The following is a 46,399-nucleotide window of genomic DNA, read 5'->3' on the forward strand; positions in this document are numbered from 1 at the left end:
GTAGCTCGTCAGGCTCATAACCTGAAGGTCACAGGTTCAAATCCTGTCCCCGCAACCAACGATCCCGAAAACCCTCGAACGGCTCGTCCGTCGAGGGTTTTTACTCGTCTGGAACCCGCCACACCGACCCCACAAACTCAACGCCACTGCGCCCGCACCCGACACCACGCCGCCCAAACCAGACCGGCAGGCCGCAGATGCAAACGGCGTGCCAACGCAGCAGGTCTGCTTGAATGACGCGCTCTTCCAAAGAGTGTAGCATTGAACACACAACACACACCCGCCGCGGCGATAGGTGAGGGGGGACACGGGCAAGACCAGGCCCCAATATACCCTCCACGCTCAATCACGACCGCAGCCCGTGTGCCCGTGCCTTTCGTTCCCGATACAACAAAAGACAACGAGAGCATCGACCCCAAAGGTCGACACCGATTTGCGTGGAAAGACCCATCCGGATCAGCAGATTGAGGCACCGGACGTCAGGACGATTTCCCGTCCGACGTTTTTGAAGGCCTAAGGAAATCCTGGAAGGGAATATCTTGGCAGGGATCCTGCGGGGTTCTACAACCATTCGCAGCCTAACGTATAGGTATTCAATGGGGAGAGTGGCATGGGATCCGAGGCAAGCGTTCTTCGCGAGTACCTGCACCTGGCGCCCGTGATCCCCGTCGTCACCATCGAGGATGCACGGCTCAGCATCGATCTTGCTCACACCCTCGTTCGCGCCGGACTCCCCGTGATCGAGGTGACGCTCAGAACATCCGCTGCGCTGGATGCGATCAGCGCCATCGCCAAAGCTGTTCCGGAGGCTGTCGTCGCCGCTGGCACTGTGTTGACGCGGAGCCAGATTCGGGAAGTGGCCGACGCGGGGGCGAAGTTCATCGTCACTCCCGGGACATCACTGCAGCTTGCGGAGGCTCTTCGCGAATCCCCCATGCCTGCCATGCCCGGATGTGCGACGGTGTCGGAAGCCATGACCCTTGCCGAGATGGGCTTTACCGCCTTGAAGTTCTTCCCGGCTGCCGTCTCCGGCGGGCCCGCCTGGCTCAAGGCCGTTCACGGCCCCCTTCCGAATCTGTCGTTCTGTCCCACGGGCGGCATCGACCGAACGAGCGCGCCCTCGTATCTCTCTCTGCCCAATGTCGCCTGTGTCGGTGGCACGTGGGTGACGCCAGCCGAGGCGATGAGAAAGGGAGATCTCGCCGAAATCGGTCGGCTTGCCTCCGACGCCGCTTCCCTGCGCGCCGAAACCTGAACCATTCCCCTGCGCCTCCGTTGTGTTCTTGCTTCGGCAGTGGACGGGCAGGAGGATCCGATGGTCAATTACAGGAAATTGTTGGACGCATTCGTAGGGATGATTGGGCGCGCCGAACCGCATCAGGGTCAGCCGGGTTCGCCAGGTAATGCCAATCCAGGTGAGGCCAATGCGGGGTTGCCGCAGCACGGCCTCGGGCAACTTGCGAAGAGCGCGAGCGAGCTCGCCAGCCAATCGCCGGATCAGCTCCTGCAGAAGGCCAAGGATTTGGCAAGCCAGCATCCCGGCGTCACACAGGCGGCACTCCTCGGTCTGGCGGGCCTCCTCTTCGGGCGCCGTAAGAAAGGAAAACTCACGGGCAGTCTCGTGACACTCGGCGGCCTGGCGGTGATCGGAGGCCTTGCCTATCGCGCCTATCAGAAGCAGCAGAGCGGCCGGTCCGCATCTTCCCCAGCCCAGGGCCAAGCGACCGAGCCAAGCGGCACGGGTGCCGGTGGTGAAGTCGCTCAGGCGGCGCTCGGTCTTCCGGAGACCTCCCGCTTCCATCCGGTTTCTCAGACAGAGGACGACGCGCTGCTCTTCCTCAGGACCATGGTAGCGGCAGCGGCGTCGGACGGCCGCATCGATGAGGCTGAGCGCGCTCGCATCGTCAAAGGCCTCGTCGAGGCCGGCATCGATCCCCAGGCCAGCCACTGGCTGGATAACGAGATGGCTTCGCCTGCGGATGTGGAGGAGCTGGCCGCGAACGTCAACGATCCGGAAAAGGCGGCACAGGTCTACGCGGCAGCTCGGATCGCCATCGATCCCGATACCATCCAGGAGCGCGAGTTCCTCCATCAGCTGGCGCTGGCTCTCGACCTCGACCCCAAGACGCGGGCGCAAATCGATGAAACAGCAAGCTCTCTGATCTAGCCCATTGAGCCCAGAGCTGGCCGCCGGCGCAGCGGCCCGCAGGTCCACACCGGTGAAAAAGTGGACCTGGTCCTCGCTGGACCCGCATGACGTTTCTCAGGGCGGCAGGACTTCGGATTCGCAGGGCCACGGCGAATGGGTGGGGAAGAGCTCAGCCGGGCCGCTTTGCTCATGCGCGCCGCTCGGGTCGCCCGATCATTTGTATGATTTATGCGAAAGTCGCCTTGCATTGCGGGGCGTTTCGCTTTCGAGTGCTTACGTAAGGATCGGAAGCGGTCCGGCCCGGTTTTTCGTCACACCGGTTGGACCCACATTCCGCCCTGCACCACATAAGGCTGAAGCGCCTGATACAATCTGAGGATTCAAGAATGGCTGACAGGCCCCATCGCCGCTCTCCCGATCAGCTTCGCTCCCGTCTTTGGTTCGACAACCCTGACAATCCCGGCATGACCGCGCTCTATCTGGAGCGCTATCTGAACTTCGGGCTGACGGGCCAGGAACTGCAGGGCAAGAAGCCGATCATCGGAATCGCCCAGACGGGTTCTGACCTTTCGCCCTGTAACCGCCACCATCTCGAACTTGCCAAGCGTGTCCGCGACGGCATCACGGCGGCGGGCGGCGTAGCCTTCGAATTCCCATGCCATCCGATCCAGGAAACCGGCAAGCGCCCCACGGCGTGTCTGGACCGCAACCTGGCTTATCTCTCTCTGGTCGAGGTTCTGTACGGCTACCCGCTCGACGGTGTCGTTCTGCTCACCGGTTGCGACAAGACCACGCCTGCCTTGCTCATGGCGGCGGCCACCGTGAACATCCCGGCAATCTCGCTCAATGTCGGTCCCATGCTCAACGGCTGGCACCATGGCGAACGCACGGGCTCCGGCACCGTCGTCTGGAAGGCCCGCGAGCGTCACGCGGCGGGTGACATCGATTATCAGCAGTTCATGGACATCGTCGGTTCCTCGGCGCCATCGGTGGGGCATTGCAACACCATGGGCACCGCTTCGACCATGAACGCCTTGGCCGAAGCGCTCGGCATGTCTCTTCCGGGCTCAGCCGCCATTCCCGCACCCTATCGTGAGCGGGGCCAGATGGCTTACGAAACCGGCAAGCGCATCGTCGAGATGGTGTGGGAGGATCTCAAGCCGTCCGACATCATGACGCGCGAGGCGTTCGAGAACGTGATCGTCGCCAACGCGGCCATCGGCGGCTCCACGAACGCGCCGATCCACATCAACGCCATCGCGAAACATATCGGCGTGCCCCTCAACAACGACGATTGGGAGCGCATCGGGTTCGAGATTCCGCTGCTCGTGAACGTGCAGCCGGCGGGTGAGTATCTCGGTGAGGAGTATTTCCGTGCGGGCGGTCTGCCGGCAGTAATCGCCGAGCTGATCGGCGCCGGGAAAATTCATGAGACTGCACTGACCTGCACGGGCACGACCATCGGCGACAATTGCCGCGGCAAGCACACCTGGGATCGCGATGTGATCCGTTCCTATGATAACCCGATGAAGGAGAAGGCAGGGTTCCTGAACCTGAAGGGAACGCTCTTCGACTCCGCCATCATGAAGACGAGCGTGATCAGCCCGGAATTTCAGGAGCGCTACCTCAACAACCCGGACGATCCGAATGCCTTCGAAGGGCCTGTGGTGGTCTTCGACGGACCGGAGGATTACCACCACCGCATCGACGATCCGTCGCTTCACATCGACGAGCAAACGATTCTCATCATGCGCGGCGCGGGCCCGATCGGATATCCAGGCGCTGCCGAGGTGGTGAACATGCAGCCGCCCGGCGCGCTTATCAAGCGCGGTGTGCTTTCGCTGCCATGCATCGGCGACGGGCGCCAATCCGGCACGTCGGGCACGCCGTCGATCCTCAACGCATCCCCTGAGGCGGCGGTGGGCGGCGGCTTGGCGCTGCTGCAGACGGGGGACCGGGTCCGCATCGACCTCAACAAGCGCACGGCGGATATTCTGCTCTCCAGGGAGGAACTGGAGAAGCGCCGTGCCGATCTCGAGGCGCGCGGAGGCTATGCCTATCCGGCGAGCCAGACGCCCTGGCAGGAGATCCAGCGCTCCATGGTCGATCAGCTCTCGGAGGGCATGACGCTCAAGCCTGCCGTGAAATATCAGAAAGTGGCGCAGACCTATGGCGTGCCGCGCGACAATCATTGAAACAACTCGGAGGCGCTTGGGGGCATCATGGTGGATCGGCTGAAGAACAAGACGGCCCTCGTCACGGCGGCAGGGCAGGGAATCGGGCGCGCCATCGCGGAGGCTTTTCTCCGCGAGGGTGCGCGCGTATGCGCAACGGACCTGGACGAGAAGAAGCTCGCAGGCCTTGAAGGAGCCACGAGGCGTGCGCTCGATGTCCGTTCGGGCTCTGCGGTCGACGCACTCGTCTCCGAGAGCGGCCCCTTCGACATTCTCGTGAATGCCGCCGGTTTCGTGCATCACGGCACCGTGCTCGATTGCTCGGACGACGATTGGGACTTCTCGTTCGATCTGAACGTGAAATCCATGCATCGCACCATCAAGGCCGTTCTGCCCGGCATGCTGGAAAAGGGGGGCGGCTCCATTGTCAATATCGCCTCGGGCGCGTCCTCCGTGCGCGGCATCCCGAACCGATATGTGTATGGCGCCACCAAGGCGGCTGTGATCGGCCTCACAAAGGCCGTGGCGGCTGATTTCATCAGGCGTGGGATTCGGGCCAATGCCATCTGCCCCGGTACGGTGCAGTCACCGTCGCTTGATCAGCGCATCGCGGCCCTGGCGGCAAGCTCCGGTCAAAGCATCGAGACGGTGCGTCAAGCCTTCGTCGACCGTCAGCCCATGGGACGCCTCGGGACGCCGGAGGAGGTCGCAGCACTCGCTGTCTATCTTGCCTCTGATGAAGCGAGCTACACGACGGGCCACATCCACCTCGTGGATGGAGGGTTTGCGCTCTGAAGGCTCTTATCGGCCGTATACCAGCCGGCGCAATTCGCTTTGTTGAGCCAGGCGGCCGCCTGCTCGTGCCGCCAGTTCAGACGTAAGGTGTTTCGAAAATCGCCGATAGCCTGATCGTATTGGCCGAGACAATAAAGAATTCTTGCGCGAACGAAGTAATAGCTGGCAAGCGACTTTGAATCTTTCGCTTGAGGAAGAGGAAGATGCAGGACCCAGTTTGCAATAAAGCCTGAAAGAGGTCTTTCGCTCTGGGTCATTTTATTATTTTCTTTGGGCATTGTTTTTCTCCGTGGTGGAGACTGCTTTCAGCCTATTTGGTTCAGCAGGGGCGAACGTCTTTTCTGGCTGAGAATCTGACACCGGCCTTCCGATGGGAAAATCGGAAAAGCGCACGGCTTGTCGAAATCGCGCAGAAAACCTAATAATTCTGAAGAGCGCAGTCAGACCTCTGCATAAAATGCAACAAGGTGACATGACATGGCCGATGACGGTTCAAGATCCGAGCCGGTTGCCTTAAGCGAGAGCGCTTTCGATTTCTCGCTGCGATCACCCCGTTTCGATGAGGTCGAAGACGTCGTCTATCGCTACGTAAGGCCCCATAGACTTAATCCATCGTCTCGGGTCCGAAAGCTCGATGGTCAGCTCAGCATTCATGGTCAGAAAGACTTCGGGACCTTTACCGTACGCTATGGGGCCGAGGTGACCGTTCAGCTTCACCCTGTAGACTGGGACAGCGACGGCCGGCTGGCCTTCATCATGGCACAAAGCGGTGCTGGATATGTAAGGATGGAAGGGCAGGAGCATGCGCTCACTGCGGAGCAGGGAACCGTCATCCCGGCTGGCCCGGAAACATTCCTGCATTACGCAAATGATTGCGAGACGCTTGCGCTCTTGCTCAGCCGTCGCAAGCTTGCGGAGCAATGCGCGAAGCTGCTGGGGCGCGAGTTTGTGCAGCCTATCGAATTCAGCAGGCAAATGCCTCTGGAGAACGCGGCTGGCCAAAGCTGGCTCCGGCTCGTCCGCTATGCCGCCGATGAGCTGAGCCACCCCCTTTCGCTAACCCGGCAAATGCCGGCTGCTGCGCAGCAACTCGAACAGATGATGATTTCCACATTGCTGCTCAGCCACTCGCACAATTATTCTGCGGCGCTTCTTCAGCCTCAATCTGCGGCTGCTCCGTACTACGTGAAGAGAGCGGAAGCTCACATGGAGGCGCACTTCGCCGAGCCGTTGTCGCTTGCCGATATCGCCGCCCATGCAGGTGTCAGCGCGAGGAGCCTCCAGAACGGGTTTCAGAATTTCCGCAACATGACCCCCATGGCGTTTCTCCGGCTGGTACGGCTGCGGCGGGCGCAGGAGGCGCTCCTGCGGGCAGATCCGGTTTTTGCGAAGGTGACGGAGATTGCCCTGAGCTGCGGCTTCAGCCACATGGGCGAGTTCGCCGTTCTCTACAAACGGACCTTCGGCGAGACGCCGAAACAGACCTTGTCGAAATCCCTTTATCGCTGAGGCTGGCCGTTCCAGGGCGTCTCCGGCACGGGCGTCAGCGGCCCTTTGCCGCCGAACCATGAAATGAGGTTGTCGGCGACCAACTGGCCCATGGCGTTACGCGTGTGAACGGAACCGGATGCGATGTGGGGCAGAAGCACCACATGCTCCATATCGATCAGCTCCTGCGGAACGCGCGGCTCGTCGTCGTAGACGTCGAGACCTGCCGTCAGGATCGTGCCGGATTTCAGCGCTTCCACGAGGGCCTGCTCGTCCACCACGCTGCCGCGCGCCACATTGATGAGAACGCCATGAGGGCCAAGCGCCTTCAGAACATCCGCATTGACGAGGTGTTTGGTCGCGGCACCGCCCGGCGTGATCACGATTAGCACGTCGCAGGCTTCGGCCAAACCGAGAAGCGTCGGATGATAGGTGTAGGACACGTCTTCTTGCCGCGTGCGGCCGTGATAGGCAATGCTGACGCCGAAGCCTTCGAGGCGCTTTGCAATGGCCTTTCCGATGCGGCCGAGGCCGACGATGCCGGCTTTGCGCTCGCGCAGGGTGGCCGATAGCGGGAACGGCGCCTTCAGCCAGCGTCCTTCACGCAAATACCGGTCGGCCTGAGGGATCTTTCGCAGAGTGGCGAGAAGCAGGCCGAGTGTGAGATCCGCCACTTCGTCGTTCAGCACGTCCGGCGTGTTGGTGACGAGGACCTGGCGTCGGGCGGCTTCCGCAACATCCACGTTGTCATAGCCGACGCCGAAGCTCGAGACGATTTCGAGATTCGGCAAACGCTCGAACAGGGTCGCATCCATGCGGCCGTAAAGGGTGCTGGTGGCAACGCCCCGAATGCGGGGGCCGATCTCGCTCAGGTAATTGTCGTGATCCGCATGTTCCCAGAGACGATGAAGATTGAACGCCTTGTCGAGTGCGTCGATGACGACGGGCAGCATCGGGGCGGTCATGAGGATATCGGCTTTGCTCATAGTGATTTCTCTAGAGCATCAGGCCCAAAAGTGGAGTCCGCTTTTGGGATGAGTTCGATGCCTTCTCTTCCGAGAGCGCGTCGTTCATGCGGCCCGAGGGTCCGCACGATGCGCTGGTCTTCAGGGGATCGTGCAACGCGATGCAGGGCCCTGGCGGAAGGCTTCGTCGATGAGGCGGGCCTCCCTCTGAAGGGCTGTCTTCACGTCCTTGGGCAGGTCGATCCAATGGCAACCGCGCAGGGCGGCTTCGAGCCCGTAGAGGGCATTGAGGCTCACATGACGGGGCAGCATGAACTTGAGGCGGCGATAGGCCTCGACCGAGCCGATGGCCATGAGATCCGACACCGTGCGGATTCCCGCCTCCTCCAAACGGCCCTGGGTGACGGGGCCAATTCCTGGAAGGCTGACGATGGGCGCATCGCTCATGAGAACGGTTCTGGCTGCTGCTGCTTCGTGCGGTCACGATAGAGCAGGTTTCAGCCGGACGCGATGGATTGCGCCGGGGGCGAGCGAATGAGCTTGGGACGGCTCAGGCGGTCGCGGTGAGTTCCGGCTCCTCGGCGCCCAGCTCTTCGAGATCGTCTTCGGCCTCGAATCCGGTCTGATCGGCACCCGTGATGCCGGCCAGGTTTTTGGCGGCCTTGCGCAGCAGCTTGCGGAGGCGCTTGCGGTCCTTGTTGTCGAAGCCTCCGAGCAGCTCCGCTTCCACTTCGTCCCAGAGGGAGTCGATCGCCGCGGCCTTGCGCTTTCCTTCCTTGGTCAGCTTCACGCGCACGACGCGCGCGTCGCCCGGCTCCGTATGCCGCTCGACCAGCTTGAGGGAGGAGAGTCGCGACACCGTCTTGGAGGCGGTCGGCGGGCGCACCCGCAGGATGGCCGCGAGATCGCCCATGGTCATGGGACCGGAGCTAGCGAGAGCCTGAAGAACCTGTTCCTGACCTGCAAAAAGGCCGAGCTCGGAGAGCTTGTCGCCCGTGCGGCTGCGATGGAGGCGGGCCGCCTGGACCAGGGCCCAACCGACGCTTTTGACGCCCGGATGAATGATGTCCTTGTCCATGCAATGCCTCTCTGGTGCAACGATCATAGCATGATGAGCAGGAAGTCATGACGTTTCGATGACAGATCTGTAACCGTCAACAGATCTCGCGTCAGGTGTCCCGGGGCAGGGCGCTTTCATGCCAGTGCCGCAGCAGCAGCCTCGTCAGGAGGCTCAAGGCAAGAAACAGCGCGACCCCCATCGCGGCCAGGAGAACGAGGGCGGCGAACAGGCGGGGAATATTGAGCCGGTACTGGCTTTCGATGATCCGGTAGGCCAGTCCTGAGCCGGCCCCTGCCGAGCCGGCCGCCATTTCGGCGACGACGGCTCCGATGAGAGACAGGCCACCTGCGATGCGCAGGCCCGCGAGGAACGCGGGGAGGGCAGCGGGACGGCGCAGATACCAGAGGGCCTTCAGCCGGGAGCGGATCCGTGCGCCTCGGCCCGGCTGCGAGGACACGCCATAGAGCTGGAACAGCTCCAGGAGGTTCCTGTCGACGGATTGGAGCCCCAGCATGGTGTTCGACAGAACGGGGAAGAAGGCGACGAGCCAGGCGCAGGCCAGCACCGCGAGATTCTGCGGCATGTAGATCAGAAGCAGGGGCGCGATGGCGATGACGGGTGTGACCTGCAGCACGACGGCGAAGGGGTAGAGCGAATACTCGACGATGCGCGAGAGGCTCAAGGCGACGGCCAGCGCCACCCCGCCAATGACGGCAAGGACGAGAGCCGCGAGCGTTGTCTTCAGCGTCACCATGAGCGATGCCGAGAGAAGGGGCCAATCCGCTTTCAGAGTCGATGCGATCAGGCTCGGGGCGGGCAGGATATAGGGCGGTACGCCGGCGATGCGCACATACATTTCCCATACGGCGATGACGGCGACGAATACCGCGCCGGGCAGAACCAGCCTGAGGGCGTTGCCGGCCGTCATAGCCTCTCGCCTTTCATGCCGCCCGTCAGAGCCCGCGAGACCTGTCGGCACAGATCCGCGTAAGCGACGCTCGTTCGGAAGTCGCGGTCGCGTTCGCGAGAGGAGGCGCCTGCGATCTCAGCGACGACGCGTCCCGGGCGCGGAGACAGAACGGCGACGCGGCTTGACAGATAGGCGCTCTCGTAAACCGAATGAGTCACGAACACCACGGTGCAGCTCAGTTCTCTTTGCATCTCGAGCAGATCGTCGTTGAGCCTGAAGCGGGTGATCTCGTCGAGTGCGGCAAAGGGCTCGTCCATCAGGAGAAGGCGCGGCCTCACGCTGAGCGCGCGGGCGATCGAAACGCGCATCTTCATGCCGCCGGAAAGCTCGCGCGGATAGGCTTTCGCGAAATCCTGCAGGCCCACGAGCGCAAGACTTTGAGCAATGCGATCCTCCGCCTCTTTCCGCGGAACGCCGCGCAGGCGCAACGGCAGCCAGACGTTGTCCGCGACATGGGCCCAAGGCATCAAGGTCGGCTCCTGAAACACGAAGCCGATCTCATTGCGATGGTCCGTATCGGAAGCGCCGGGCCAGGTGATGCAGCCTGTCGTGGGGGCGGTGAGGCCGGCGATCAAACGCAGCACCGTCGACTTTCCGCAGCCGGAGGGGCCGAGCAGGGACAGGAACTCGCCCTCCCGGACATCGAGGCTGAACCGGTCGAGAGCCGTCACGCCGTTGGGGAAGACTTTTCCGACCTGTTCGAGCGAAACGAGTGGGGAGGCGTTCATGGGGTTCGCGGCGTAGGATGCATCGGATGCGAGCTATTTCTTGAGCTCGAGACCGACACCCTTGTTCACGAATTGCAGCGTATAGGCCTTCCTGTAGTCGAGGTCGGCCTTGAACAGACCCGCCTTCACCATCTTGTCGAAGAAGTCCTTCATGCGCGCGTCGGTCATGGCGCCGATGCCGTGCTCTTGCGCATCGCCTGAATCGACGATGCCGTATTCCTTCATCTTCGCCACGGCATAGCCGAGGATCTCGTCGGTCATCTCGGGATTGTCGCGCTTGATGAGCGCGTTCGCCGGACCGTTGTCGCCGTAGAGATAATGATACCAGCCGATCGTGGAGGCATCCACGAAACGCTGTACGAGATCGGGGTCCTTCTCCACCACCTCGCGCCGCGTTTCGATGGTCGTCGAATAGGTGCTGAATCCGTGGTCGGCGAGCAGGAACACATTGGGCGTGAAACCCGCCGCCTTCTCGATCACCAGCGGATCTGAGGTCACGTAGCCCTGCTGCACCGCTCGGCTGTCGGCGATGAAGGGCGCAGGGCTGAAGCCGTAGGGCTTCACCTGCTCGTCCTTGAAGCCGAATTCGGCCTTCATCCATTGGAAGAAGGTGGCCATGCCGTCCTTCGAGAGGAGGATGTCGTTGGACGTCTTGAGCGCGTCGAACGTGTCGAGGCCCTGGCCGGGATGGCTCATCAGGATCTGTGGATCCTTCTGGAAATGGGCCGCGACCACGACGGTCGGGATATTCTTCTCAACGGCAGAGAATGCCTGGATCAGGCTGCCGCCCATGTAGAAATCGAGCTTCCCGACGCTCATGAGCATGCGGTTGCTGGCGCGCGGGCCGCCCGGCACGATGGTGACCTTCAGGCCATATTTCTCGTAAGTGCCGTCCGCGAGCGCCTGATAATAGCCGCCATGCTCGGCCTGGGCGAGCCAGTTGGTGCCGAAGGTGATCTCCCGCAGAGCAGGCTGCGCTTCGGAAGGACCCGTGCTCCAGCCGGAGAACATCAGCAACAGCCCTGTCGCCCAAGCATTCCGCTTCATCGCGCTCGCCCTTGTCATGCCGCAGACGGTCTCCGTGGCGTCGGAGCGGTTCTGCGCGGTTCCATGGCGCTTGGCAAGGCCCTCACCCTGGGGCAGGCGCTCGTCAACCGCTCGCCGTCCCCGTCTTGGGAGCGCAGCGCCTCGAAGACGTGGGAGTCCGACGCAAAACCGGGGATGACGAGAGAGGTGAAGGACCCGCCGCGCAATCCTCGATCGACCCGCGCCGTCTGGTCCTGCAGAGGCGATGGGGTTACTCGACCGCCCAGGGATAGGTCCAGGTTTCCGTGAGCGCCCGGTTTCCCGCGCGCAGGAAGGCGCGCAGATCCGTGGACTGGCCCGGTTCCAGCTTCACGTCGATGGCGGCGCGGAAGCCCTTGATATGATCGTTGGGCATCAGGAAGGTATTGGTGATCTGGCCTACGGAGGCGGAGGGGACCAGCTGTACCTGGTCGGGGGCACCGGCGTAGTAGGCGAGATCGCCGCCCGCGAAATCGATGATGAAGCGGCGATGCGTGCGGTCGCTCGGAGCATTCGAGCCGCTGGCGCGGGGTGGCGTCTGGAAGGTGTTGATCACCTTGCCGCCCGAATGCATGGAGCCGATGGCGGCCGCCGCCCGCAACCGGTACGAGAAGGTGACCTCCTGGCCGGCCTCGTAAGGCTTGTTGGGCTGCCAATAGGCCACGATGTTGTCGTGGGTCTCGTCCGGGGTTGGCAGCTCCATGAGCTCGACCCAGCCTTCGCCCCAATCGCCCACCGGCTCCACCCAATAGCCGGGGCGCTGGTGGTAATGGGCTTCCAGGTCCTGGTAGTTCTCGAACACCCGGTCGCGCTGCATCAGGCCGAAACCACGCGGGTTTTTGTCGGAGAACGAGGAAATCGTCTTGCCGTTCGGGTTGCGCAAGGGACGCCAGATCCACTCGCCCGCGCCCGATTGCATGAGCAGTCCGTCCGAATCGTGGAGCTCCAGTCGGAAATCGTCCGTAGGCTTCCGGTCGTTCTCGCCCTCGAAGAACATCGAGGTGAGCGGAGCCAGGCCCACATTCTCGATGCGCTGGCGCGGGAAGAGCGTGGCCGTGACGTCGAGGGTGGTTTCCTTCGAAGGGTAAATCTCGAACCGATAGGCGCCGGCGACCGAGGGGCTGTCGAGGAGGGCGTAGACCGTCGCTCGCGTGCTTTCCGGCTTGGGCATCTCGATCCAGAACTCGCGGAAATACGGAAACTCCTCCTGCTCTCCGCCTTCCACATTGATGGCGAGCCCGCGCGCCGAGAGGCCGTATTTCTGGTCCCGTCCCAGGAAACGGAAATAGCTTGCGCCGAGGAAGGCGATCAACTCGTCGAAGACCTTCGGGTTGTTGAGCGGATAATGCAGCCGGAACCCTGCGAAGCCGAGATTCACCGGCAAAGGCTTGTCGATCTTGTTGCGGCCATAATCGAACAGCTCACGCTGGTAGGGGACCGGAGTCGGCACACCCTCGCGGATGATGTTGACCGTCACCGGCTTCTGATAAAGGAAGCCGAGATGGAATAATTGCAGCCGGAACGGGCTGTTGCCGCCGGCGAGCAGGGCCTTATCCGTGCGGAAGCGGATATCGCGGTAATCGTCGAAGCTCAGCCGGTTGAGCGGCTCCGGCAGCTGAGTGGGGGGCGCCTCGAACGGAGCGCCCGCCAGTTCCCGGGCCCGGCGCACCACGTCCTCGAAGCGGAACGGTTCCGGCGTCGGTACGCCGTTCTGCGGAGCCTGCGCTGAGGCAGACCCGCCCCAGGCGGAGAGCGCGGTGGCGGCGAGCAGGCTTTGCAGAAGGGCACGGCGGGAGAAATGGAACATGGCGGAGAGACTGTTCGTCCTGAAACGGCGGGAGAGGCGGCTTTCGAGAAGCCGCAATCCTTAAATGGGTGAGCTGAGGCCGCTTAATAGGGGCTGAATGGAAGCGCCGCCATTCCCCTCCGAAAGCAGGGTTAAAAAATTTCGTGGGAGGCCCGAAAGGCTCTTGTGATCGGGGGCGAAAGGCCTTATTTCACTCCTGCCCAAATTCGCACGTGCCTGTGGTCGCGTGCCGGTTGGTGGGCATCCGGACAAGAGGCCGGACAGCCGCCCGAGAACGACCTAGTTCTCGACTACCCCTAACCGGCAGCCGGAGGCGAAACCGGCGCACCCCGTTCTCAACGGGGGACGTGACTTAAAGCAACGACGAACGGGCTTTTTTGGTCTCGTTGGCCCTCCAAAGGTCAACACCGAAGAGGCTTGTTTCTCATTGCCAGGCGTGCGGACGGGAATTCCCCATCCAATCCAAGGCAGCATCGTCGGGTGAAGAGCCCATCGCCGCTCCTCGTGTCTCCATCGCACGAAGCGGGATGCATCTTCCCTCGCTGACGCCGGACGGCAGAAGGCTCTGACCGTCCAGATTTCAATCCGGAGGCTTGAAGACCTCCATTGAACCTTTGGTGGGGAGAGCGCCATGACTGAGCGCATTCGTGAATTCCTGCGCAACCGACGTGAGGACGGCCCGTGCGTTGTCGTCGACCTCGACGTGGTGCGTGACAACTACTCCAAGTTTGCCCGTGCGCTCCCCGACACGCGTGTCTTCTACGCCGTGAAGGCCAATCCGGCTCCGGAGGTGCTGAAGGTGCTTGCCGAGATGGGCTCGTGCTTCGACACGGCCTCGGTCGTCGAGATCGAGCTTGCGCTCGCAGCCGGCGCCACGCCCGACCGCATCTCCTTCGGCAACACGATCAAGAAGGAGCGCGATATCGCTCGCGCCCTCGAGATCGGCGTTCGCCTCTATGCGGTCGATTGCGAGGCCGAGGTCGAGAAGATCGCTCGCGCCGCCGCGACGGCTGGCGTTGCCGCTTCCGAGGTGAAGGTGTTCTGCCGCATCCTCTGCGACGGCGCCGGCGCCGAGTGGCCGCTCTCCCGCAAGTTCGGCTGCGTGCCGGAAATGGCGGTGGACGTGCTCGAGCATGCGGTTCGTCAGGGCCTGGAGGCCTACGGCGTGTCGTTCCACGTGGGTTCGCAGCAGGGCAACACGGAAGCCTGGGATCAGGCTCTCGGCTCCGCCTCCGCGATCTTCCGCGAGTGCGCCAGCCGTGGCATCCACCTGTCGATGGTCAATCTCGGCGGTGGCTTCCCGACGAAGTACCTGAAGACGGTTCCTCAGGTGGAAGCCTATGGCGAGTCGATCTTCCGCGCGCTGTCGAAGCACTTCGGCAACCGCATTCCGGAAACGATCATCGAGCCGGGCCGCGGCATGGTCGGCAACGCGGGCATCATCGAGGCCGAGGTCGTTCTCGTCTCGAAGAAGAGCCGCGACGAGGACGAGGTGCGCTGGGTCTATCTCGACATCGGCAAGTTCGGCGGTCTCGCCGAAACGATGGACGAGTCGATCCGCTACCCGATCCGCAGCGAGCGCGACGGCGACCACAAGGTGCCGTGCGTGCTGGCCGGCCCCACCTGCGACTCGGCCGACGTTCTCTACGAGAAGGAGCCCTACATGCTCCCCGTCTCGCTGGAGATCGGCGACAAGGTGCTGATCGAGGGCACGGGCGCCTACACGACCACCTATTCGGCGGTCGCGTTCAACGGCTTCCCGCCGCTCAAGTCCTACGTGATCTGACTCACGTCCCGCCTGCCTCGCTGAATGAGGCAGGCACCAACCCCGAAAGTGTTGTCCCGGACGGCCTGCGCGAGTTGTCGTGCAGGTGCGAGGGCTGTCGCTCACCCCATGTGTTTTGGGAGGCCACGGCCATGATCACGATTCGCGAAGAAACCTTCCTCGATACGCAAGCGCGGGAAGCGCTGCTCGACGTCTGCTTCGGCCCCACGCGCTTCCAGAAGACCTGCGAGCGCCTGCGCGAAGGTCGCAAGGCCGCCGATGGCCTGTCGCTCGTCATCGAACGCGACGGCGAGATCGTCGGCACGGTGCGTCTGTGGCACGTCTCGGCAGGTCCGAACCGGCCCGCGCTCATGCTCGGCCCGATCGCCATCGATCCCGCGCTCCAGAGCCTCGGCCTCGGCGGCAAGCTCATGCGCGAGGCGCTCGCTCGCGCGGCCGCTCTCGGGCACAAGGCGGTGCTGCTGGTCGGCGATGCGCCGTATTACCAGCGCTTCGGCTTCTTGCCGGAGAAGACCGAAGGCCTCTGGCTGCCGGGACCTTACGAGCGCAATCGCTTCCTCGCGCTGGAGCTGGAAGCGGGTCACCTCGACGGTGCCCGTGGACTCGTGTCCGCAACCGGCGCTTACCAGGAGAAGCCCGATCTCACGGCGCTCGTCGCAGCCGCTGCGCAGGGACGTCTGCCCGGTCTTCGCCCCGCAGCGTGATCGTCAATCCATCGTCCGAGGGTCGCGTCAGGCGGCCCTCGGATCGGGCAGCGCGAAAGTAGCGCCCGCGGCGACCAGCAGATAAGCGGCAAAGCCAAGGCTGATCGCGCCGAGGCTGATGCCGGTATCGAACAGCAGGCCGATGAAGCCCGGCGTCGCCGCTGAGGCCAGCACCATGAGCGCGCCGGCCAGGGCGCGGATCTTCCCCAGATGCTTCGTGCCGAAGAGCTCGGCCAGAACCGCCGCGATGATGACGTTGGTTGCGCCTGCGGACAGGCCGATCAGGGCGAAGAAGATCGGCGCGAGGGCCGGGCCGCTGAGAACCGCTAGGGCCGAGGAAGCGAGAATGAGGCCCACGAGATAGAAATGGCTCAAGCGTTTTGCACCGAACCGGTCGACGAGGCTGCCCGTCAGCATCGCCACCGTGACCGAGACGAGCGCATAGATGGTGATGCTGCTCGCCAGCAGTTCCAGGGGCCAGCCCTCGATATCGGCGATGAGCCGCTGATGAAAGAAATAGGCCGTAACAATGGCCGGGTAGCCGATCATGGTCGGAACGAGGGCGAGGAAGCGCCGGTCACGCAGAATATCGATCCAGCGCGGCCCTGCCTCCGTCGGTCCGCTTCCCTGAACAGCATCGCCGGGCTCGGGAGCCCGCGGGGTGAGAAAGACGCCCAAGACCCAGCCGAGGGCGAGGCAGACAGCGATGACGAGCGCGGCGACGCGCCACATGCCTGCCCAGCCGAGCGCCGCGATCCCTGCGATGACGATCGTGGGCAGAACGGCTTCGCCCGCCGGAAATCCGAGCGCGGCCACGCCGGTCGCCCGGCCGCGAATGCCCCCTGAAAGCCGGGCCGTGCTCATGACGCCCGCATGGCTCGACATGCCTTGGCCGAAGAGGCGAAGGGCAAACAGGCTCAAGCCCAGCATCGCGGCGTTGGAGGCCATTGAGAGGCTAAGCGCCGCTCCGGCGAGCCCGACGAGAGCCACGGTGGCATAGAGGCGGATGTCGATCCGGTCGATGACGGCGCCGACCCAGATCATCAGCAGGCCCGAACAGAGCGTCGCTGTGGAATAGATCAGCCCGAAGGCGCCGTTCGTGAGCCCGAAGGTTTCACGGATGTCCGGCCCGGAGAGCGAGATGAAGAAGGTTTGCCCGAAGGAGGACAGAAAGGTCAGGGCGAAGCCGAGGCCGATCACACGCCCTTGGCGCGTGAGGAGTTCGCGAAATGTCATCGGGCTGTAGCCGGGAATGGATAATCTCGATTCCGATCATGATGCCTTGTTCGCCGATGTCGAGACCTGAAACGGTGAAGAGATCTTTTTTGCCCGCCTTCGGTCTGGATCCGCAGGGAAATCGCGATCGGAGGCCAATAGCGCCGCCCAGGCATTGACCCCGAGGGCCCCTCAATCCTAGATGCGCCCGGAACCGTTCTACCCGGAGACAAACCTTTCCATCTCACGCTTTCTCAAGGAGAAACATCGATGACCACTTGGCCCGTTCATGGCCGCATCACCGGTCCGATCGTCATGATCGGTTTCGGCTCGATCGGAAAAGGCATGCTGCCCCTGATCGAGCGGCATTTCGAGTTCGACAAGAACCGCTTTACGGTCATCGACCCTGTCGACACGGACCGCAGCATGCTCGACGTGCGCGGCATCACTCTGGTCCACAAGGCTCTTACCCCTGAGAATTACCGCGAGATCCTGACGCCCCTTCTGACGGAAGGCGGCGGGCAGGGCTTCTGCGTGAACGTGTCCGTGGACACCTCATCGCGAGCGATCCTGGAGCTCTGCCGTGAGCTCGGCGCTCTCTACGTCGACACGGTGGCCGAGCCCTGGGCCGGCTTCTACTTCGACAAGAGCGCAGGCCCCGCGGAGCGCACCAACTACATGCTGCGCGAAAACATTCTCGACGCGCGCCGTCAGGCGCCCGGCGGTCCGACGGCGGTGAACTGCTGCGGCGCCAATCCCGGCATGGTCTCCTGGTTCGTGAAGCAGGCGCTGCTCAACGTCGCCAAGGACATCGGCCTCGATGTCGAGGTGCCGAAGTCCCGCGAGGAATGGGCCGGGCTCATGCAGCGCGTGGGCGTGAAGGGCATTCACATCGCCGAGCGCGACACGCAGCGCGCGGAGAAGCCGAAGCCCATGGGCGTGTTCGTGAACACCTGGTCCGTGGAAGGTTTCGTGTCCGAAGGCCTGCAGCCCGCGGAACTCGGATGGGGCACGCACGAGACGTGGATGCCCGAGAACGCGCGCACGCACGACAAGGGCTGCGGCTCCGCGATCTATCTGCTGCAGCCGGGCGCGAATACGCGCGTGCGCACCTGGTGCCCGACGCCAGGTCCGCAATACGGCTTCCTGGTCACGCACAACGAGGCGATCTCCATCGCCGACTACTTCACCGTCCGCGACGGCGACAAGGTTGCTTACCGACCGACCTGCCACTACGCCTATCACCCGGCGAACGACGCCGTGCTGTCGATGCACGAGATGTTCGGCAACGCGGGGAAGTTCCAGGGCAAGCAGCACATTCTCACGGAGGACGAGATCGTCGACGGCATCGACGAGCTCGGCGTGCTGCTCTACGGCCATGCCAAGAACGCCTACTGGTTCGGGTCGCAGCTCTCCATCGAGGAGACCCGCAAACTCGCACCCTATCAGAACGCCACCGGCCTGCAGGTGACCTCGGCCGTGCTTGCCGGCATGGTGTGGGCCCTGGAGAACCCGAACGCGGGCATCGTGGAAGCCGACGACATCGATTTCCGCCGCTGCCTCGAAGTGCAGATGCCGTATCTCGGGCCTGTTAAGGGCTACTATACGGACTGGACGCCGCTGGACGATCGCCCGGGCTTCTTCCCCGAGGATATCGATGCCTCCGACCCGTGGCAGTTCCGGAACATTCTGGTGCGCTGAGCCGTAGGCGTCGTGCCCAGGCTTGCCCTGGGCACGACGTAGGGTGGAGACATCGCCATGCCTCATTTCGAGGAATTCTACGCCAACAAACTGCGGGGAGGCCTGGGCGTCGTCGATGCCGAGGCCGTTCTCGATCTGCGCGGCGCATCCCGCGAGAAGGCCGCCGCCTCGATCCAGGACATGCTGGAACGTAGCCGATTCGCGCATGCGAAATCCGTGGCCGTGCGTCTCGATTCTCCGCCGGAGGGCGGCGGTGAAACGCTGTTCCAACCCATCGGCAAGGCGCTCCTGGAAGCCAAGAAGCGCGGCTGGATCGACCGCCTGCAGACCCTGCCGGCCAGCGATGGCTTGGGATTCTACGTGATACTGGCAGGCAAGCCGGAGCGCGGAGCCTAGAGACTTACGCCCGAGCGGCGGATCGGGCACGGGGGCGCCGCCGCAGGCTGCGCAGGAAACCCGCGAGCAGCAATATGCCGCCCCAAACGACGAGAAACCCTGCTGCCGTGGCGAGAAGGCCCTCTTCCGTAACCGGCATGGCAGGCTCGAAGTCGCGATACGCGCCTTCCATCACGTCCTTGTCGCCGTCACGAACCATGAACGCGATGCGCGCGAACGAGCCTGCTTGCAGCATGGCTTCGCGATGGGCCTGCAGCCGCCGGAGGCGGTCCACGTTTCCTTCCATCGCGATGCCCTGGCGGCTCACGAAATCGTCCGGATTGGAACGCAGGCGCGCGATGGCGCTCTCCTGCGTTTCGCCGTTCGCAGTGGCCCCCGCATCGAATTGCGCAATCACCCGGCTGAGCTCATCGATCGTGCCGCCGAGGCGCTGGCGGTACTGCTGGGAATATTCCGGCAGCTGCGAAGCCGTGACGCCGCCCAGAAGCCCGAGGCCGAAGGCGATGATGCGAACAATCCGTGACAAGCGTGACCTCCTCGACGATCAAAGCACGGCGAGGATATCTTGTTCCGTCACTTCATCGAGGGGTTTTTGCACCTTGAGCGCACGGGTCTTCTGTCCCGGCGCCATCACCAGAATCACGGTCTCGATGCCGGGGCAGCCCGGATCGTTGCAGGCGATCTCATTGACGGCGAAGGCTGTCTCGGGAGAGGCCTGCAGGGCTGCGCGGGCCATCTCCTTCACACGCTCGATGGCTTCCCGGTCGGCTTTTGGGAGACCGAATGTGCCTCTCAGGAAAGCTCCGAACAGGGCCACGGGCGACCTCATGGCAGGGTCAGGATGCCGGCCTGACCGTCCTCGCAGCCGAAAGCGAGACGCCGGCCGGCCTTGTCCCAGGCCATAGCCGTGACGCCGCTGCCCTGGACAGCGGGGCGCACGAGAAGCTCGGAGGCGTCAGCCAGGCGGATGAGCAGGATGCAGCCGTCCTCATAGGCGACCGCCAGCACGGGGGTATTGGGATGAAACGCCACGCGGCTGACCTTCGCGGGCCGCACGCCGCATTCGCGGGGCGCCTTGCCCATGGGGCCTTCCTTCGATTCGAAGGGCCAGATGATGGCGGCTTCGGCGCCGGAGGTGGCGAGCCACTTGCCATCGTGCGACCAGGAGAACGAGCGGGTCTTCGACGGATAGCCACTCATGCGCATGTGACCCTTGTCGGGAATGAGACGCCAGCCGTGGAGCGCATTCTCCTGCATGGAGGTCACCACGAAGCGGGCATCGGGCGACCAGATCACGTCGAGATGCGAGCCCTTCCAGTCGAGCAGTTCGGGCTTCGACTCCACATTGGGGAACCACAGGGTCGCGCCGTTGTAGTGTGCAATCGCGAGGCGATAACCCTTGGGCGCGAAGGCCAGACCGCGCGCGGTGGAGGGAACCTCCAGCGTCTTCTCGCGGCCTTTCTCGTCGCGGGCGAACACGCGCTTGCCGGCGGCATAGGCAAAGGCTCCGCCGGGGATGAGCGCCAGCGAGTCGATCCAGGCGCCCTTGGCTTCCGCCAGCGTTGCGGTGGAGCCGTCCGGCCCCGTGACGGCCACCCGGCCATCGTCCCCGCCGGTCACGAATCGCTCGCCGTCGCTGGCGCCGACGAGAATGCCCGCATCGGGATGGGCCTCCACGCGGTGGGTCTGGCCGTCCTTGACCAGCAGGACGCCGCCATCGCCGAGGCCGAAGGCGGCGGTGCCCCCCAGCCAGCCGAGGGCGGTCACATGTGCGTCCGCCGCCACGGTTGCGACGCTGTGTGTCAAGGATGGAGCGGTACCATTACTCATCGAGCGATCCCCTTCAGATGGGTTTCCCATAGCATGCTTGGAGGGTGGACAGGCAAGGCGAGGCCCTGGGCGAATTCATGGGCGATCGGTCTCCCATCGAACATCGGGGTTAAGCCTTCTGGGCCATGGCCGCGACGCCATGGCGGTCCCATCATAGGTCTCTCGATGTTTGGGAGCTGCGGCATGAAGATTTTGGGCGTGATTGCTTTCGTCATGACGGCGCTCGGTTCGATGGGTGTCTCCGCGCAGACCACGAGCGGGTTTCCCTCACAAGAAGGCGTCGCCTCAAATCAGCGGGCCGCCCACAAGGCCGCCTGCGAGCGAGACGCCAGACTCATCTACCGGCAGGGCAGAAATCTTTCGTCCGAATGGCAGCAGCAGGTGAAGGCGACCCGCAAAGCCTATGTCCAGGACTGTCTGGCGAAAGCCGGCTTCGCGTCATAAGCCGTCGCCGGGAGCAGGAGGCCTGCTCCCAGAATGAACGCTGCTAAAGCATCGGACCCAAAAGTGGACTTGCACTTTTGGGACCCATCCGATGCTTTCTCCTGAGACGAGAGCATCGTTCGACGCGGAAAACCGGGTCCACTTTTCCACACGATGCTCTAGGCCGCGCAGGCCAGGAAGCCCTCGCGGATCGCCTTCTCGTTCAGATTGCGGCCGATGAAGACCACCTTCGAGGTGCGCTTCTCGCCCGGCTTCCAATCGCCCTGCACATCGCCGTCGAGGATCATGTGCACGCCCTGGAAGACGAAGCGCTTCGGCTCGTTCGGAAAGGCCACGATGCCCTTGCAGCGCAGGATGTTCGGACCCTCGACCTGGGTCAGATTGGAGATCCACGGCATGAACGTCTCGGGGTTCACCTCGCCATCGATGGAGGCGGAGACGGACTGCATCTCCTCATCGTGATGATGGTGGTGACCCTCCTCCAGGAAGTCGGGTTCGAGCTCGATGATGCGGTCGAGATCGAAGGCCTTGCGGTCGAGCACTTCGTTCAGCGGCACGGCCGCGTTCTGCGTGCGGTGGACCTTGGCGTAGGGATTGATGGCGCGGATGCGCGCCTCGACCTCATCGAGCTGCTCGGGCGTCACGAGATCGATCTTGTTCAGAATGATCACGTCGGCGAAAGCGATCTGGTTCTTGGCCTCGGGGGCGTCCTTCAGGCGGTCGGACAGCCACTTGGCGTCGGCCACCGTCACCACCGCATCGAGACGGGCCATGTCGGACACGTCCTGATCCATGAAGAACGTCTGGGCAACAGGCGCGGGGTCCGCGAGACCCGTGGTCTCGACGATGATGGCGTCGAATTTGCCCTTTCGCTTCATCAGGCCGTCGAGAATGCGGATCAGGTCGCCGCGCACGGTGCAGCAGATGCACCCGTTGTTCATCTCGAACACTTCCTCGTCGGCGCCGACCACGAGCTCGTTGTCGATGCCGATCTCGCCGAATTCGTTCACGATGACGGCATATTTCTTGCCGTGAGGCTCGGTGAGGATGCGGTTGAGGAGGGTGGTCTTACCGGCGCCGAGATAGCCTGTGAGGACGGTGACGGGGATCTTGTCGGTCATCGGATGGTTCCAGGAAACTCAATGGAGGGCTGCCTCTGAACGGGCAGGGGCAGCAGGGGTTCAGCTCGACAGGGCCGTGCTGAAAGCTCTTATATTGTGTCTCATCATGTCAATGTAAGTGCCGGCAGGACCATCGGGCCCAGAGAGGGCGTCGGAATAGACCCTCTCGCCGATCTTCGCTCCGGTTTCCGCGGCGATCCGCTCCATCAGGCGGACATCGGAGACGTTCTCCACGAAAATGGCGGCGATCTTCTCGCGCTTGATCTGCTGGATGATCCGGGCCACGTCCTTGGCGGAGGCCTCCGCCTCCGTCGACACGCCCTGCGGAGCGACGAAGACGATCCCGTAGGCGTCTCCGAAATAGCGGAAGGCGTCATGGGAGGTGATGACCTTACGCCGTTCGGCCGGAATGCCGGCGATCAGCCCCTTCACCTCGGCCTCCAGGGCATCGAGCTTGGCCAGATAGGCGGCGGCATTGGCTTCGTAATCAGCTTTGCCGTCAGGATCCGCCATGGCCAGGGCGTCACGGATATTAGCCACGTAGACCTTCGCGTTGCCGATGTTCTGCCAGGCATGGGGATCGATGCCATGGCCATGGTCATGGCCATGATCGTCGTCTCCCTCCAGCAGCTTCGCGCCCTTGGATGCTTCGACCTTCGCGGCCTTGGTGCCGGAGGATTTGACGAGGCGGTCGATCCAGCCCTCGAATTTCAGGCCGTTGGTGAAGACGATCCGGGCCTCCGCCAAGCGACGGCCGTCGGCGGGCGTGGGCGAATAGACGTGAGCGTCCCCGTTTGGGCCGACGAGGGTCGTGACCTCGGTGCGCTCGCCGCCCACGTTGCGCACGAGATCGCCGAGGATCGAGAAGGTCGCCACGACCTTGAGTTTCTCAGGGGACTGCGCAGCGGCGGGCAGTGAGGAGCAGCCCCATAGCGCGAGCGCTCCCACAAGCAGGGACAGGGCGTTTCTTCTCGTCGGCATGACGGATCCTTCCGTGAGGTTCAGGCTTCCAGGTGCTTGCCCGGCCAGGCGAGCCAGAGCACGCCGCCCTCCCGGCCCAGGAGCAGGGAGGCCACGTACACGGCGCCGGCCGAGAGAATGATCGCTGGTCCCGCGGGCAGCTCCGCATGGAAGGAGAGCAGAAGGCCCCCGATCCCCGATGCGATGCCGATGAGGATGGACACGATCATCATCAGGGTGATGTCGTTGGTCCAGAAGCGGGCGGCCGCGGCGGGCAGCATCATCATGCCGACGGCGAGGAGGGTGCCGAGCGCGTGGAACCCGCCGACGAGGTTCATCACCACGAGGCCGAGGAAGATGAGATGCGTGGGCGTTCCCGCGCGGCTGACCGAACGCAGGAAGATCGGGTCCACGCATTCGAGCACAAGAGGGCGATACAGGATGGCGAGGGCCAGAATCGTCAGGCTCGAAATGGAGGCGAGCAGCAGCAGCGTGTTGTCGTCGAGCGCCAGCACGGTGCCGAAGAGCACGTGCAGGAGATCGATGTTCGAGCCCCTGAGGGACACGATGGTGACGCCGAGCGCGAGCGACAGCAGATAGAAGGCTGCGAGCGAGGCATCCTCCTTCAGCGACGTGAATCGCGAGACGAGCCCCGCCGCCATGGCGACGATGACGCCTGCCGCCAATCCCCCGATGGTCATGGCGGGAAGCGACAGGCCGGCGAGGAGATAACCGACCGCTGCGCCCGGCAGGATCGCATGCGCCATGGCGTCGCCCGTCAGGCTCATGCGGCGCAGCATCAGGAACACGCCGATCGGGCCGCCGCCGAGCGCGATGGCGATCACGCCCACCAGCGCGCGCTGCATGAATTCGAATTCGGCAAAGGGAGTGAAAGCGATGTCGAGCACAGCCGGGTTCTCTATGCAGCGCCGCGTTGGCACACATCCGCATGCGGATCGTACGCCTCGACCATGCGGCGGGCCTTGAGGAGGTTTTCCGCGCTCAGCACCTCGGGCGTCTCCCCCCAGGCGACGGGCTCGCGGGCGATGAGCAGCGACTTCGGAAACACGCGCCGGACCATGTCGAGATCGTGCAGCACCGCGATCACCGTGCGCGATTCGTCGTGCCAGCGGCGCACGAGATCGAGCAGATCGGCCGTGGTCTTGGCATCGATGGCGGTAAACGGCTCGTCGAGCAGGATCACCGGCGCATCCTGCAGAAGCAGGCGCGCGAAGAGCGCGCGCTGCATCTGGCCGCCGGAAAGCGTGGAGATGGGGCGGCGCTCGAAGCCGATGAGGCCGACGGAGGCCAGGGCCTCCTCGATCGTCGTGCGATCCTTCGCCGAGACGCCCCCGAAGAGCCCCGACCGGGACCAGAGCCCCATGGCGACGAGATCATAGACGGAGAGCGGGAAGGAGCGGTCGATCTCGGCCGCCTGCGGCAGGTAGGCGATCTCGGAGGAGGGGCCGTCGAGGCGGATATGGCCTTCGAGAGGTTTCAAGGTGCCGACGATGCCCTTGAGCAGGGTCGACTTGCCCGCCCCATTGGGGCCGACCACGGCCATCAGGCTCCCGGCGGGAATGTCCCCATCGAGGTGATGCACGGCGGGCCTGCGGCCGTAGCCGAGGGTCACTTCTTCGAAGCGGATGGCGGTGGCGGGCGCAGACATGGCTGTTACCTTATCACCTGCAGGACCAGCAGCCACAAGGCTGCCAGGGTGGCGGCAGCACCCGCCAGTCGCTGCCAGACCGAGAGCCGCAGCAGCGAAAAGGTGGGGGCCGCGGCGACGACCCGAGGCCCGTGGCGATGGTGATGACCGTGGTGGTGACCGTGCGACATGTCTCCACACATAAACCGGATCTACCGTCATTTCCAGGGTCGTATAGTATTTTATACGCCCCTGTTAACGCCGTGGTTTATAAGCGAAATCTTAGAACGCCGGGTGGTACTGGTAGAGCCAGGTTTCGCTCAAGACCTCGTCGCCATTACGAAGATAGCAGCGCATTTCCACCGGCTCGGTGCCGGTGACGGTCAGGTCGAACTGGGTCCGCCAATGGCCGGGCACGTTGTCGGGCACGGCTTCGGTGATAAGGTTCGAGAACTCGCCGCGGGAGGCCGTGAGCACGGGCTTCGGGATGACGCCGCTGGGCAGCTTGGTCAGCGGCTCGCCGAGGAATTCTACCATGAACTTGCGCACGCCCTTGGGGCGCACGGTGCCGGCCTGCCCGCCATTGCCGAATCGGGTCGCGACAACGCGGGCGAGCGGGGTCGGGTAGGGTTCATCCGCCGCCCAGTGCATGCGATAGCGGAATTCCAGGGCCTGACCTGCCCGGGCAGGCTCGGCAGGGACCCACATGGCCACGATGTTGTCGTGGATCTCGTCGTCGGTGGGAATTTCCACGAGCTGGATGGTCCCCCGGCCCCAGGTGCTCATCGGCTCGATCCAGAGCGAGGGGCGGCGGTCGTAATACACGCCGTCGAGGTAGTGATCGAAGTTCCGGTCGCGCTGAAGTAGGCCGAACCCCCTCGGGTTCTCGTCGGAGAAGGCCGAGGTGATGATGCGCGGCGGATTGTTGAGAGGGCGCCAGATGCGCTCGCCGGCGCCGGTCCACATGGCAAGGCCGTCCGAATCGTGAATCTCCGGGCGCCAGTCGATGGCCGTGGTCTTGGACTTCTCCGAGTACCAGTACATGGAGGTGAGGGGCGCGATGCCGAGCCGCGCGATGTCCTGGCGCAGGAAGAGGGCGCAGTCGAGATCCATGATGACGGCGGCGGCACGCTTCATGACAAACCGATAGGCACCCGCTACGCTCGGCCCGTCGAGAAGGGCGTAGATGGTGACCGTGTCCGAGTCCGGCTGCGGGGTCTCGAAATAGATATGGGTGAAGTTGGGGAATTCCTCGGGCTTGCCGTGCACCGCCACGTCGACGGCGAGGCCGCGGGCGGAGAGGCCGTATTGATAAAGTTCGCCGATGGCGCGGAAATAGGACGCGCCGAGGAAGGCCACCCAGTCGTTCTTCCGCCAATCGAGCTTGCCGTCACGGGCCTCCTGGAAACGGAAGCCGGCGAAGCCCGTGTTGTCCGGGAGTTTGCGGGCCGGCGAATCCGCCGGCATGTCGAAATACTCGGTATCGTAAATGATCTCGCGGGCCTGGCCGTTGTCCACAACATGCATGCGCACCGGCTTCTGGAAGAAGCGCCCCATGTGGAAGAAGGTGACCGGGAACTTGCTGGGGCCGTTGGCCCAGAGGGCGAGGTCGGTCTTGAACCTGATCTTCCCGTGCGCGTCGTAGTCGATCTGGTAAAGGATCTCGGGCGAGGGGCTCGGCGGAGCCGTATAGGCCGAGCGGGCCATCGCTTCGGCCTGCTTCTTCAGTTCGTCGAACGAGAAGGAGGCCGGCGCTCCCATCTTCAAACCCTGCTGCGCCAGAGCTGAACCTGAAAAACCCTGGGCGGCCAAGGCGGCCGTGGCGGTGGCGGTCTGGAGAAACTGGCGGCGGTTGAGCATGGATCGCGATGTATTTGGTTGTGGAGAGACGGACCCCTACCGACCAAGGTGGCAGGATTAAGTCACTCTTAGCCCCTTGAGAAAACTTCGTCAGCAGCCAAACTAGGCGCGCACACAGGCACCGCTACGGCAGGTGCCATAGATAGGGAGTACGTAATGCATCGAAAAGTTATGCGCCGCCTCGTGGGCGCGGCCACCGCTCTGGCCCTCGCCGGAGCGAGTATTCCGGCCCAGGCCCAGGATTTCATCAACATTCTGACGGGCGGTACCTCGGGCGTCTATTACCCCCTGGGCGTGGCTCTCTCAAAGGTCTTCACGGAAAAAGTTCCGGGCGCGCGGCCATCGGTTCAGGCCACCAAGGCTTCGGTGGAAAACCTCACGCTGCTGCAGCAGGGCAAGGGTGAGATCGGCTTCACGCTCGGCGACAGCCTGGCGATGGCCTGGGAGGGCAACGAGGAGGCGGGCTTCAAGAGCAAGCTGGACAAGCTGCGCGGCGTCACCGCCATCTACCCGAACTATATCCAGATCGTCGCCACCAAGGAGTCCGGCATCAAGTCGCTGGCGGATCTGAAGGGCAAGCGCCTCTCGGTCGGCGCGCCGAAATCCGGCACCGAGCTCAACGCCCGCGCGATCCTCCATGGCGCCGGCCTGTCCTATCAGGATCTCGGCAAGGTCGAGTACCTGCCCTTCGGCGAATCCGTCGAACTCATGAAGAACCGGCAGCTCGACGCCACCCTGCAATCGGCGGGCCTCGGCGTGTCCTCGATCCGCGATCTCGCCACCTCCGTGCCGATCGTGGTCGTGGAGATCCCGGCCGACATGGTGGCCAAAGTCGGCTCGCCCTACATCAAGGCAACAATCCCGGCGAACACCTATGAAGGCCAATCCGCGCCCGTGGCGACGGCTGCCGTCGTGAACTACCTCGTCACCCATTCCGGCGTGAAGGACGAGACGGTCTACCAGATGACGAAGGCCATCTACGAGAGCCTGCCCGAACTCGCCGCCGCTCACGCGGCCGCGAAGGACATCAAGCTCGAAAGCGCTCTCTCCGGCATGCCGGTCCCGATGCATCCGGGCGCACAGCGCTACTTCGACGAAAAGGGCGTGAAGAAGGCTCCCTAATCCTTTCGACGGATTTACATTCCAGCCGGGGCGGCGCACCTGCCCCGGCTTTCCTATGACAAGAAGAACGATCTTTCGAAGAGAGGATCTCCATGAGCCAGGGCATGAATGCGTCCGAGATCGCAACGCTCGAGCAGCCGTCCGCGCCTGCCAATCCCGAGCATGGCCTGCCGGAGAACTTCGGCGAGGGCATTCCGGGTAAATTCCTTTTCTGGGTCGCGGTGGCGTTCTCGGCCTTCCAGATCGTCACGGCCTTCGGCATCCCTCTCGATCATCCGATCATCGCCAACATCACGCCGCTCTACCTCGCCGGCGCGGCTCTCGTCGCCTGGGCCGGGTGGCTCGTCTTTCGGCGCCTGAGCGGCCGCAGCGTGATCGACGGGGCACTGGCGCTCATCGCGCTTGCCGTCGCCTATGCGCTGATCTTCAAGTTTCCGGGCAGCCTGCCGAGCCAAGTGGTGCGGACCCTGCATGTGGGCTTTCTCTGCCTCGTTGCGGGCGCCATGCTGGCAAACCACAAGGCGCGCAGTCCCGCCACGCGGGTGATCGGCTGGATCGTCGGGCTCATAGGCTTCGGCATCGGCGTCTATCACTGGGCGCTCTATGAGCAGCTCGTGGTCCGCGCAGGCGAGCTCACGCAGGCCGATCTCGTCGTCGGCATCACGGCCATCGCTATTCTTTTCTATCTCGTCTGGCGCGTCATGGGGCCGGCGCTTCCCATCGTCGCCGGCATCTTTCTCGCCTATTGCCTGTTCGGCAATTATCTCCCGGCTCCCTTCGACCATCGCGGATATTCGCTCGAACAGGTGATCGAGCACATGTCCTTCGGCACCGAAGGGCTTTACGCGACGCCGACCCTGGTGTCCGCCACCTACATCTTCCTCTTCATCCTGTTCGGCGCCTTCCTCGAACGCGCGGGCATGATCCAGCTTTTCACCGACGTGGCGATGGGGCTGTTCGGCGGCGCCAGGGGCGGGCCCGCCAAGGTGGCCGTGTTCTCCTCCGCGCTCATGGGCACGATCTCGGGCTCGGGCGTGGCGAACGTGGTGTCCACGGGGCAGTTCACCATCCCGCTCATGAAGCGTTTCGGCTACAAGCCGGAATTCGCGGGCGGCGTCGAGGCGACCGCGTCGATGGGCGGCCAGATCATGCCGCCGGTCATGGGCGCAGTGGCCTTCATCATGGCCGAGACGATCGACGTTCCTTATGTCGAGATCGTGAAGGCCGCGATCATTCCGGCCATTCTCTATTACGCCTCCGCCTTCCTGGCTGTTCATCTCGAAGCCGGTCGGGCCGGCCTTCTCGGAATCGCGAAATCGGAACTGCCGAGCGCGGCCCGTGCGCTCAAGGAGAAATGGCACCTCATCCTGCCGCTCGCGGTGCTCGTCTATCTTCTCTTCTCCGGCTACACGCCGTTGTTCGCGGGCTCGATCGGCCTTGCGCTCACGGTGGTGCTGATCCTCGCGAGCGCGCTTGCGCTGGGTCTCGTCAACGAGACGGTGCGTCTCGTGTTCTGGATCGGCCTCGGCCTTCTCGCCGCGGCCTTCCTCTGGGCCGGCGTAACGCTCGTTCTTCTGCTCGTCGGCGTCCTGGTTCTCCTGAGTCTCTTCGTGCGCGGCGGGCCCGAGACACTCGAGGCGTGCCGCGATGCGCTGGCGGACGGCGCCCGTCAGGCGTTGCCGGTCGGCTTGGCCTGCGCGGTGGTCGGCATCGTGATCGGCACGATGACGCTCACCGGCGTCGGCACGATCTTCGGAAACTGGGTGGTGTCCATCGGGCGCGACTCGCTCATCACGTCGCTGGTGCTCACGATGATCGTGAGCCTCATCCTCGGCATGGGCATTCCGACGATCCCGAACTACATCATCACCTCGTCGCTTGCCGCACCAGCCCTGCTGACGCTCGGCGTGCCGCTCATCGTCTCGCACATGTTCGTCTTCTATTTCGGCATCATGGCAGACCTGACGCCGCCGGTGGCGCTGGCGGCCTTCGCCGCCGCCCCCATCGCGAAAGCCTCGGGCTTCAAGATCGGGTTCCAGGCCCTGCGGATCGCGCTGCCCGGATTCATTATCCCTTACATGGCCGTCTACGATCCGACGCTCATGATGCAGCCGGTGGAGGGGCTCTCCGGCGCGGCGTTCTGGGCCAGCGTCGCCTACATGGTGGTGAAGGCAGCGCTCGCCATCCTGCTCTGGGGCGCAGCCTCCGTCGGCTATCTCAATGCGAAGATGCCCTGGTGGGAGCGCCTCGCGGCGGCCATCGCGGCGGCCTTCCTCGTGCTGGCGCTGCCGGTCACGGATGAGGTCGGCTTCGTCCTCGCCGCGCTCGTGCTCGGCTTCCACTTCTGGCGTGCGCGCCGGACAACTGCGACCGTGGTCGCCCGCTCGTGATCTGCCTCGTCGCGAGCAAGGTCGTCGCGCCTCTGATGGCAGGCGCGATGACCCTCGCCTGGACGCATTCGGTCGAGAAGATTGTCTGGGAGGAGGATTGGCGCGCTACCCCCGCAGGGCTTGAACTGGTAGAGGCGCGGGTCAGGGGCTCGGGCGCGGGAATGGAGCCGCCGCCGGAGGCGCGGCTCGTCGATGGGGCTTGGGCCTGGAAGCCGGGCCTGCCCCCTCAGGAGCAGGTGGTCATGCGCCGCTCGGGCGCCACGGCGGATTGGCGGATCTGCATCGAAGGCCAATGCCGCCCGATGGAGGCCTATGTGCCGCCGGAGGCCGACCCGGTCGTGATGAGGGTCTGCAAAGACAGTCCCTGATTACTCGGCGAGAGGCTCGACCGCGACGCACCGGCGCCAGAGATTTACAAGGAAATAGAGGGCGAGCAGGCTGAAGAGGCCCATGAGCACATAGCCCACGATGTGGCCGAGTTCGAACAGTCCCGCGATGGCCCAACCGGCGGAAATGGCCACGCCGAAGACCTCCGCACCGACCAGAACCATGATGCTGATGAGGGTGATGAGGTTGCGCCAGTTGGTGCTTTTCGCCTGAGCCACGGTACCATTACTCCATTCTCTGCCGGAAGGGACTACCCTAAACGCCCCCTCCGGTGCAAGGTTCGCCTGAAATTTCACTCCATCGCTTGATCCTTGAGACATGTCCGAAACCCCTGTTTTCTCGACCGCCGCCGTCGCCGCTCCCCATCGGCTTGCCGCCGAGACCGGCCAGACGATCCTAGCTTCCGGCGGCAACGCCGTGGAGGCGATGGTGGCGATGGCCGCCACCATCGCCGTCGTCTATCCGCATATGAACGGTTTGGGGGGAGACGGCTTCTGGCTGGTGCGGGAGCCGAAGGGGCGAGTCCACGCCCTTGATGCCTCGGGACCCGCCGGATCGCTCGCCACCATCAGACGCTATCGGGACAAGGGCTATGACAGCATTCCTCCGCGCGGGCCCGATGCGGCGCTCACCGTGGCAGGCGCCGTCAGCGGCTGGGGCCTCGCGCTGGAACTCGCGAAGGCCCTCGGCGGGCAATTGCCGCGCGACATGCTGCTCGCCGATGCCGTTCGCTTCGCCCGTGAGGGTTACGCGATCGGGGCCGCCGAGGGGCGCAACCGCATGCTGGAAGAGGCCGCGCTCTTTTCCGCTCCCGGCTTTGCCGAGGCCTTCCTGAAGGACGGCAAGCTGCCGCCCGCGGGCGAGATCCGCCGTTCGCCGAAGCTCGCGGATGCCCTCGAACAGCTCGCCCATGCGGGCTTCTCCGACTTCTACCGAGGCGATGTGGGGCGCGAGATCGCCGCCGATCTGGAGCGCATCGGCAGCCCGATCACCCGCAAGGACATGGAGACCTATCAGGCCCGGGTGGTGAAGCCGCTCTCGGTCGCGCTGACGCACTCGACCGTCTACAACATGCCGCCGCCGAGCCAGGGGCTCGCCACGCTCCTCATGCTCGGCGTGTTTCACCGGCTCGACGTGAAGCACGGCGAGACGCCGGAGCATCACCATGGCCTGATCGAGGCGGCCAAACGGGCCTTCGCCATTCGCGACAAGGTCGTCACCGACCCGCGCGAGCTCACCCACGATCCCGCCTCCTTCCTCACGCCGGCCGTGTTCGAGAAGGAAGCGGCGATGATCGAGGCGCGCCGCGCCGCGCCCACTCCGGTGCGACCGGCCGAGGGCGATACGATCTGGATGGGCTGCATCGACAAGGACGGTTTGGCGGTGTCCTACATCCAATCCGTCTATTGGGCCTTCGGCTCCGGCTGCGTTCTGCCGGGAACCGGCATTCACTGGCACAACCGGGGCTTGGGCTTCTCGCTCGACCCGAGCCGCCGGAACCCGCTGGAACCGGGGAGAAAGCCCTTCCACACGCTCAGCCCGGGGCTCGCCGTGTTCAACGACGGACGCGTCCTCTCCTACGGGACCATGGGAGGCGAGGGGCAGCCGCAGATCCTCGGGCAGATCTTCACGCGCTATGCGGATTTCGGCATGGGCCTCGCGGACGCCGTCGACGCGCCGCGCTGGCTCTTCGGGAAGACCTGGCAGGCGCCGTCGTCGACGCTCAAGGTCGAGGATCGCTTCGATCCGAGCCTCCTGCGCGTGCTCTCGAGCTATGGCCACCCGGTCGAGGAGCTGGGCAAACCTTACGCGGATGCCATGGGGCATGCGGGCATGCTCGTGAAGCACCCCCGCAACGGACGCGTCGAAGCCGTGCACGATCCGCGCGCGGACGGCGGTGCGCTCGGGCTTTGACCCGTTCGACCGCGGATCAGCTCAAGAGGCCGATTAGCAGGCTCGCGCCCAGCACCAGCACGAAGGCGGCCGCGATCAGCTCGATCCCGGCGATGGCGATCGCGCCCATCGCGCCGCGCCCGCCCGCCATCCTCAGGGCCAGATTCTTGGCGAAGACGGCAATGGCCGCGATGGCGCTGGTGGTGAGGGCGGTCCCGAGAGCCATGGCGAAGGTGGCCGCGATGCCGGCGGCGAAAAGGCCCTGCGCCAGGGAGAACACGAGCACGATGAGCGCCCCCGCGCAGGGGCGGATGCCCGCGGCGAGCGCGACGCCCGCCATGTCGCGCCAGCGGGTGAGGCGATCGATCTCCTCGGGCGGCGGCATGTGGATATGATCGCAGCTCTCCTCCTGCGCCGGAGCCAGAGGATTGCGCGCGAGCGCCAATACGCCCAGCACCTTGCCGCTCTTGCGCCAGGTGATCACGAGGCCCAGCAGGGCGACCGCGATGAAGCTTATAAGCTCCACGTTCATGGCGAGCTTGTTCATGGTGGCAGCCGTGGCGCGCAGCACGAGGTTCACCGTGCCCACGATGAGAATGGCGACTGCCGCCTGCACGAAGGCCGCCGCGAAGCTCAAGGCGAAGCCTTTGCGGAGCGCCTTTTCGTCGGCCACCAGATAGGCCGAGATCACGCTTTTTCCGTGCCCCGGCCCCGCCGCATGGAAGACTCCGTAGGCGAAGCCGACGACAAGAAGCGAGCCCAGGGCCGCGCCGCTCTCCTTCATGGCGCGCACGCCCGCCTGAAGGTTGGCATAGAAGCCGGATTGGATGGACAAAAGCCATGCCCCGAGATGGCCCGAGGGTGCGGCTTCCCGAATGCCCATGCCGAAGGGACTGCGGGGAGGCGGGGCGCTGATGGGGCCGATCCAGAGCGCGAGAAGCGCCATGGCCGCCGCCACGATGGCCGTCGCAGCAGCCGCCAGGACAAGCCGCTGCCAGAAACGTGCCGGGCCGGAGACGGGAGAAGCGAGCGGAGCGGACGTCACGGACATGCGATGATCGCCTTGTTCGAATATTCCACGCTGAAAGTCGCGTTTGGCGCCGCCGTCTGGATCGCGCCCTCGTCCTGGAGAATCTTCAGCATGGCGGCATCGAGCGGCTTCGCCTTGGCGATGTTCGTCACACAGCCTTGGGGCGCGTCGGCCAAGGTCACCGAGGTTTGATCGGGAAGGCTGAAATAGACGAAGAAGGTCGGGTCGTCGATCTCGATCGCCAGAGCGCCGGTTACGAGAGCTGGGGTCTTCAGCGGCAGAAGGAAGGTCATGGTGACCTGATTGCCGTCCATGGTCATCCGGGCCTCCCGCGGATTCGTGAAGGCCTGCGGCTTCCCATGCACCTTGAGGCTCGTGAAATAATCGAATTCCGAGAGGCCGCCGGCGTTCTCGTCCGCCAGATCCTGCAGTTCCTCCGGCGTCAGCTTGCCGTCGCCGTCCTTGTCCAGCCCTTGCGTGACATAGGCGGTATAGGCCTCGTCGAAGGTCCATTGATGGCGGATGCCCGTCACTTTTCTGTCGGGGGTAAACACCACCTGCGCCCTCGCGGTGATCCACACATGAGGATGGGCGAAGGCCGGCACGCTGAGCCCTGTCGACAGGAGAACGAGGCAGAGGACGGGACCAAGGCGGATCTTCATGCGTTGCCTTCTAAAGCGACGCTTCCAGGGCCTCTGGAAGCCTGAACCAGGATCTAGACGCTTCAAGGTTAATGGAGGCGAAACGAGGGCTGAGGGCAGAATCGGCTCGATTGACGTGACTGAGTAATTATGTCAGCCTTGCTGACGTAATTATCAAAACCAAGAAGAACCGGACCGAACCGGCGGGTGGGGCAGAGGGCTCCAAGGAGGTACGGCATGGCCGAAGGTCATGTGGCGCTTCGTAGCGTTACGCTGGACGACAAGTACGATCTGACCAAGGATCATGTGTTCATCACGGGCACGCAGGCCGTCATCCGCATGCTGCTGATGCAGCGCGAGCGGGACAGGCTCGCGGGCCTCAGCACGGCCGGCTTCGTCTCCGGCTATCGCGGCTCGCCCATCGGCGGCCTGGACCAGAACCTCTGGCGGGCCAGGAAGTGGCTCGAGCAATCCAATATCGTCTTCCAGCCCGGCCTCAACGAGGAACTCGCGGCCACCGCGATCTGGGGATCCCAGCAAGCTGAGATCCGGGGCGACGGCAAGTACGACGGCGTCTTCGGCCTCTGGTACGGGAAGGGCCCGGGTGTCGACCGCTCCGGCGACGTGTTCCGCCATGCCAATATGGCAGGCTCCTCCCAATACGGCGGCGTGCTGGCCCTGATGGGCGACGACCATACGGCGGAATCCTCCACGGTCGCGCATCAATCCGAATTCCACTTCGTCGACGTGATGATCCCGATCCTGAACCCGGCGGGTGTTCAGGAAATTCTCGATTACGGCCTCTACGGCTATGCCATGAGCCGCTTCTGCGGCACCTGGGTGGCCTTCAAATGCGTGAAGGACAACATCGAGTCCACCGCCTCCGTGGACGGCTCCCTCGACCGCGTGAAGATCATCCTGCCCGACGATTTTCTCATGCCTCCCGGCGGTCTCAACATCCGCACCCGGGACGGCGTGCTCGACCAGGAGGCGCGCCTCCAGGATTTCAAGCGCGACGCCATGCTGGCCTTCGTGCGCGCCAACAATCTCAACCGCATCGTTCTCTCCGGCGGGCGCACTCCGAAGATCGGCGTGATCACCGTCGGCAAATCCTATCTCGACGTGCGTCAGGCTCTGGACGAGCTCGGCCTCGACGAGGTGAAGGCGAACGACATGGGCCTTCGCCTCTACAAGGTCGCCTGTCCCTGGCCGCTGTCGCAACGCGAGCTGTTGGACTTCGCGCAGGGGCTCGACAAGGTCATCGTCGTCGAGGAGAAGCGCTCGCTCATCGAAGTTCAGCTGCGCGAGGAGCTCTACGGCACCGCCAACCAGCCGCTCTGCATCGGCAAGAAGGACGAGAGCGGCAATTGGCTCTTCCCCGTCAAGGGCGCCCTCGACCCCAACGACATCGCCATCGTCATCGGCGAACGACTGCTCGCCTATCACAATAATGACGACCTGCGCGGCCGGGTGGCGCGGCTTCGCCATGCGCAGGAGGTGCTGAAGGTCACGAGCGACGTGGCGAACCGCGTGCCGCATTTCTGTTCCGGCTGCCCGCACAACACGTCCACCAAGGTGCCGGAGGGCATGCGCGCCTATGCGGGCATCGGCTGCCACTACATGGTGCAGTGGATGGACCGCTCCACCGACGGCTTCACCCAGATGGGCGGCGAGGGCGCGAACTGGATCGGCGAGGCGCCGTTCTCCAAGCGCGGACACGTGTTCCAGAATCTCGGCGACGGCACCTACAACCATTCCGGCATCCTGGCCCTGCGCTGGTCGATCCACACCAAGACCACCGTCACTTACAAGATCCTCTTCAACGATGCCGTCGCCATGACCGGCGGCCAGAAGCACGAGGGCGGGCTCACCGTCGACATGATCGCCCGCCAGGTGCGGGAAGAAGGTGTGGAGCGTATTGCGCTCGTTACCGACGAGCCGCACAAATACCCGAAATCGATCCGCTGGCCTGCGGGGATGACCATCCACCACAGGGATGAACTGGACGCCGTGCAGCGGGAGCTGGCGCAGATCTCTGGCGTCTCAGTGATGGTCTACGATCAGACCTGTGCGTCCGAGAAGCGCCGCCGCCGCAAGCGCGGCGAGTTCCCGGATCCGGACAAGCGCGTGATCATCAACGATCTTGTCTGCGAGGCCTGCGGGGATTGCTCCGTGCAGTCGAATTGCGTCGCCGTGCAGCCGGTGGAGACCGAGTTCGGCCGCAAGCGCCAGATCGATCAGTCGAACTGCAACAAGGATTTTTCCTGCGTGAAGGGCTTCTGCCCGTCCTTCGTGACGGTGCATGGGGCCAAGGTGAAGAAGGCGGTGCCGGAGACGGTCGCCACGGAGGGCATGTCTTTCAAGCCGCTGCCCGATCCGCTGCTTCCTGCGATCGACCGCACCTTCAACGTGATCGTCACGGGCGTTGGCGGCACGGGTGTCGTGACCATCGGGGCGATTCTCGGCATGGCGGCGCATCTCGAGGGCAAGGGGCTCGGCATGATCGACATGGCGGGCCTCGCGCAGAAGGGCGGCGCGGTCTACAGCCACGGGCGCCTCGCCAACCGCCAGGAGGACATCCATGCAATCCGCGTGAGCGCGGAATCGGCGCATCTCGTTCTCGGCTGCGATCTCGTGGTGACGGGAACCAAGAAGGTGCTCGCCTCCGTGAAGCAGGGACAGACTGCGCTCGTCGTGAATACCGCCGAGGTCATGCCCGGCGAGTTCACGCGCAACGCCGACTTCTCGCTGCCGACCGAGCGCCTGAAACGCGCCATCAGGAGCGCCGCGGGCGACGACGGCGTCGCCTTCGTCGATGCGACGGCGATCGCCACCGCGCTTCTGGGGAATTCGATCGCGGCCAACATGTTCATGCTGGGCTACGCCTATCAGACGGGGCGCGTGCCGCTCCATGCCGAGGCGATCGAGAAGGCGATCGAACTGAACGGCGAAGCGGTGAAGATGAACCTTTCCGCCTTCGCCTGGGGCCGCCGCGCGGCCGCGGAGCCTGAGCTCATCGCGACGATGATGAGCGAGCTGAAGGCGCCGAATGACGAGCTGAAGATCTCCGAGACCCTGGACGAGGTGATCGAGCGTCGCGCCCAGTTCCTGACCGCCTATCAGAGCAAGCGTCATGCCAGACGCTACCGCATGCAGGTCGAGCGTGTGCGCGAGGCTGAAGCCAGGGCTGTTCCGGGTTCGACCGCACTGACCGACGCGGTCGCGCGCTCGCTCTTCAAGCTCATGGCCTACAAGGACGAGTACGAAGTGGCCCGTCTCTACACGGATGGCCATTTCGAGCGGCAGGTGGCCTCTACCTTCGAGGGTGAGAATCTGCGTTACGAGTTCCACATGGCGCCGCCCGTTCTGGCAAAGAAGGATCCGGTGACGGGCCTTCCGAAGAAGAAGAGCTTCGGACCCTGGATGATGAAGGCCATGCGGGTCCTGGCGAAGTTCAAGGGCGTGCGCGGCACGCCGCTCGACGTGTTCGGCTATACGCACGAGCGTCGCACCGAGCGGGAGCTGATCCGCGAGTTCGCCGGGCGCATCGACGAGATCGTGGCGAAGCTCAATGCGGACAATCACGCAATTGCGGTCGGCCTCGCCGCCATTCCGCAGAAAATTCGCGGCTTCGGCCACATCAAGGAGCGGAATCTGAAAGCCGCGAAGGCTGAAGAGGCGGATCTCCTGGCCAAGTTCCATGCCGAGCCGCCGCAGCCACTGCCGGTTGCCGCGGAGTGAGAAGAAATCGCTCCGTAGGTCTCATGTATTTCACGTCATGGCCGGGCTTGTCCCGGCCATCCACCTTTGAAGAGGCAGTGCGTTTCTAAGGCGTGGATGCCCGGCGCGAGGCCGGGCATGACGAGGGAGAGAGGATTCTTCAGCCTTATGCCTGGCTCACCTCCACGAAGCTCCTGGCGACCTTCGGCACGTTCTCCTCGTTGAGGCCCGCGACGCACATGCGGCCTGAGCCTACGAGATAAACGCCGTCCTTCTCGCGCATGGCGCGGACCTGCTGTTCGCTCAGGCCCGTGAAGCTGAACATGCCGCGCTGGTTCAGCAGGAAATGCACGTCCACTTCGTTCGACAAGCCGCGGATATGCTCGGCGAGGAGCTTGCGCATCGCATCCATGCGGGTGCGCATCTCGTCGACTTCGCGAACCCATTGCGCGCGCAGTTCCTCGCTGCCGAGCACGGTGGCGACGAGCAGGCCGCCTGTCATCGGCGGGCTCGAATAGCTGCGGCGCACCGCGAGCTTGAGCTGTCCCAGGACGCGCTCGGCCTCGTCCGCATCGCGGCAGACGACGCTCAAGCCGCCGCAGCGCTCCCCGTAAAGCGAGAAGTTCTTCGAGAAGGAATTGGCCACGAGGCAGCTCGCGCGCTCGGCATAGCGGCGCACGAAAGCGGCATCCGCCTCGACGCTGGTGCCGAAGCCCTGATAGGCCATGTCGAACACCGCGATATGGCCCTTGGCGATGAGCACATCGGTCACGGTGGCCTGCTGCTCCTCGCTCAGATCGACGCCGGTCGGGTTGTGGCAGACGGGCTGGAGCACCACGATGGAGCCGCTCTCGGCGGCTTCCAGCGCCTTGATCATGCCGTTGAAAGCGACCGACCGGCTGGCGCGGTCCCAATAGGGATAGGTCGTGGTCTTGAAGCCGGCACGCTGGAAGAGGCCGTGATGGTTCTCCCAGGTCGGATCGCTGACGAGAACGGCGCGGCCCGGCGTATGCTTCGCAAGGAAATCGGCCGCGATGCCGACGGCGCCCGTGCCGCCGATGGTCTGTATCGTCGCGACGCGCTTGTCCGCGAGTGCCGGATGAGCAGCGCCGAAGACCAGCTTCTGCACACCGTCGCGGTAGCCGGGGTGACCGTCCATGGGGAGATAGGGACGCTCGGCGAACCCGATGCGCTCATAGGCCGTCCTGACGGAGCCGAGGACGGGAATGCGGCCCTTTTCGTCCGTGTAGACGCCGATGCTGAGATTGACCTTCTCCGTGCGGGGATCGGCCTTGAAGCTGTCGTTGAGGGACAGGATCGGGTCGCCCGCGAAGGGCTCCACATGTCCAAACAGGGATTCCGTCATGCTGATCTCCAGGTTTCGCGGTCATTTTGCGCGAGAGACCTACTCCCCGGCAGGGCCCTCGACAAGGTTCTTCCAAGGTTCTTCATGGACGCTCAGGAATCGAGCCGCCAGTCGATGGGCTTGAGGCCCTTCCCGGCCAGCCAGGCGTTGGCGCGGCTGAAGGGATGCGTGCCTCTGAAGTCGTTGAGGCGATTGAGGGGGGAGGGGTGCCCGGCCTCGATCACGAGATGCTTGGTGCGGTCGACGAGGGCGGCCCGCTTGCGAGCCGGACCACCCCAGAGCAGGAAGACGACGGCGGGCTGCTGCGCGGAGATCGCGGCGATGGCCTGATCGACCAGTTCCGACCAGCCGAATTTCATATGGGCTCCGGATTTTCCGGCCTCCACCGTCAGTGCCGTGTTGATGAGCAGCACCCCCTGCTTCGCCCATTTCGTCAGGTCGCCGGATTTCGGCATGGGCGCATCGAGATCCGCCGCCATCTCGGCCAGAATCGTGCGCAGCGACGCGGGCAGGCGTCGTGCCCCGCGATAGGAAAAGGCGAGGCCATGGGAATCGCCCGGGGTGGGATAGGGGTCCTGGCCGAGGATCACGACCTTGACCCTGTCGAGCGGGGTCAGCGTCAGGCTCGTGAAGACCGCCTCGGGCGGGGGAAGCACATGGCCTCCTTCCGCGATCACCGCATCGACCTTCGCGGCCACCCGGTCTGCGGCGCCGTCCCGGAAGAAGGGGAGCGTGAGCCAGGATGCCACCTGCTGGTTTCGGCGGAACTCCGCAAGGGCTTTGGTGATGGGACCGGTCATGGAAAGCCGTGCCTGTAGGAGAGGGGGAACGCAGTTTCGAAGGACCGAAGGTCTCTAGCCCACATCGATGAAAATGGCATCATCCCGCGCCGTCCTTCTGTGCGGGGAGGTCATCGACAGGATGTGGCTTCTGTGACACGTTTCCTGTCTAGGCTGCCGGCCGTTCGCCGCGGGCGCCGCCTGATATGAGGACCCATGATGATGTTGATGAGCCGACCCTCCGCTGCCTTGCGCGCCGGTTTCCTTGGACTGTCCCTGCTTCTCTCCGGCTCCGCCCTGGCGCAGGAGGCCGTGACCCTTCGTTTCGTCCAGACCAACGACATCGACCGCATGAGCCCCGAGAAGGGGCGTGGCGGATTTGCCCGGCTCGCGACCGTGATCAAGGAGGAGAAGGCCAAGGGCAATGCCTTCTTCGTCCACGCGGGCGACACCCTTTCGCCGTCGCTGCTGTCGGGCTTCGACAAGGGCGCGCATATCATCGATATCCTCAACCACATGGGCGTGGATGCGATGGCGCCGGGCAACCATGAATTCGATCTCGGCCCCGACGCCTTCCGGGCCCGCATGGCGGAGGCCAAGTTCGACGTGCTGGCCACCAACATCATCGACGGCAACGGGCTGCCGGCCAACACCAAGCCCGACAAGATGGTCGAGGTGCAGGGCGTCAAGATCGGCTTCTTCGGCCTCACCACCGAGGAGACGCCTATCGCGTCGAGCCCCGGCGACATCAAGTTCGCGTCCACCATCGACACGGCGCGCGCCAAGGCCAAGGAGCTGCGCGAGAAGGGGGCCGACATCGTCGTCGCCGTTGCCCACACGCCCCTGGAAGTGGACATGATCATCGCCCGTTCCGCCGGCGTCGACGTGATCATCGGCGGTCACGACGAACATCTTCTGGCCTTCTACGACGGCAAGGTGGTTCTCTCGGAATCGGAATCGCAGGGTAATTACATCAACGTGATCGAGCTGGCCGTCACCAAGACGACGAAGGACGGCAAGACCAGTGTCGCCTGGACGCCCAAATTCCGCATCCTCGACAGCGCCGACGTGAAGCCCGATCCGGAGATCGAGGCGGTTGTGAAGGGCTACGAGGACAAGCTCTCCAAGGAGCTGGATGTCGAGATCGGCCTGACCGAGACGCCTCTCGACAGCCGCCGCGCCACGGTTCGCGGCGGCGAGGCGGCCATGGGCAACCTGATCGCCGACGCTCTCAAGGCCTCCGTCGGAGCCGATGTGGCCATCACCAACGGCGGCGGCATCCGCGCCGACAAACAGTACACGGCGGGGCAGAAGCTGACCCGGCGCGACATCCTGGCCGAGATGCCCTTCGGCAACACCACCGTGCTGCTCGAACTGAAGGGCGAGCAGCTCAAGGCGGCGCTGGAGAACGGCGTCAGCCAGGTGCGTGAGCTCGGCGGCCGCTTCCCGCAGGTGTCCGGCATCGTGGCCGAGGTCGACCTGAAGGAGCCGGTCGGCAGCCGCGTGAAGTCGGTGAAGATCAACGGCGAGCCGCTCGACCCTGCCAAGACCTACAAGATTGCCACCAACGACTTCATGGCCCGCGGCGGCGACGGCTATCGGGCATTCACCGGCGCCAAGTCGCTCATCGACGTCTCGGCGAGCCAGCTCATGGCGAGCCAAGTGATCGAGTACGTGGCCAAGGCCGGGAAGGTCGCTCCCAAGGTCGAGGGACGCGTCGTCCTGCGCTGATTCTCCCGCATCGGCCATGCGCCGGGGCTCCCACGGAGCCCCGGCGTTTCTTTTTCAAGGGGGAGAGGGCTATAATTTATTTCTCCATCTCTCGCCGATGCTGTGCCATGTTTGCCCGCCTGACGCGAATCGTAGCACTAACACGACCTGTATCATTGCAGTTTTCACCGCGCCCAGAGCACCCGAGCCTATCGGTCAAGCGCCGCCGCCAGCGGCTGGCGCGGGGCCGCTTGACCTTGATCATGGGCCTCTTCGGGGTCGCCTTCATCCTCCTTACCTTCGGCTACATCGCCTGGGAGCAGCGCAATCGGCTGATCCAGCGCAACGAGGAGGACATCGCCAGCAACGCTTATTTCCTGGCGGATCATACGGCCCGGCTTCTCGAGGTCACCGATCTGACCCTCAGGCAGCTGGCGGCGCAATTCGATGGGGCGAATTGGGACCAGATTTCGACCTCCCGCATTCACTGGCAGCAACTCAGGACCGTCAAGGAATCGCTGCCATATTTCGACAATCTCTGGCTCAACGATTCCACGGGACGCCTGCGGCTGACGACCGCAGTGTTTCCGGCGCCGACCTCCAATGTGTCGGACCGGGATGCCTTCCAAGCGCAGATCCAGGCGGGCGAGGGGCTTTACGTCGGTGAGCCGATCATTGGGAAGGTCACGCAGCGGCCGACCTTCATGATCAGCCGCCGCCTCACCGGCCCAGACAATTCGTTCCACGGCGTCGTCTCGGCCACTGTAGCGTTGTCCTATTTCGAGACCTATTGGGGCAAGCTGCGCCTGCCGAAAGGCAGTCGCGTCACATTGTTGCGCGCCGCGGACGGCAAGCTCATCGCCCAGTTGCCGCTGCCCGCCGACGGCTTGTCGTTCGCGCCCATCGACAAGGCTGCTCTCGACCGGGCGGTCGAGCGTAGCCGCGTCTCCGGCATCTACCCGTTCCGCAGCAACGGCGAAGAGCGGACGGGAGCCTATCGCCGTGTCGGCGAGCTGCCGCTCTACATCAACGTCAGCATTCCCAACGATGCCTATTGGGGGCCGTGGACGGTCCAGATGAAGCTCTACGGCGCCTTTGCGCTGATTGCTCTTCTCGCCCTGGCGGCGCTCACGTCCCTTGCGTCCCAGCAGTTCCGGGAGCAGGCGGCCAACGAGGCCCTGCTGCAGAAAGAAGTTGCGCTTCGCACCAGCGAATTGCAGGCGGAAACGGCCGCGCTGGAAGTGCTGAACCGGACGGGCCGCGCGCTTGCGGCCGAGCTCGATGTGGACCGGTTGATCGAGAACGTGGTCGAGGCGGCCGTGCTGCTCACGGGCGCGCAAGCCGGTGCCTATTTCTCCAATGCCGACGACCCCTCCGGAGCCGATGCGCGCACGGAAGAATATGGGCTTTACACCTCGGGCGGAGCCCGTACGGCCTTCGCGAAACTGCCCAGCGACAACATCTGCAGAACCGTGTTCGAACAGGGCCGGGTCATCCGGTTCGACGATATTGCCGACCATCCGGAATTCGGGTCCTCGGGCGATACGTCCGATCCTCAGGACGGTGCCAGAGTCCGCAGCGTCATGGCGGTCCCGGTCTCCTCGCGGAATGGGCAAATCCAAGGATTGCTGCTGTTCGCGCACGAGCGCGCGGGGGCGTTCACCGAGCGCGCCGAACGCCTCGTGACGGGCCTTGCCGCGCAGGCGGCCATCGCTCTCGAAAACGGTCGCCTCTACAGCGAGGCACAGCACGAGATCGAGGAGCGCAAGCAGGCGCAGAACCAGCAATCCTTCCTGATCCGCGAGCTGCACCACCGGGTCAAGAACACGCTTGCCACCGTTCAGGCCGTCGTGGGCGCGACGGCGCGTTCGACATCGAGCATCGACGATTTCTACAAGGCCTTCGTGGGGCGTATCGTTTCACTCGCCAATACCCATTCCCTGCTGACCGAGGCCTTGTGGCAGACGGCCCCCTTGCGCGAGATCCTCGAGAAGGAGCTCAAGCCCTACAACGATGCGAGAGGGGAGCGGATTACACTCGAAGGCCCCGCAGTGGAGCTGCCCTCCGAGATCGCGGTTCCCATCGGCATGGCCGTCCATGAGCTGACGACGAATGCCGCGAAATACGGCGCTCTCTCCGTGCGCAACGGTAAGGTTTCCGTCTCATGGGACGTGCATGGAGAGGACGGCGAGAAGCGGCTCGCCATGGTCTGGCGGGAGCGCGGCGGCCCCATTGTCGCTCCGCCTGAGCGCCAGGGCTTCGGTTCGCGTCTGTTGCATCGCGTTCTGACCACGCAGCTCAACGCCCAGGTCAATGTCGATTATCAGCCGACCGGGCTGCGCGTCGCCATCGATGCGCCGCTCAAGGCCACCGCCAACCTGAGCCCGCCGATCTCGGCGCAGGCCTGACCCACGCCAAAGTGAAACAGAACGCATTGGCGTAACGGGGAAAAAGCCACTATCTAGGGCCCATTCGGAGCGCGGTCCTCCCCGGACCCTGTTGCCAAAGGGCTTTGATCGATGAACGAACGTGTGAGCATGACCGAGACCAGCCCAGGCGTGTGCCCGGTCGACCACCCGCCCGTGAAGGCGGGCCGGATCGGCGTGCTTCTGATGAATCTCGGAACGCCGGAAGGCACCACCTACTGGCCGATGCGGCGCTATCTGAAGGAGTTCCTCTCCGACCGCCGCGTGATCGAGACGCCGCGGCTGCTCTGGTGGCCGATCCTCAACCTGATCATCCTCACCAAGCGCCCGGGCCCGAAGGGGCGCGATTACGCCTCCATCTGGAACAACGAACTGGACGAGGGCCCGCTCAAGACGATTACGCGCAGCCAGGCCGAGAAGGTGACGGCGCATCTGAAGAGCATCGCAGGGGACAGGATCACCGTCGACTGGGCCATGCGGTACGGCAAGCCCGAAGTGCGCGAGCGCATCCAGGCGCTGCTCGATCAGGGCTGCGACCGCATCTTGCTCGTCCCCCTCTATCCGCAATATGCCGCGGCGACGTCCGCGACCGCCTGCGATCAGGCGTTCCGGGCCCTGATGGACATGCGCTGGCAACCGACGGTCCGCGTCTCGCCGCCTTACCACGACGATCCGGTCTATATCGAATCCGTCGTCGCTTCGATGAAGCAGGAACTCGCCAAGCTCACCTTCGAGCCGGAGGTGATCCTCGTCTCGTTCCACGGCGTGCCGAAGGAATACCTGCTCAAGGGCGACCCCTATCATTGCCAATGCGTGAAGACCTGGCGCCTGATGCGCGAGGCCTTCGGCTGGCCGGCGGACAGGTTCCGCATGAGCTTCCAGTCGCGGTTCGGAACGGCGGAATGGCTTCAGCCCTATACGGACAAGACCGTGGAGGCGCTGGCGAAGAGCGGCGTCAAGCGCATGGCCATCGTTGCGCCCGGCTTCTCCGCCGATTGCCTCGAAACGCTGGAGGAGCTCGACGGAGAAAACCGCGAAATCTTCATGCACAACGGCGGCGAGGAGTTCGCCTATCTGCCTTGCCTCAACGACAGCCCTGAAGGCATGCGCGTGATCAACCACATCGTGGAGCGTGAGCTCCAGGGGTGGATCTGATGGCGTGGATCTGACGGCGCGGATCCGATCAATCGGCGAAGCCGACGCGGATACGCCGGTTTTGCTTGCCCTTGTTGTCGACCTTGAGAATGCGGACAGGGCGCGCCTGCCCTGTCGATGCCAGGTGCGTTCCGCCACAGGCCTGACGGTCGAGGCCCGCGATCTCGACGATGCGCACCGATCCATCCTCCTGCGGCGGGGGAGAGACGGATTTGCTGCGAAACAGCCCGGGCTCGGCCTCGGCTGCCGCCCACGGCATGGAGAAGGTGCGGATGGCGAGGTCCTGGCGGATCACGTCGTTGATAGGTCCGTCCAGCGCCCGCAGCCTGTCGGGATCGGCGCCCGGCAGATCGAAGTCCACGCGGAAGGTGCCATCTGCGGAGAGCTGCGCGCCCGTCAGCAGCGCGCCGCCGAAATCTCTGTAGACAATGCTGTTGAGCACGTGCGCCAGCGTGTGCAGCTCGCACATGAGCCAGCGGAACCGCGGCTCGACCTCGGCCCGCACAGGGCCTTCGACGGTGACGGGTTCCGCAAGGATATGCCAGAAGCCTTTCGCATCGGGCTCGAGGCGCTCGACAGACACCACGCCACCCGACCAATGGATGGATCCTCTGTCCGCGAGCTGCCCGCCTCCACCCGGAAAGAAGGGCGACTGCGCCAGCAGGACCGCTCCGGGACGCGTGTCGATCACAGGGACATCGAGTTCAAGCCGATCCGGGTGATCCTGGCAGTAATAGCGCGGCATGGCTGGCCTCGGAAATAAGGAGCGAGAATAGCAGTTCGGCTCGAATCCACTAGTCCTTTGCCACAGGGATCATGCAGGATAGAGCCGCCGTAGTTTGGAGCGAGCCTGCGTGGTGGTGAAATGCCAATGCGCCTTGGCTCTGTTGCGATTGCGCTCGGCTTCCCAGGCG

General features: G+C 64.2%; 41 protein-coding genes. 18 read left to right on the top strand and 23 right to left on the bottom strand.

Features of this window, described 5'->3' with window-relative positions:
• Positions 1–610: 610 nt before the first annotated feature.
• From eda to ACS5Q0_RS22555, 4 genes are all read left to right on the top strand, one after another.
• Complete coding sequence (gene eda / locus ACS5Q0_RS22540; RefSeq protein ID WP_473128895.1) at positions 611–1,255, top strand: bifunctional 4-hydroxy-2-oxoglutarate aldolase/2-dehydro-3-deoxy-phosphogluconate aldolase; 645 nt, start codon at positions 611–613, stop codon at positions 1,253–1,255.
• Positions 1,256–1,315: 60 nt separating this feature from the next.
• A complete protein-coding gene (locus ACS5Q0_RS22545) occupies positions 1,316–2,167 on the top strand; it encodes a tellurite resistance TerB family protein (RefSeq protein ID WP_473128896.1) in 852 nt (283 codons plus the stop codon).
• A 368-nt stretch (positions 2,168–2,535) separates the two neighbouring features.
• Complete coding sequence (locus tag ACS5Q0_RS22550; protein WP_473128897.1) at positions 2,536–4,344, top strand: IlvD/Edd family dehydratase; 1,809 nt, start codon at positions 2,536–2,538, stop codon at positions 4,342–4,344.
• A 27-nt stretch (positions 4,345–4,371) separates the two neighbouring features.
• A complete protein-coding gene (locus ACS5Q0_RS22555) occupies positions 4,372–5,118 on the top strand; it encodes an SDR family oxidoreductase (protein WP_473128898.1) in 747 nt (248 codons plus the stop codon).
• Here the strand turns inward: ACS5Q0_RS22555 and ACS5Q0_RS22560 are convergent.
• A complete protein-coding gene (locus ACS5Q0_RS22560) occupies positions 5,070–5,396 on the bottom strand; it encodes a hypothetical protein (RefSeq protein WP_473128899.1) in 327 nt (108 codons plus the stop codon). The genes ACS5Q0_RS22555 and ACS5Q0_RS22560 overlap by 49 nt on opposite strands.
• A gap of 199 nt (positions 5,397–5,595) precedes the next feature.
• On the opposite strand from ACS5Q0_RS22560, the gene ACS5Q0_RS22565 reads away from it, so the two are divergent.
• Positions 5,596–6,627 carry an AraC family transcriptional regulator gene (locus ACS5Q0_RS22565; protein ID WP_473128900.1) on the top strand — a complete coding sequence of 344 codons (1,032 nt, stop codon included), beginning with the start codon at positions 5,596–5,598 and terminating at the stop codon, positions 6,625–6,627.
• Here ACS5Q0_RS22565 and ACS5Q0_RS22570 read toward each other — a convergent pair.
• The 7 genes from ACS5Q0_RS22570 to ACS5Q0_RS22600 all read right to left on the bottom strand — a co-directional run bounded on the left by ACS5Q0_RS22570 (position 6,618) and on the right by ACS5Q0_RS22600 (position 13,201).
• The gene (locus ACS5Q0_RS22570) at positions 6,618–7,592 is read right to left on the bottom strand and encodes a 2-hydroxyacid dehydrogenase (protein ID WP_473128901.1); all 975 of its coding nucleotides are present in this window, start codon (positions 7,590–7,592) and stop codon (positions 6,618–6,620) included. The two genes, ACS5Q0_RS22565 and ACS5Q0_RS22570, sit on opposite strands and share 10 nt — an antisense overlap.
• Positions 7,593–7,712: 120 nt before the next feature.
• Entirely contained in the window at positions 7,713–8,018 is a 306-nt protein-coding gene (locus ACS5Q0_RS22575) for a TfoX/Sxy family DNA transformation protein (RefSeq protein WP_473128902.1), read from the bottom strand.
• Positions 8,019–8,121: 103 nt separating this feature from the next.
• Complete coding sequence (locus ACS5Q0_RS22580; RefSeq protein ID WP_473128903.1) at positions 8,122–8,649, bottom strand: MarR family winged helix-turn-helix transcriptional regulator; 528 nt, start codon at positions 8,647–8,649, stop codon at positions 8,122–8,124.
• Between the two features lie 91 nt (positions 8,650–8,740).
• Positions 8,741–9,559 (bottom strand): ABC transporter permease, encoded by an 819-nt coding sequence (locus tag ACS5Q0_RS22585; protein WP_473128904.1) that lies wholly within the window; start codon positions 9,557–9,559, stop codon positions 8,741–8,743.
• Positions 9,556–10,329, bottom strand: coding sequence for an ABC transporter ATP-binding protein (locus tag ACS5Q0_RS22590; RefSeq protein WP_473128905.1), 774 nt, complete (start codon positions 10,327–10,329; stop codon positions 9,556–9,558). The genes ACS5Q0_RS22585 and ACS5Q0_RS22590 overlap by 4 nt, the downstream gene beginning before the upstream one ends.
• 33 nt (positions 10,330–10,362) lie before the next feature.
• Complete coding sequence (locus ACS5Q0_RS22595) at positions 10,363–11,376, bottom strand: ABC transporter substrate-binding protein (protein ID WP_473128906.1); 1,014 nt, start codon at positions 11,374–11,376, stop codon at positions 10,363–10,365.
• A gap of 250 nt (positions 11,377–11,626) precedes the next feature.
• Entirely contained in the window at positions 11,627–13,201 is a 1,575-nt protein-coding gene (locus ACS5Q0_RS22600) for an OpgD/OpgG family glucan biosynthesis protein (RefSeq protein WP_473128907.1), read from the bottom strand.
• A gap of 631 nt (positions 13,202–13,832) precedes the next feature.
• Between ACS5Q0_RS22600 and ACS5Q0_RS22605 the strand changes: the two genes are divergently transcribed.
• Positions 13,833–14,987 (top strand): type III PLP-dependent enzyme, encoded by a 1,155-nt coding sequence (locus ACS5Q0_RS22605; RefSeq protein ID WP_473128908.1) that lies wholly within the window; start codon positions 13,833–13,835, stop codon positions 14,985–14,987.
• 131 nt (positions 14,988–15,118) lie between these two features.
• Positions 15,119–15,691 (top strand): GNAT family N-acetyltransferase, encoded by a 573-nt coding sequence (locus ACS5Q0_RS22610; RefSeq protein WP_473128909.1) that lies wholly within the window; start codon positions 15,119–15,121, stop codon positions 15,689–15,691.
• 27 nt (positions 15,692–15,718) lie between these two features.
• On the opposite strand, the gene ACS5Q0_RS22615 is transcribed toward ACS5Q0_RS22610, so the two are convergent.
• On the bottom strand, positions 15,719–16,927 hold the full coding sequence (locus ACS5Q0_RS22615) for an MFS transporter (RefSeq protein ID WP_473128910.1): 1,209 nt from the start codon (positions 16,925–16,927) through the stop codon (positions 15,719–15,721).
• A 249-nt stretch (positions 16,928–17,176) separates the two neighbouring features.
• Here ACS5Q0_RS22615 and ACS5Q0_RS22620 point away from each other — a divergent pair, with 249 nt between their 5' ends.
• On the top strand, positions 17,177–18,607 hold the full coding sequence (locus ACS5Q0_RS22620; protein ID WP_473128911.1) for a homospermidine synthase: 1,431 nt from the start codon (positions 17,177–17,179) through the stop codon (positions 18,605–18,607).
• Between the two features lie 57 nt (positions 18,608–18,664).
• Complete coding sequence (locus ACS5Q0_RS22625) at positions 18,665–19,003, top strand: hypothetical protein (RefSeq protein ID WP_473128912.1); 339 nt, start codon at positions 18,665–18,667, stop codon at positions 19,001–19,003.
• A gap of 4 nt (positions 19,004–19,007) precedes the next feature.
• Here ACS5Q0_RS22625 and ACS5Q0_RS22630 read toward each other — a convergent pair whose 3' ends face one another.
• From ACS5Q0_RS22630 to ACS5Q0_RS22640, 3 genes are read right to left on the bottom strand one after another with little or no spacing between them, the layout of a single operon-like run.
• A complete protein-coding gene (locus ACS5Q0_RS22630) occupies positions 19,008–19,529 on the bottom strand; it encodes a DUF2937 family protein (protein ID WP_473128913.1) in 522 nt (173 codons plus the stop codon).
• A gap of 18 nt (positions 19,530–19,547) precedes the next feature.
• The gene (locus ACS5Q0_RS22635; RefSeq protein WP_473128914.1) at positions 19,548–19,820 is read right to left on the bottom strand and encodes a hypothetical protein; all 273 of its coding nucleotides are present in this window, start codon (positions 19,818–19,820) and stop codon (positions 19,548–19,550) included.
• A gap of 8 nt (positions 19,821–19,828) precedes the next feature.
• The gene (locus ACS5Q0_RS22640; RefSeq protein ID WP_473128915.1) at positions 19,829–20,833 is read right to left on the bottom strand and encodes a WD40 repeat domain-containing protein; all 1,005 of its coding nucleotides are present in this window, start codon (positions 20,831–20,833) and stop codon (positions 19,829–19,831) included.
• Positions 20,834–21,016: 183 nt separating this feature from the next.
• Here ACS5Q0_RS22640 and ACS5Q0_RS22645 point away from each other — a divergent pair, with 183 nt between their 5' ends.
• Positions 21,017–21,277: a hypothetical protein gene (locus ACS5Q0_RS22645; RefSeq protein ID WP_473128916.1), complete on the top strand. Its 261-nt coding sequence runs from the start codon at positions 21,017–21,019 to the stop codon at positions 21,275–21,277.
• A 158-nt stretch (positions 21,278–21,435) separates the two neighbouring features.
• Here ACS5Q0_RS22645 and ACS5Q0_RS22650 read toward each other — a convergent pair whose 3' ends face one another.
• From ACS5Q0_RS22650 to ACS5Q0_RS22670, 5 genes are all read right to left on the bottom strand, one after another.
• Positions 21,436–22,398 (bottom strand): CobW family GTP-binding protein, encoded by a 963-nt coding sequence (locus ACS5Q0_RS22650; protein WP_473128917.1) that lies wholly within the window; start codon positions 22,396–22,398, stop codon positions 21,436–21,438.
• Positions 22,399–22,458: 60 nt separating this feature from the next.
• Entirely contained in the window at positions 22,459–23,379 is a 921-nt protein-coding gene (locus ACS5Q0_RS22655) for a metal ABC transporter substrate-binding protein (RefSeq protein ID WP_473128918.1), read from the bottom strand.
• A 20-nt stretch (positions 23,380–23,399) separates the two neighbouring features.
• The gene (locus tag ACS5Q0_RS22660) at positions 23,400–24,266 is read right to left on the bottom strand and encodes a metal ABC transporter permease (RefSeq protein WP_473128919.1); all 867 of its coding nucleotides are present in this window, start codon (positions 24,264–24,266) and stop codon (positions 23,400–23,402) included.
• Positions 24,267–24,277: 11 nt separating this feature from the next.
• Positions 24,278–25,027, bottom strand: coding sequence for a zinc ABC transporter ATP-binding protein AztA (gene aztA, locus ACS5Q0_RS22665; RefSeq protein ID WP_473128920.1), 750 nt, complete (start codon positions 25,025–25,027; stop codon positions 24,278–24,280).
• Positions 25,028–25,288: 261 nt separating this feature from the next.
• Positions 25,289–26,866 carry an OpgD/OpgG family glucan biosynthesis protein gene (locus ACS5Q0_RS22670; RefSeq protein WP_473128921.1) on the bottom strand — a complete coding sequence of 526 codons (1,578 nt, stop codon included), beginning with the start codon at positions 26,864–26,866 and terminating at the stop codon, positions 25,289–25,291.
• Between the two features lie 156 nt (positions 26,867–27,022).
• Between ACS5Q0_RS22670 and ACS5Q0_RS22675 the strand changes: the two genes are divergently transcribed.
• The 3 genes from ACS5Q0_RS22675 to ACS5Q0_RS22685 all read left to right on the top strand — a co-directional run bounded on the left by ACS5Q0_RS22675 (position 27,023) and on the right by ACS5Q0_RS22685 (position 30,746).
• Positions 27,023–27,988, top strand: a complete 966-nt coding sequence (locus tag ACS5Q0_RS22675) for a TAXI family TRAP transporter solute-binding subunit (protein ID WP_473128922.1) — start codon at positions 27,023–27,025, stop codon at positions 27,986–27,988.
• Positions 27,989–28,080: 92 nt separating this feature from the next.
• Positions 28,081–30,378 carry a TRAP transporter permease gene (locus tag ACS5Q0_RS22680; RefSeq protein WP_473128923.1) on the top strand — a complete coding sequence of 766 codons (2,298 nt, stop codon included), beginning with the start codon at positions 28,081–28,083 and terminating at the stop codon, positions 30,376–30,378.
• Positions 30,375–30,746: a DUF1850 domain-containing protein gene (locus ACS5Q0_RS22685; RefSeq protein WP_473128924.1), complete on the top strand. Its 372-nt coding sequence runs from the start codon at positions 30,375–30,377 to the stop codon at positions 30,744–30,746. Before ACS5Q0_RS22680 ends, ACS5Q0_RS22685 begins: the two co-directional genes overlap by 4 nt.
• Here the strand turns inward: ACS5Q0_RS22685 and ACS5Q0_RS22690 are convergent, their stop codons facing one another.
• Positions 30,747–30,983, bottom strand: coding sequence for a hypothetical protein (locus ACS5Q0_RS22690; RefSeq protein ID WP_473128925.1), 237 nt, complete (start codon positions 30,981–30,983; stop codon positions 30,747–30,749).
• A gap of 100 nt (positions 30,984–31,083) precedes the next feature.
• On the opposite strand from ACS5Q0_RS22690, the gene ACS5Q0_RS22695 reads away from it, so the two are divergent.
• Positions 31,084–32,679: a gamma-glutamyltransferase family protein gene (locus ACS5Q0_RS22695; RefSeq protein WP_473128926.1), complete on the top strand. Its 1,596-nt coding sequence runs from the start codon at positions 31,084–31,086 to the stop codon at positions 32,677–32,679.
• A 16-nt stretch (positions 32,680–32,695) separates the two neighbouring features.
• On the opposite strand, the gene ACS5Q0_RS22700 is transcribed toward ACS5Q0_RS22695, so the two are convergent.
• Both ACS5Q0_RS22700 and ACS5Q0_RS22705 read right to left on the bottom strand, forming a co-directional pair.
• Complete coding sequence (locus ACS5Q0_RS22700; RefSeq protein ID WP_473128927.1) at positions 32,696–33,709, bottom strand: nickel/cobalt transporter; 1,014 nt, start codon at positions 33,707–33,709, stop codon at positions 32,696–32,698.
• The gene (locus tag ACS5Q0_RS22705) at positions 33,700–34,350 is read right to left on the bottom strand and encodes a DUF1007 family protein (RefSeq protein ID WP_473128928.1); all 651 of its coding nucleotides are present in this window, start codon (positions 34,348–34,350) and stop codon (positions 33,700–33,702) included. The genes ACS5Q0_RS22700 and ACS5Q0_RS22705 overlap by 10 nt, the downstream gene beginning before the upstream one ends.
• A 216-nt stretch (positions 34,351–34,566) precedes the next feature.
• Here ACS5Q0_RS22705 and ACS5Q0_RS22710 point away from each other — a divergent pair, with 216 nt between their 5' ends.
• Positions 34,567–38,070, top strand: a complete 3,504-nt coding sequence (locus ACS5Q0_RS22710) for an indolepyruvate ferredoxin oxidoreductase family protein (protein WP_473128929.1) — start codon at positions 34,567–34,569, stop codon at positions 38,068–38,070.
• Positions 38,071–38,215: 145 nt separating this feature from the next.
• On the opposite strand, the gene ACS5Q0_RS22715 is transcribed toward ACS5Q0_RS22710, so the two are convergent.
• Both ACS5Q0_RS22715 and ung read right to left on the bottom strand, forming a co-directional pair.
• On the bottom strand, positions 38,216–39,415 hold the full coding sequence (locus tag ACS5Q0_RS22715) for an amino acid aminotransferase (RefSeq protein ID WP_473128930.1): 1,200 nt from the start codon (positions 39,413–39,415) through the stop codon (positions 38,216–38,218).
• Positions 39,416–39,507: 92 nt separating this feature from the next.
• A complete protein-coding gene (ung, locus tag ACS5Q0_RS22720) occupies positions 39,508–40,215 on the bottom strand; it encodes a uracil-DNA glycosylase (RefSeq protein ID WP_473128931.1) in 708 nt (235 codons plus the stop codon).
• Between the two features lie 207 nt (positions 40,216–40,422).
• Between ung and ACS5Q0_RS22725 the strand changes: the two genes are divergently transcribed.
• The 3 genes from ACS5Q0_RS22725 to hemH all read left to right on the top strand — a co-directional run bounded on the left by ACS5Q0_RS22725 (position 40,423) and on the right by hemH (position 45,485).
• The gene (locus tag ACS5Q0_RS22725) at positions 40,423–41,925 is read left to right on the top strand and encodes a bifunctional metallophosphatase/5'-nucleotidase (RefSeq protein WP_473128932.1); all 1,503 of its coding nucleotides are present in this window, start codon (positions 40,423–40,425) and stop codon (positions 41,923–41,925) included.
• A 230-nt stretch (positions 41,926–42,155) separates the two neighbouring features.
• Entirely contained in the window at positions 42,156–44,312 is a 2,157-nt protein-coding gene (locus ACS5Q0_RS22730; RefSeq protein WP_473128933.1) for an HWE histidine kinase domain-containing protein, read from the top strand.
• A 111-nt stretch (positions 44,313–44,423) separates the two neighbouring features.
• Positions 44,424–45,485: a ferrochelatase gene (hemH, locus tag ACS5Q0_RS22735; RefSeq protein ID WP_473128934.1), complete on the top strand. Its 1,062-nt coding sequence runs from the start codon at positions 44,424–44,426 to the stop codon at positions 45,483–45,485.
• 28 nt (positions 45,486–45,513) lie between these two features.
• Here hemH and ACS5Q0_RS22740 read toward each other — a convergent pair whose 3' ends face one another.
• Entirely contained in the window at positions 45,514–46,230 is a 717-nt protein-coding gene (locus ACS5Q0_RS22740) for an alanyl-tRNA editing protein (protein ID WP_473128935.1), read from the bottom strand.
• Between the last annotated feature and the right edge of the window lie 169 nt (positions 46,231–46,399).

This window comes from Microvirga sp. HS2, from assembly GCF_055792805.1.

Excerpts from the sequence above, each read along its gene's own strand:
- ung (WP_473128931.1), bottom strand. The coding sequence starts at position 40,215 with ATGACCGGTCCCATCACCAAAGCCCTTGCGGAGTTCCGCCGAAACCAG.
- ACS5Q0_RS22610 (WP_473128909.1), top strand. The coding sequence starts at position 15,119 with ATGATCACGATTCGCGAAGAAACCTTCCTCGATACGCAAGCGCGGGAA.
- ACS5Q0_RS22695 (WP_473128926.1), top strand. The coding sequence starts at position 31,084 with ATGTCCGAAACCCCTGTTTTCTCGACCGCCGCCGTCGCCGCTCCCCAT.
- ACS5Q0_RS22545 (WP_473128896.1), top strand. The coding sequence starts at position 1,316 with ATGGTCAATTACAGGAAATTGTTGGACGCATTCGTAGGGATGATTGGG.
- ACS5Q0_RS22595 (WP_473128906.1), bottom strand. The coding sequence starts at position 11,376 with ATGAAGCGGAATGCTTGGGCGACAGGGCTGTTGCTGATGTTCTCCGGC.
- hemH (WP_473128934.1), top strand. The coding sequence starts at position 44,424 with ATGAACGAACGTGTGAGCATGACCGAGACCAGCCCAGGCGTGTGCCCG.
- ACS5Q0_RS22570 (WP_473128901.1), bottom strand. The coding sequence starts at position 7,592 with ATGAGCAAAGCCGATATCCTCATGACCGCCCCGATGCTGCCCGTCGTC.
- ACS5Q0_RS22620 (WP_473128911.1), top strand. The coding sequence starts at position 17,177 with ATGACCACTTGGCCCGTTCATGGCCGCATCACCGGTCCGATCGTCATG.
- ACS5Q0_RS22655 (WP_473128918.1), bottom strand. The coding sequence starts at position 23,379 with ATGCCGACGAGAAGAAACGCCCTGTCCCTGCTTGTGGGAGCGCTCGCG.
- ACS5Q0_RS22565 (WP_473128900.1), top strand. The coding sequence starts at position 5,596 with ATGGCCGATGACGGTTCAAGATCCGAGCCGGTTGCCTTAAGCGAGAGC.
- ACS5Q0_RS22585 (WP_473128904.1), bottom strand. The coding sequence starts at position 9,559 with ATGACGGCCGGCAACGCCCTCAGGCTGGTTCTGCCCGGCGCGGTATTC.
- ACS5Q0_RS22715 (WP_473128930.1), bottom strand. The coding sequence starts at position 39,415 with ATGACGGAATCCCTGTTTGGACATGTGGAGCCCTTCGCGGGCGACCCG.
- ACS5Q0_RS22725 (WP_473128932.1), top strand. The coding sequence starts at position 40,423 with ATGAGCCGACCCTCCGCTGCCTTGCGCGCCGGTTTCCTTGGACTGTCC.
- ACS5Q0_RS22575 (WP_473128902.1), bottom strand. The coding sequence starts at position 8,018 with ATGAGCGATGCGCCCATCGTCAGCCTTCCAGGAATTGGCCCCGTCACC.
- aztA (WP_473128920.1), bottom strand. The coding sequence starts at position 25,027 with ATGTCTGCGCCCGCCACCGCCATCCGCTTCGAAGAAGTGACCCTCGGC.
- ACS5Q0_RS22705 (WP_473128928.1), bottom strand. The coding sequence starts at position 34,350 with ATGAAGATCCGCCTTGGTCCCGTCCTCTGCCTCGTTCTCCTGTCGACA.
- ACS5Q0_RS22605 (WP_473128908.1), top strand. The coding sequence starts at position 13,833 with ATGACTGAGCGCATTCGTGAATTCCTGCGCAACCGACGTGAGGACGGC.
- ACS5Q0_RS22740 (WP_473128935.1), bottom strand. The coding sequence starts at position 46,230 with ATGCCGCGCTATTACTGCCAGGATCACCCGGATCGGCTTGAACTCGAT.
- ACS5Q0_RS22600 (WP_473128907.1), bottom strand. The coding sequence starts at position 13,201 with ATGTTCCATTTCTCCCGCCGTGCCCTTCTGCAAAGCCTGCTCGCCGCC.
- ACS5Q0_RS22615 (WP_473128910.1), bottom strand. The coding sequence starts at position 16,927 with ATGACATTTCGCGAACTCCTCACGCGCCAAGGGCGTGTGATCGGCCTC.
- ACS5Q0_RS22560 (WP_473128899.1), bottom strand. The coding sequence starts at position 5,396 with ATGCCCAAAGAAAATAATAAAATGACCCAGAGCGAAAGACCTCTTTCA.
- ACS5Q0_RS22640 (WP_473128915.1), bottom strand. The coding sequence starts at position 20,833 with ATGAGTAATGGTACCGCTCCATCCTTGACACACAGCGTCGCAACCGTG.
- ACS5Q0_RS22550 (WP_473128897.1), top strand. The coding sequence starts at position 2,536 with ATGGCTGACAGGCCCCATCGCCGCTCTCCCGATCAGCTTCGCTCCCGT.
- ACS5Q0_RS22670 (WP_473128921.1), bottom strand. The coding sequence starts at position 26,866 with ATGCTCAACCGCCGCCAGTTTCTCCAGACCGCCACCGCCACGGCCGCC.
- ACS5Q0_RS22700 (WP_473128927.1), bottom strand. The coding sequence starts at position 33,709 with ATGTCCGTGACGTCCGCTCCGCTCGCTTCTCCCGTCTCCGGCCCGGCA.
- ACS5Q0_RS22645 (WP_473128916.1), top strand. The coding sequence starts at position 21,017 with ATGAAGATTTTGGGCGTGATTGCTTTCGTCATGACGGCGCTCGGTTCG.
- ACS5Q0_RS22590 (WP_473128905.1), bottom strand. The coding sequence starts at position 10,329 with ATGAACGCCTCCCCACTCGTTTCGCTCGAACAGGTCGGAAAAGTCTTC.
- ACS5Q0_RS22625 (WP_473128912.1), top strand. The coding sequence starts at position 18,665 with ATGCCTCATTTCGAGGAATTCTACGCCAACAAACTGCGGGGAGGCCTG.
- ACS5Q0_RS22580 (WP_473128903.1), bottom strand. The coding sequence starts at position 8,649 with ATGGACAAGGACATCATTCATCCGGGCGTCAAAAGCGTCGGTTGGGCC.
- ACS5Q0_RS22650 (WP_473128917.1), bottom strand. The coding sequence starts at position 22,398 with ATGACCGACAAGATCCCCGTCACCGTCCTCACAGGCTATCTCGGCGCC.
- eda (WP_473128895.1), top strand. The coding sequence starts at position 611 with ATGGGATCCGAGGCAAGCGTTCTTCGCGAGTACCTGCACCTGGCGCCC.
- ACS5Q0_RS22555 (WP_473128898.1), top strand. The coding sequence starts at position 4,372 with ATGGTGGATCGGCTGAAGAACAAGACGGCCCTCGTCACGGCGGCAGGG.
- ACS5Q0_RS22680 (WP_473128923.1), top strand. The coding sequence starts at position 28,081 with ATGAGCCAGGGCATGAATGCGTCCGAGATCGCAACGCTCGAGCAGCCG.
- ACS5Q0_RS22675 (WP_473128922.1), top strand. The coding sequence starts at position 27,023 with ATGCATCGAAAAGTTATGCGCCGCCTCGTGGGCGCGGCCACCGCTCTG.
- ACS5Q0_RS22710 (WP_473128929.1), top strand. The coding sequence starts at position 34,567 with ATGGCCGAAGGTCATGTGGCGCTTCGTAGCGTTACGCTGGACGACAAG.